Source organism: Aquimarina sp. AWH4_224, from assembly GCF_056160245.1.
The window spans coordinates 115,343-173,013 of the sequence record NZ_JBSWWU010000011.1 but is presented as its reverse complement, the minus strand read 5'-3'; the positions used below and the strand labels follow the sequence as shown (position 1 = coordinate 173,013).

Annotated in this window: 51 protein-coding genes, 2 tRNA genes and 1 pseudogene (2 of these 54 running past the window's edge); 32 read left to right on the top strand and 22 right to left on the bottom strand. The window is 35.4% G+C overall.

Going from position 1 to position 57,671, the window contains the following annotated elements; translation table 11 throughout:
- Positions 1–362, top strand: partial view of a TolB family protein gene (locus ACXAGJ_RS20340; protein WP_474842414.1) — the 3' portion only. The gene continues 316 nt to the left of window position 1, outside the view; the window shows 362 of its 678 coding nt (coding positions 317–678); its start codon lies off the left edge, out of view; its stop codon occupies positions 360–362.
- A gap of 173 nt (positions 363–535) precedes the next feature.
- The gene (locus ACXAGJ_RS20335) at positions 536–1,342 is read left to right on the top strand and encodes a ribosomal protein L7/L12 (protein WP_474842412.1); all 807 of its coding nucleotides are present in this window, start codon (positions 536–538) and stop codon (positions 1,340–1,342) included.
- Between the two features lie 50 nt (positions 1,343–1,392).
- On the opposite strand, the gene ACXAGJ_RS20330 is transcribed toward ACXAGJ_RS20335, so the two are convergent.
- On the bottom strand, positions 1,393–1,665 hold the full coding sequence (locus tag ACXAGJ_RS20330) for a hypothetical protein (protein WP_474842411.1): 273 nt from the start codon (positions 1,663–1,665) through the stop codon (positions 1,393–1,395).
- A 753-nt stretch (positions 1,666–2,418) separates the two neighbouring features.
- Here ACXAGJ_RS20330 and ACXAGJ_RS20325 point away from each other — a divergent pair.
- Positions 2,419–2,616: a hypothetical protein gene (locus ACXAGJ_RS20325; RefSeq protein WP_474842409.1), complete on the top strand. Its 198-nt coding sequence runs from the start codon at positions 2,419–2,421 to the stop codon at positions 2,614–2,616.
- A 7-nt stretch (positions 2,617–2,623) separates the two neighbouring features.
- Positions 2,624–3,454 (top strand): annotated as a pseudogene (locus ACXAGJ_RS20320) (recombinase family protein); the annotation flags it as partial.
- A 736-nt stretch (positions 3,455–4,190) separates the two neighbouring features.
- On the opposite strand, the gene ACXAGJ_RS20315 reads toward ACXAGJ_RS20320, so the two are convergent.
- The 3 genes from ACXAGJ_RS20315 to mutS all read right to left on the bottom strand — a co-directional run bounded on the left by ACXAGJ_RS20315 (position 4,191) and on the right by mutS (position 7,093).
- A tRNA-Leu gene (locus tag ACXAGJ_RS20315) sits at positions 4,191–4,276 on the bottom strand.
- Positions 4,277–4,298: 22 nt separating this feature from the next.
- A tRNA-Gly gene (locus ACXAGJ_RS20310) sits at positions 4,299–4,370 on the bottom strand.
- A 95-nt stretch (positions 4,371–4,465) separates the two neighbouring features.
- Positions 4,466–7,093 (bottom strand): DNA mismatch repair protein MutS, encoded by a 2,628-nt coding sequence (gene mutS, locus ACXAGJ_RS20305; RefSeq protein WP_474842407.1) that lies wholly within the window; start codon positions 7,091–7,093, stop codon positions 4,466–4,468.
- A 150-nt stretch (positions 7,094–7,243) separates the two neighbouring features.
- Between mutS and ACXAGJ_RS20300 the strand changes: the two genes are divergently transcribed.
- Together ACXAGJ_RS20300 and ACXAGJ_RS20295 are read left to right on the top strand one after the other, a co-directional pair.
- Positions 7,244–7,783, top strand: a complete 540-nt coding sequence (locus ACXAGJ_RS20300) for an RNA methyltransferase (protein WP_474842405.1) — start codon at positions 7,244–7,246, stop codon at positions 7,781–7,783.
- A gap of 11 nt (positions 7,784–7,794) precedes the next feature.
- Positions 7,795–9,102, top strand: coding sequence for a dipeptidase (locus ACXAGJ_RS20295; RefSeq protein WP_474842403.1), 1,308 nt, complete (start codon positions 7,795–7,797; stop codon positions 9,100–9,102).
- On the opposite strand, the gene folK is transcribed toward ACXAGJ_RS20295, so the two are convergent.
- A complete protein-coding gene (gene folK, locus ACXAGJ_RS20290; RefSeq protein WP_474842401.1) occupies positions 9,099–10,229 on the bottom strand; it encodes a 2-amino-4-hydroxy-6-hydroxymethyldihydropteridine diphosphokinase in 1,131 nt (376 codons plus the stop codon). The genes ACXAGJ_RS20295 and folK overlap by 4 nt on opposite strands.
- A gap of 108 nt (positions 10,230–10,337) precedes the next feature.
- On the opposite strand from folK, the gene ACXAGJ_RS20285 reads away from it, so the two are divergent.
- From ACXAGJ_RS20285 to ACXAGJ_RS20255, 7 genes are all read left to right on the top strand, one after another.
- Positions 10,338–11,045: a queuosine precursor transporter gene (locus ACXAGJ_RS20285; RefSeq protein ID WP_474842399.1), complete on the top strand. Its 708-nt coding sequence runs from the start codon at positions 10,338–10,340 to the stop codon at positions 11,043–11,045.
- A 90-nt stretch (positions 11,046–11,135) separates the two neighbouring features.
- Positions 11,136–13,769, top strand: a complete 2,634-nt coding sequence (locus tag ACXAGJ_RS20280) for an AsmA family protein (protein ID WP_474842397.1) — start codon at positions 11,136–11,138, stop codon at positions 13,767–13,769.
- Between the two features lie 199 nt (positions 13,770–13,968).
- Positions 13,969–15,237, top strand: a complete 1,269-nt coding sequence (locus ACXAGJ_RS20275) for a hypothetical protein (protein WP_474842395.1) — start codon at positions 13,969–13,971, stop codon at positions 15,235–15,237.
- Positions 15,238–15,274: 37 nt separating this feature from the next.
- On the top strand, positions 15,275–15,712 hold the full coding sequence (locus ACXAGJ_RS20270; RefSeq protein WP_474842394.1) for a hypothetical protein: 438 nt from the start codon (positions 15,275–15,277) through the stop codon (positions 15,710–15,712).
- 460 nt (positions 15,713–16,172) lie between these two features.
- A complete protein-coding gene (locus ACXAGJ_RS20265) occupies positions 16,173–17,450 on the top strand; it encodes a hypothetical protein (RefSeq protein ID WP_474842392.1) in 1,278 nt (425 codons plus the stop codon).
- A gap of 85 nt (positions 17,451–17,535) precedes the next feature.
- The gene (locus ACXAGJ_RS20260; RefSeq protein ID WP_473285426.1) at positions 17,536–17,976 is read left to right on the top strand and encodes a hypothetical protein; all 441 of its coding nucleotides are present in this window, start codon (positions 17,536–17,538) and stop codon (positions 17,974–17,976) included.
- Between the two features lie 127 nt (positions 17,977–18,103).
- Positions 18,104–18,745, top strand: a complete 642-nt coding sequence (locus tag ACXAGJ_RS20255) for a LysE family transporter (RefSeq protein ID WP_474842390.1) — start codon at positions 18,104–18,106, stop codon at positions 18,743–18,745.
- Between the two features lie 17 nt (positions 18,746–18,762).
- Here ACXAGJ_RS20255 and ACXAGJ_RS20250 read toward each other — a convergent pair whose 3' ends face one another.
- Positions 18,763–19,557, bottom strand: coding sequence for a DUF2797 domain-containing protein (locus tag ACXAGJ_RS20250; protein ID WP_474842388.1), 795 nt, complete (start codon positions 19,555–19,557; stop codon positions 18,763–18,765).
- 120 nt (positions 19,558–19,677) lie between these two features.
- Between ACXAGJ_RS20250 and ACXAGJ_RS20245 the strand changes: the two genes are divergently transcribed.
- Both ACXAGJ_RS20245 and ACXAGJ_RS20240 read left to right on the top strand, forming a co-directional pair.
- Positions 19,678–21,204, top strand: coding sequence for a GH3 auxin-responsive promoter family protein (locus tag ACXAGJ_RS20245; protein WP_474842386.1), 1,527 nt, complete (start codon positions 19,678–19,680; stop codon positions 21,202–21,204).
- 249 nt (positions 21,205–21,453) lie between these two features.
- Positions 21,454–21,795 carry a hypothetical protein gene (locus ACXAGJ_RS20240; RefSeq protein ID WP_474842384.1) on the top strand — a complete coding sequence of 114 codons (342 nt, stop codon included), beginning with the start codon at positions 21,454–21,456 and terminating at the stop codon, positions 21,793–21,795.
- Positions 21,796–21,883: 88 nt separating this feature from the next.
- On the opposite strand, the gene clpX is transcribed toward ACXAGJ_RS20240, so the two are convergent.
- The 8 genes from clpX to ACXAGJ_RS20200 all read right to left on the bottom strand — a co-directional run bounded on the left by clpX (position 21,884) and on the right by ACXAGJ_RS20200 (position 30,337).
- Positions 21,884–23,116 (bottom strand): ATP-dependent Clp protease ATP-binding subunit ClpX, encoded by a 1,233-nt coding sequence (clpX, locus tag ACXAGJ_RS20235; RefSeq protein ID WP_474842382.1) that lies wholly within the window; start codon positions 23,114–23,116, stop codon positions 21,884–21,886.
- A gap of 167 nt (positions 23,117–23,283) precedes the next feature.
- The gene (clpP, locus tag ACXAGJ_RS20230) at positions 23,284–23,958 is read right to left on the bottom strand and encodes an ATP-dependent Clp endopeptidase proteolytic subunit ClpP (protein ID WP_073315590.1); all 675 of its coding nucleotides are present in this window, start codon (positions 23,956–23,958) and stop codon (positions 23,284–23,286) included.
- Positions 23,959–24,061: 103 nt separating this feature from the next.
- Positions 24,062–25,384 (bottom strand): trigger factor, encoded by a 1,323-nt coding sequence (gene tig / locus ACXAGJ_RS20225; RefSeq protein ID WP_474842380.1) that lies wholly within the window; start codon positions 25,382–25,384, stop codon positions 24,062–24,064.
- An 85-nt stretch (positions 25,385–25,469) separates the two neighbouring features.
- On the bottom strand, positions 25,470–25,817 hold the full coding sequence (locus ACXAGJ_RS20220) for a phage holin family protein (RefSeq protein WP_473285413.1): 348 nt from the start codon (positions 25,815–25,817) through the stop codon (positions 25,470–25,472).
- A gap of 92 nt (positions 25,818–25,909) precedes the next feature.
- Positions 25,910–27,475, bottom strand: a complete 1,566-nt coding sequence (locus tag ACXAGJ_RS20215; RefSeq protein ID WP_474842422.1) for an SGNH/GDSL hydrolase family protein — start codon at positions 27,473–27,475, stop codon at positions 25,910–25,912.
- A gap of 6 nt (positions 27,476–27,481) precedes the next feature.
- Entirely contained in the window at positions 27,482–28,732 is a 1,251-nt protein-coding gene (locus ACXAGJ_RS20210) for an OmpP1/FadL family transporter (RefSeq protein WP_474842378.1), read from the bottom strand.
- Between the two features lie 116 nt (positions 28,733–28,848).
- Positions 28,849–29,616 (bottom strand): alpha/beta fold hydrolase, encoded by a 768-nt coding sequence (locus ACXAGJ_RS20205; protein ID WP_474842376.1) that lies wholly within the window; start codon positions 29,614–29,616, stop codon positions 28,849–28,851.
- A gap of 7 nt (positions 29,617–29,623) precedes the next feature.
- Positions 29,624–30,337 carry a pyridoxine 5'-phosphate synthase gene (locus ACXAGJ_RS20200; RefSeq protein WP_474842374.1) on the bottom strand — a complete coding sequence of 238 codons (714 nt, stop codon included), beginning with the start codon at positions 30,335–30,337 and terminating at the stop codon, positions 29,624–29,626.
- 104 nt (positions 30,338–30,441) lie between these two features.
- On the opposite strand from ACXAGJ_RS20200, the gene ACXAGJ_RS20195 reads away from it, so the two are divergent.
- The 8 genes from ACXAGJ_RS20195 (at position 30,442) to murI (ending at position 38,500) form a co-directional block, all read left to right on the top strand.
- Positions 30,442–31,098 carry a CBS domain-containing protein gene (locus ACXAGJ_RS20195; protein WP_474842373.1) on the top strand — a complete coding sequence of 219 codons (657 nt, stop codon included), beginning with the start codon at positions 30,442–30,444 and terminating at the stop codon, positions 31,096–31,098.
- A 36-nt stretch (positions 31,099–31,134) separates the two neighbouring features.
- Positions 31,135–32,019, top strand: a complete 885-nt coding sequence (locus ACXAGJ_RS20190) for an NAD kinase (protein ID WP_474842371.1) — start codon at positions 31,135–31,137, stop codon at positions 32,017–32,019.
- A gap of 100 nt (positions 32,020–32,119) precedes the next feature.
- Positions 32,120–32,797, top strand: a complete 678-nt coding sequence (gene porG / locus ACXAGJ_RS20185) for a type IX secretion system protein PorG (protein WP_073315598.1) — start codon at positions 32,120–32,122, stop codon at positions 32,795–32,797.
- Positions 32,798–32,799: 2 nt separating this feature from the next.
- Positions 32,800–33,537, top strand: a complete 738-nt coding sequence (locus ACXAGJ_RS20180; protein WP_073315599.1) for an isoprenyl transferase — start codon at positions 32,800–32,802, stop codon at positions 33,535–33,537.
- A gap of 4 nt (positions 33,538–33,541) precedes the next feature.
- The gene (locus ACXAGJ_RS20175) at positions 33,542–36,178 is read left to right on the top strand and encodes a BamA/OMP85 family outer membrane protein (RefSeq protein ID WP_474842368.1); all 2,637 of its coding nucleotides are present in this window, start codon (positions 33,542–33,544) and stop codon (positions 36,176–36,178) included.
- A gap of 35 nt (positions 36,179–36,213) precedes the next feature.
- Complete coding sequence (locus tag ACXAGJ_RS20170) at positions 36,214–37,068, top strand: OmpH/Skp family outer membrane protein (protein ID WP_474842365.1); 855 nt, start codon at positions 36,214–36,216, stop codon at positions 37,066–37,068.
- A gap of 39 nt (positions 37,069–37,107) precedes the next feature.
- On the top strand, positions 37,108–37,617 hold the full coding sequence (locus ACXAGJ_RS20165; RefSeq protein ID WP_073315602.1) for an OmpH/Skp family outer membrane protein: 510 nt from the start codon (positions 37,108–37,110) through the stop codon (positions 37,615–37,617).
- 91 nt (positions 37,618–37,708) lie between these two features.
- On the top strand, positions 37,709–38,500 hold the full coding sequence (gene murI / locus ACXAGJ_RS20160; protein ID WP_474842363.1) for a glutamate racemase: 792 nt from the start codon (positions 37,709–37,711) through the stop codon (positions 38,498–38,500).
- Here murI and ACXAGJ_RS20155 read toward each other — a convergent pair whose 3' ends face one another.
- Complete coding sequence (locus ACXAGJ_RS20155) at positions 38,501–39,232, bottom strand: LytR/AlgR family response regulator transcription factor (protein ID WP_474842362.1); 732 nt, start codon at positions 39,230–39,232, stop codon at positions 38,501–38,503.
- Positions 39,229–41,454, bottom strand: a complete 2,226-nt coding sequence (locus ACXAGJ_RS20150; RefSeq protein WP_474842360.1) for a tetratricopeptide repeat-containing sensor histidine kinase — start codon at positions 41,452–41,454, stop codon at positions 39,229–39,231. Before ACXAGJ_RS20150 ends, ACXAGJ_RS20155 begins: the two co-directional genes overlap by 4 nt.
- Before the next feature lie 205 nt (positions 41,455–41,659).
- Here ACXAGJ_RS20150 and ACXAGJ_RS20145 point away from each other — a divergent pair, with 205 nt between their 5' ends.
- From ACXAGJ_RS20145 to ACXAGJ_RS20135, 3 genes are all read left to right on the top strand, one after another.
- On the top strand, positions 41,660–42,829 hold the full coding sequence (locus ACXAGJ_RS20145; protein WP_474842358.1) for a vWA domain-containing protein: 1,170 nt from the start codon (positions 41,660–41,662) through the stop codon (positions 42,827–42,829).
- A gap of 11 nt (positions 42,830–42,840) precedes the next feature.
- Positions 42,841–43,350, top strand: coding sequence for a rhodanese-like domain-containing protein (locus ACXAGJ_RS20140; protein ID WP_474842356.1), 510 nt, complete (start codon positions 42,841–42,843; stop codon positions 43,348–43,350).
- Between the two features lie 153 nt (positions 43,351–43,503).
- A complete protein-coding gene (locus ACXAGJ_RS20135) occupies positions 43,504–44,583 on the top strand; it encodes a serine hydrolase domain-containing protein (RefSeq protein WP_474842354.1) in 1,080 nt (359 codons plus the stop codon).
- A gap of 36 nt (positions 44,584–44,619) precedes the next feature.
- On the opposite strand, the gene ACXAGJ_RS20130 is transcribed toward ACXAGJ_RS20135, so the two are convergent.
- On the bottom strand, positions 44,620–45,657 hold the full coding sequence (locus ACXAGJ_RS20130; protein WP_474842352.1) for a PorP/SprF family type IX secretion system membrane protein: 1,038 nt from the start codon (positions 45,655–45,657) through the stop codon (positions 44,620–44,622).
- A gap of 253 nt (positions 45,658–45,910) precedes the next feature.
- Here ACXAGJ_RS20130 and ACXAGJ_RS20125 point away from each other — a divergent pair, with 253 nt between their 5' ends.
- The 6 genes from ACXAGJ_RS20125 (at position 45,911) to ACXAGJ_RS20100 (ending at position 52,311) form a co-directional block, all read left to right on the top strand.
- The gene (locus ACXAGJ_RS20125; protein ID WP_474842350.1) at positions 45,911–46,816 is read left to right on the top strand and encodes a NifU family protein; all 906 of its coding nucleotides are present in this window, start codon (positions 45,911–45,913) and stop codon (positions 46,814–46,816) included.
- Between the two features lie 128 nt (positions 46,817–46,944).
- Positions 46,945–47,145, top strand: coding sequence for a dodecin family protein (locus ACXAGJ_RS20120; RefSeq protein WP_073315610.1), 201 nt, complete (start codon positions 46,945–46,947; stop codon positions 47,143–47,145).
- Positions 47,146–47,228: 83 nt separating this feature from the next.
- The gene (locus tag ACXAGJ_RS20115; RefSeq protein ID WP_474842348.1) at positions 47,229–49,328 is read left to right on the top strand and encodes a thioredoxin domain-containing protein; all 2,100 of its coding nucleotides are present in this window, start codon (positions 47,229–47,231) and stop codon (positions 49,326–49,328) included.
- Positions 49,329–49,640: 312 nt separating this feature from the next.
- Entirely contained in the window at positions 49,641–50,348 is a 708-nt protein-coding gene (locus ACXAGJ_RS20110) for a hypothetical protein (protein ID WP_474842346.1), read from the top strand.
- A gap of 380 nt (positions 50,349–50,728) precedes the next feature.
- Positions 50,729–51,427 carry a hypothetical protein gene (locus tag ACXAGJ_RS20105; protein ID WP_474842345.1) on the top strand — a complete coding sequence of 233 codons (699 nt, stop codon included), beginning with the start codon at positions 50,729–50,731 and terminating at the stop codon, positions 51,425–51,427.
- 179 nt (positions 51,428–51,606) lie between these two features.
- The gene (locus ACXAGJ_RS20100; RefSeq protein ID WP_474842343.1) at positions 51,607–52,311 is read left to right on the top strand and encodes a hypothetical protein; all 705 of its coding nucleotides are present in this window, start codon (positions 51,607–51,609) and stop codon (positions 52,309–52,311) included.
- On the opposite strand, the gene tsaB is transcribed toward ACXAGJ_RS20100, so the two are convergent.
- The 5 genes from tsaB to ACXAGJ_RS20075 all read right to left on the bottom strand — a co-directional run.
- The gene (gene tsaB / locus ACXAGJ_RS20095) at positions 52,265–52,927 is read right to left on the bottom strand and encodes a tRNA (adenosine(37)-N6)-threonylcarbamoyltransferase complex dimerization subunit type 1 TsaB (protein ID WP_474842341.1); all 663 of its coding nucleotides are present in this window, start codon (positions 52,925–52,927) and stop codon (positions 52,265–52,267) included. The two genes, ACXAGJ_RS20100 and tsaB, sit on opposite strands and share 47 nt — an antisense overlap.
- A gap of 66 nt (positions 52,928–52,993) precedes the next feature.
- Positions 52,994–54,280, bottom strand: coding sequence for an efflux RND transporter periplasmic adaptor subunit (locus ACXAGJ_RS20090; protein WP_474842340.1), 1,287 nt, complete (start codon positions 54,278–54,280; stop codon positions 52,994–52,996).
- A 78-nt stretch (positions 54,281–54,358) separates the two neighbouring features.
- The gene (locus ACXAGJ_RS20085) at positions 54,359–55,693 is read right to left on the bottom strand and encodes a TolC family protein (RefSeq protein WP_474842339.1); all 1,335 of its coding nucleotides are present in this window, start codon (positions 55,691–55,693) and stop codon (positions 54,359–54,361) included.
- Positions 55,694–55,749: 56 nt separating this feature from the next.
- Positions 55,750–56,862, bottom strand: a complete 1,113-nt coding sequence (locus ACXAGJ_RS20080) for an efflux RND transporter periplasmic adaptor subunit (protein ID WP_473285359.1) — start codon at positions 56,860–56,862, stop codon at positions 55,750–55,752.
- Positions 56,863–56,930: 68 nt separating this feature from the next.
- On the bottom strand, positions 56,931–57,671 hold the 3' portion of the coding sequence (locus ACXAGJ_RS20075; RefSeq protein WP_073315619.1) for an ABC transporter permease. 525 nt of this gene lie beyond the right edge of the window; 741 of the gene's 1,266 nt are visible here — the last part of the coding sequence; its start codon lies beyond the right edge, outside the window; its stop codon occupies positions 56,931–56,933.

Sequence of the window (57,671 nt, the reverse complement as noted above, 5' to 3'; positions counted from 1 at the left end):
AGGACAAGAAAAGCGAGTTGAGCATAGCCGATATTGATGGTAACAATATAGTACATTTAACAAATAATGAAGCAAATGAATGGCATCCAGATGTTTCGCCTGATGGTAAGCACATCACTTTTATGTCCGATAGAGATGGTAATTATGAAATCTATGTGATGAACATAGATGGTTCTGATCAGAAGAGATTGACCAATAATGACGTTGATGCTTGGTATCCATCTTGGTCCCCAGATGGTTCCAAAATCATATTTTCATTATATAATGATTATGAAGAGGACAGACACATCTACATAATGAACAGAGATGGAACTTCATTAAAAAAGTTAATTCGAAGTGGTTATGCAGTCTTTAGGCGTTAAAAACAACGAAATGGCAACAACGTATATAAAAAATAGCGGCTGATGATTAAGACAATGAAGACTCTTACATTTAAGAACCAAAATCCTAATCGGAATAAAATATAGTAACAAAACCGCTACTTTTCATATATAAGACCGTTAGCACCAATTGTCATTCTCAAAAAATATTTTAGATGAATAAAGAAAAAGTTCCACCTGAAAAAATAACTGATATGCTTAATGCGCTTTGTGAAACGAAAGAGGATGAGCAAAATTCACATTACTTATCACAGTGGGTCCAATCTGTACATGAAGATGAAGGATTTATAATTGTGGTTTTGAATTGTCGCAGAAAACATGTGTTAACTATTTCGTCCGATACACAAGAGTATGTCGAGTTCTTTTTTGATGTCACATTAGAACCCATTGAAAATATACTAGATGAAGAGTATAGCTATTTTGAGCCAGACATTTCTTCAATAGGAGCTTGGGGCGATCCTTATGATTGGTTAAATCAAATCATACTGCAAGATAATGAGCGTTTTCGTGATATCAAATTTATGCTCAGTGTAACAAATGGCTGCTATTTCTCAATAAACAATCAACATGTGTTTTTGGATCGTGATTATCCTGAGATAGGGTTATCAGAACTGAGCAAGGATGAAGTAATTACAAAAGACTATGGACACCCTTTTGCTGATTTTGAGTTCAAACGGAAAAATGCGAATTCCCTGTTTCTCACACTGGTCAGATATTTCATTGAAAAAAAAGACTATCCTGTTGTATACGAGGTATCAATCTTTAGTACAAAACACAGGTTAAACACTATACGTGAACTGGCGAGTATGCTAAAAATTGAAATCAAAGAAGCAAAAAAGATGGTGGAAAGGCTTACTCCTGTTGCTAAAAATCTTGATTTCGAATCGGCCTTAAAACTGAAAAAAAAGTTGGAAAACATCGGTGCAGAAGTATCCATATCTGAAGAAATTGAAGACAGTTAAATATTCTAAATGTTTATCGATAAAATGCTGTTTTGTTGTGATCTTAAGTATTATATTAGTTCTTCATGTTCATAACCAACAGATTGCTTTACATCCCAAATGAAAATGTATTGATAAGAATGATCGTAAGAAATAAAATACTCTACATGGTAAATTGCAGTATTATTACGATCTAGAAATTCATCCTGAATTAATCTACCGTATTTCCGATTACCTTTTACCTTATATGTCTTTTTTGGGTGATCCAACAAATTTCTCTTTTTTAAAACACCTACTTCTGCACGAAACAATAGCTCTTTGTACTTAGAAAATAAATCGTTCATATAACCTCCTCTTTGCTTTTTAAAAGTAATTTCAGAAAGTTATACTTACTGATGTTATGGGAAACCACATTTATGTTAATAAGATATCTTTAATTAGATACTGTTTATTTTGAAACTTCGGTTTCTTATGTAAACTTAGAGCAATAGAAAGGATATGTTAAATTTTGACATACAATAGTTTAATCTTCTATCTCAGAGGCGCAAATTGCCCTTTCCGTGGACCGGATCGATATAATTCTACTAGTTCAGTATGGTGTTTTCCAAAACTCATATGAAAATGTGGTTTATCCCCATTTTCTTCAACTTTCTGATCAGTTCAAAATTTATTTTACAATTCATTCGTGGAGAAAATGCAATAAAAAGCTTTAAAAACATCTAATGTGACTTCTCACCATTGAGTACTTTTAAGGGATTTGGTACTGCGAACAATGATAATAACGTAGAGAAAACTAGTACCATGCTTGAGCAAATTCAAAGTTTATTATGAATTGAATTTGATATTTTAAGAGTTTCTTTGATATTTCTTGGAAATTCCTAAAGAAATTATGTATGTTTGTTTAGTAGAAATTAGTTGTATATAACTACATATCATAATTACAATTTTTACTATTAACCTTTATGGTTAGCTATTCTTAACATGCTTGTTTACTTACCTACGCGACAATTGGAGGTACTCAAGTAATATATTAACTTACATACGTGTTCTTACCGACGATACAATCGGATTTTCACGACCTAAAACCATTAACAATCATGTTAGTGAATAAAGATCGTGTTGATTCGAAAGAACAACAGTTAAAAGAATTCCGAAAAATCAAAAAAATGACCATTGAACGTCTAAGAATGTTCAAAGGTTTTGAAAATGCATCTGATAAGGAAGCGGAAAAAATCATTCTTAATATGGAAGAATTAGGAAAACTAGTGTTTAATCACATAACAAAGGGAAAATAGAAAAAATATGGAGGACTTACGCATATTCAAAAAACTAGGAAAGAAGACTAAATCTCCTAAAATTGAGCAAACTAATAGAACCGTAATTTACACCAGAGTATCTACCAAACAACAAGCAATGAATAATGCCAGTTTGGAAACTCAAAAGTTATATTGTGATGACTATGCCACAAGAAACCAACTTGAGGTAGTTCAATATTTTGGAGGAACCTATGAATCTGCTAAAAGAGATGATCGTAGAGAATTTCAAAAAATGCTACAGTATGTTAAAAACAAGAAAAACAAAATATCTTATATTTTGGTTTACGCTTATGATCGTTTTTCCAGAACGGGTGCAAGTAGTATTGGATTAAGTGAAGAACTCAAACAAAAAGGTGTTTATATAGTCTCTGTAACTCAGCCAGTAGATTTTACCGATACCATTTCTAGTGTGGTTTGTGAAAATGTTTTTCATTTAAATAGCCATATCACTAACATAAACAATAGGAACAAAATCATCACCGGAATGAAATCCAAACTTTCCAAAGGGTATTGGATTAATACGGTTCCTTTTGGCTATACAAATCTTAATCCAGGAAAAGGAAAAACTCCGAACATTGTAATCAATGAACAAGGTAAATTGCTAAAACTTGCTTTTCAATGGAAACTGCACAAAAACATGACCTATCGTGAGATCGCTGAGCGATTGAACAGAAAAGGGTTAACAATTAGAGCCAAGAAATTAAGCGATTATTTTAGAAATCCTTTTTACTGTGGAGTTATTGTTCATAATGTCCTTGATGAACCTATAATAGGGAAGCATGAACCCTTAATTTCAAGAAAAGATTTCGCTAAGATTAATGATCTCCTCTATCAAAACGGAAAAGAATACACAAAAGATGACGAAAACCTTCCTTTAAAGCAATTTATTACAGCAGCTTCTTGCGGAACAAAATATACAGGTTATTTAGTCAAAAGGAAAGGTTTATACTATTATAAGAATAATCGTAGAGGAAGTAAAGAAAATAGAAGCGCCAAAGTAATGCATCAAAAATTCGAAGAATTGCTACAAGAAATACAACTTAAAGACAAAAAGTACATCGCTCCCATGAAAGAAATTATGCAATACATTTTTGTGAAAGAACATGAAGAACAATTAAAAGAGTATGATATTCAACAAAAGAAAGTAGCGGAAATAAAAAACAAGCTTGAAGTACTAGAAGAACGATTTGTATTTCGCGAAATAACTGATGACCAGTTTCACAAATTTGAAACTAAACTAAAACAGGAGTTAAATACCATTCAAGTGTATAACGCCGAAAACACTTTCAATTTATCGAACCTAGAAAAATCCATAGATTTAGCGTTACAACTTTCTTGTAACTTACAGAAATTATGGAGTTTAGGAAATTTAGAAACTAAGAAATCAGTACAAAACCTTGTTTTTCCGGAAGGAATCATCTTTGATTATCAAAACGACTGTTATCGAACCAAGCGAGTAAACTCATTATTCGCTGTAATCCCATCATTATCAAATAACTTTAATCCAAATAAAAACGGGACAACTCCAAAAAACAAAGAGTTATCCCGTCAAGTACTGAAGGCGGGACTTGAACCCGCACGGACATTACTGTCCATTGGATTTTAAGTCCAACGTGTCTACCAATTCCACCACTTCAGCATGGACTTTATGTATATCTCAGAGCGAAAGACGGGATTTGAACCCGCGACCCTCACCTTGGCAAGGTGATGCTCTACCCCTGAGCTACTTTCGCAATCTTTAATGAACGTCGCAATTCGTTATTGCGGATGCAAATTTAATACAATTCTAATAATACCAAAGTCTTTTTAGCAAAAAGAATAAAAAAATTTACACTTGAGAAGCTTTCTTCCTGGTTAACATGCGTTTAATTTCATTAAGCTTCATCAAAGCCTCCACAGGAGTAAGCGTATCAATATCAATATCCAGGATTTCTTCCTTGATTTCTTCCAATAATGGATCATCCATATTAAAGAAACTTAACTGCAATTCATCTTCTTCCTGCATTCCTTTAATTTTGTCGGTAAGCTCCTCGCTACTATGTGACTTTTCGAGCTTTTTAAGCATCTTATTGGCACGATGCAGCACTTGCTGAGGCATTCCTGCCATTTTTGCTACATGAATCCCAAAACTATGCTCACTACCTCCTGGGACTAATTTTCGAAGAAACAGTACCGTGTCTTTTAACTCTTTGACAGCTACATTATAATTCCTTATTCGACCAAAAGTTTCACACATCTCGTTCAACTCGTGATAATGGGTGGCAAACAATGTTTTTGGACGCGCGGGATGTTCATGCAAAAATTCACTAATCGCCCAAGCAATAGAAATCCCATCATAAGTACTGGTTCCTCTACCAATCTCATCGAGCAATACCAAACTTCGATCAGAAATATTATTCAATATACTAGCCGTTTCATTCATCTCTACCATAAAAGTAGATTCTCCCATAGAAATATTATCACTTGCTCCTACTCTGGTAAAGATTTTATCAACCACACCTATTTTTGCTTCTTCGGCAGGAACAAAACATCCCATTTGGGCTAACAAAACGATCAGCGCAGTTTGTCGTAAGATTGCAGATTTACCACTCATATTAGGCCCAGTAATCATTATGATTTGCTGCGTATCTCGATTCAAAGAAACATCGTTGGCGATATAGGATTCTCCCGGAGGCAATTGCTTCTCGATCACTGGGTGGCGTCCATTCTTGATCTCCAAATCAAAATGATCATCAATCAATGGTCGAACGTAACTATTTTGCTGTGCCAATAATGCAAAAGAACACAAACAATCCAATTGACCGATTAATGCTGCATTTAATTGCACAGGTTTAATGTATTCGTTCATCCAAATCACCAGGTCATTAAAAAGCTGTTGTTCTAGCGCTAATATTTTTTCTTCGGCACCAAGAATCTTGGCTTCATATTCTTTTAACTCTTCGGTGATATAGCGTTCTGCACTTACCAGAGTTTGTTTACGTATCCAGGTCTCTGGTACTTTATCTTTGTGCGTATTTCGTACTTCAATATAATATCCAAAAACATTGTTGGATGCAATTTTTAAAGAGGTGATTCCAGTAGCTTCAGACTCACGCTCTAACATCTTATCCAAATAATCCTTCCCAGAAAAAGCAATTGTTCTTAACTCATCCAATTCATCCAGATATCCATCCGCAATGGTATTCCCCTTCAGCACATTTACCGGTGCTTCTTCATTAAGGGTTTCTTTGATTTTGGAACGCAATAACTCGCAATCATTAAGGGTATCTCCTATAATTTTTAGCGCTTCATTATCACTTGCTACCGTTTGTGCTTTAATCGGCACAATAGCTTCCAAAGAGTTCTTGAGTTGAATTACTTCACGTGGATTTACCTTTCCGGTAGCCACCTTAGAAATCAAACGTTCAATATCCCCTATTTGCTTAATCTGATGTTGTATTTTTTGATGCAATGAAGGAGTATCTAAAAAGTATTGTACTACCTCATGTCTTTTTTGTATCGCACTTACATTTTTGAGCGGTAAGGCTAACCACCGTTTTAAGGTACGCCCTCCCATTGGAGAAATCGTTTTATCAATCACATCCAACAAGGTAACTGCATTGGCAGCATTTGCATGGTACAACTCAAGATTTCTAATGGTAAAGCGATCCATCCAGATATATTGATCCTCTGCAATACGTTGGATTGCGGTGATATGCTGTAATTTGTGATGCTGTGTTTCTCCCAAATAATGCAGAATAACTCCTGCAGCGATGATTCCTTCTTGCAAATCCTGCACTCCAAATCCTTTCAAGGACGCGGTACCAAAATGGTCATTTAGAGTATCGGTGGTATAGTCTGTTTTAAACACCCATTCTTCAAGAAAAAAAGAATGATGAGACTCGCCAAAATCATTGTAAAAGTTTTTCTTCTTTTGCTTAGCCACCAACACCTCGCTCGGACCAAAATTTTGGATAAGCTTATCAATATGCGCAACATCTCCCTGTGCGGTCAAAAATTCTCCTGTAGATACATCCAGAAATGCAATCCCAAGCTCCTTTTTTCCATAATGAATGGCGCACAAAAAGTTGTTGGTTTTACTTTGCAACACCTCATCATTGAGAGCCACTCCTGGAGTTACCAACTCGGTAACCCCTCTTTTTACAATTGTTTTGGTTTGTTTAGGATCTTCGAGCTGATCACAGATAGCAACGCGTTCTCCCGCCTTTACCAACTTTGGTAAATAGGTGTTCAACGAATGGTGCGGAAATCCCGCTAATGCAGTTTCTTGCTCGCTTCCGTTTCCTCTTTTGGTTAAAACAATATTGAGAATGGCTGCTGTTTTGATCGCATCTTCTCCAAAAGTCTCATAAAAATCCCCTACTCTAAATAATAATAATGCATCAGGGTATTTTGCCTTGATCGCATTGTATTGCTTCATTAATGGAGTTACTTTCTTTCCGCTCTTTCCTGCCATTCAAAATTGTAATTATGTGAACCATGCTAAAGTAGCTATTCTCCATTTTTTTTTGAAATATCCCTATAACGAGTTATTCAATTTTATTCACAATTCGTTTTCTCTGCTATCCATGATTACATCTAACGAATAAATAATATTTTTGCAGGAATGAAAAACAGAAAACTAAAAAACAGCGAGCTTGACCGCAAAACCATAGAAGAGTTTAAATCTTCGGGTAAAACTCCATTGATCATCATCCTGGATAACATCCGGAGTCTGAATAATATTGGCTCTGTTTTTCGAACAGCAGATGCCTTTCTAATCAAAAAAATATACCTGTGCGGTATTACCGCCACACCCCCGCATAAGGACATTCAAAAAACTGCTTTGGGAGCCACCTATACCGTGAGTTGGGAATATCAAAAAGACACTGTAGAATTGATCACTTCTTTAAAATCACAAGGCATCAAAATACTGTCTATAGAGCAAGCAGAAAATGCAGAAATGTTGGATCAATTTATCCCAGAAACCGATCAATCGTATGCCCTTGTTTTTGGAAATGAGGTAAAGGGCGTCCAGCAAGAAGTAGTTTCATCTAGTGACACTGTACTCGAGATTCCACAATTTGGAACCAAACACTCCTTAAACATTTCGGTAAGTGCAGGGGTGGTAATCTGGGATTTGTTTTGTAAGTTTAGAGTGAACTAGAACACTCACTCATGAAATACAGCACACCATTCATTTATCTCTTCTCTTTACTTCTTTTTTCTTGTAAACAAGAAACCAAACCTCTACAAGAGTCTGAGGATCAACAACTACTCAATAGAGCTAAAGAAATACACGGTAAAGTGATCACTTTGGATACCCACTGTGATATCAATGTAAAAAATTTTACTCGCACAACAAACTACACACAAGATCTAAACACCCAAATCACCTTGCCCAAGATGGACAAAGGAGGATTAGATGTAGCATGGTTAATTGTCTATACCGGGCAAGATTCCCTGACCCCCATCGGCTATGAAAAAGCACACCAAATTGCAATGTCAAAATTTGACGCCATTCATAAACTGGTAGACTCTATAGCTCCAGATCAAATGGAATTAGCACTTACCTCTGGTGATGTTCGTAGCATCCACAAAAAAGGAAAAAAAGTAGCAATGATCGGTATTGAAAATGGCTATCCTATAGGAACCGATATTAACAATGTAAAGAAATTCTATGATCTTGGTGCTCGATACATGTCGCTCTCGCATAACGGGCATAGTCAGCTTTGCGATTCGAATACAGGAGAAGCAGATGATGTATGGCTACATAATGGACTGAGCGAACTAGGCAAAGAAGTGATCGCAGAAATGAATAGGTACGGAATGATGATCGATGTCTCTCATCCTTCAAAAGAATCCATGCGACAAATGATCGAACTCTCTAAAGCTCCTATCATTGCCTCACACTCTTCGGCAAGAGCGCTTTGCGATCATAGCAGGAATCTTGACGATGAGCAACTCGAATGGCTCAAAAACAATGGTGGTGTAGTGCAAACTGTAGCTTTTTCTTCCTATTTGAACACGGAAAAGTTTCAGAAACGAGTGATCAAAGACGTAGAGATAGCAAAACAGATCGCTGATTCTATGGGAGTAACCTGGCTTGAACGCGAGGAAGTAATGAAACTGAGCAGTGAAGAAAAAGAAAAATATTATGACTTTTTAGGAACTATGGCAGCGGTTCGACGAGCAAAAGTAAAAACAATGAAAGATCTTCCTCCTGCTGTAGATGTGGCTGATTTTGTAGATCACATTGATTATTTGGTCGAGAAAATCGGGATAAACCATGTAGGTATTAGCTCTGATTTTGATGGCGGTGGCGGTATCGAAGGATGGAGCGATGCTTCGGAAACTTTTAATGTCACTCTAGAATTGGTAAGACGAGGATATACAGAAGAAGAAATCGAAAAGCTATGGAGCGGCAACTTACTTCGTGTTTTGGACGAAGTGCAAGCAGTGGCTCAGGAACTTCAAAAAAGCTAATCGCAAATCTCTTGTAGTATTTTTACAAAATCCGTTCGATTTTCCACAAAATCCAGTTCGGAAACATCAATGATTTTCACATTAAAATCAGTACGAGATTTAATAAATTGCAAATACCCCTGATTGATTTTATTCAAGTATTCTGGCGGTATCTTTTGCTCATAATCTCTACCTCTATTTTTGATATTTTGTAGTAGTCTTTCGGTATTCTGATAAAGGTAAATATACAATCCCGGTTTTACCAGATTGCGATACATGAGATCAAATACTTTCTTATACAAAGCAAATTCATCATCCTGCAAAGTAACCTTGGCAAAAATTAATGATTTAAACACATCGTAATCACTAACTACAAAATCACTAAAAAGATCAAACTGTGCAATATCGTCCTGAAGCCGTTGATAGCGATCCGCAAGAAAAGACATCTCCAACGGAAAAGCATATCGTTCCATATCTTCATAAAACTTAGGCAGAAATGGATTATCTGCAAATCGCTCCAGAATCAACTTTGCATTAAACTCCTTAGAGATCAACTGTGCCAAACTTGTTTTACCTGCTCCAATGTTACCTTCAATAGTGAGGTATTGAAATTGAGATAACTTATACGCATTCCTTGGAGGAATTATCTTTTCTGAAACTTGTTCGATTTGTGAATCATCGTTTACTTCCTCAAGCAGCTTAGCAATGCTTTTTTTGTAAACAGGATGCACTTCATTGTCCGCAATATCTGCTAGAGGGGCCAAAACAAACTTTCGATCTTGCATTGCCGGATGTGGTACTTGTAGATTTTCAGTTTTTATGATCCCTTCTGAGGATAGCAAAATATCCAAATCAATGGTTCTTGCTTGATACCCTTTTTGATCTGCTGCTCGATTCCTACCCAATTCCGTCTCTATCTTTAATAACAAATCTAGAACCTCTTGGGTGGTGTAAAAAGTTTCCACAGTAATGCAAGCATTATAAAAATCCTCACTATCAAACCCCCAGGAAGGTGTTTGATACACGTTTGAAATAGCGATAACATTGCCGATAGATTCAAAAATAGCATCTACGCCTTTTTGAAGATAATTAATACGATCTCCAATATTACTTCCTAATGATATATGAACAAGATGTGATGTTTTCAACAGCAGAGATTTATTAATCTAAGAAGAACTCCTTATTTTTAAGGCAAATTAAGCAAAACAAAATCACTTCATGCTACTATTGCATGAAGTATTATTAACTATTTTATTTTGAACGAAACTATATTAAATCCTAAAGATAAACGGGATGCTTTTAGGATTTACCTTATTCTCGGTGCATTATTCATCTCCTCTTTGGTAGCGTCTAATTTAATTTTTCAGAAGTTTTTTTATTGGGATTTTTTTGGGATCTATACTTTTGAGGTTTCTGTGGGTATCTTACCATATCCCATCACCTTTTTGATTACGGATATCATAAGCGAAATTTTCGGAAAAAGAAAAGCCAATCAAATCGTTACTGCAGGAATATTTGCTTCTTTCTTTTCCTTACTCATTGTTTCGGTATCGGGAGCTGTTCCAGCAACTTCCTGGTCTCCTATCGATGATCAAACCTTCAAAACTGTTTTTGGTGCTACTGCAATAGCCGTTTTTGCTTCGATGATGGCTTATCTCTTTGCTCAATATGTAGATATCCAGATTTATCATTTTTGGAAAAGATTTACCAAAGGGAAACATTTATGGCTGCGTAACAACTTCTCTACCTTTTCTTCTCAACTGATCGATACTGCAACGGTATTACTTTTATTGTGCTCTACAGGAATCATAGGCTGGGACCGTTTTGGACTACTATTGCTCAATGGTTTCCTTTTCAAAATTTTGGTGGCTGCTTTGGATACACCCCTCCTATATGCCGCAGTTTACTTTTTACGTAAGCGATTTAAGCTAGGTGTTGGTGGTGAAGTAGAGTTAGAAGTGTAAAATCTAACAAATAGTTAACTTAAAAAAAGCAACATAGTATCTTTGTAAACCGTTATTTTATACGGCTCAATTATCTAATTACATGAACGCATGAAAAAAGCCCTAAAAATATTCGGTATCGTCATTCTTCTCGGCATTATTGGAATTATTGCCATACCCTTTTTATTTAAGGGAACGATACAGGACAAAGTACGCTATCTTATCAATCAGCACGTAAATGCAAAGGTGGATTTTGCTAATATCGATATTAGTTTGCTCCGTAGTTTTCCACAGGCCTCCGTAGTCATAGATGATCTATCAGTGATTAATTACGCACCTTTTGAAGGAGATACCTTGGCCTATTCAAAACGAATAGCACTGGATATGGCCGTTAATGAATTGTTCAAAGATGCTACAGAACCTATTAGTGTTCAAAAGATAATCATAGACGAAGCCAATATTGCCATCAAAACAGATTCTTTAAGTCGTTCTAATTTTGATATTGCAAAGACCGAAGGCTCTCAAACCGAAGAAATCCCAACAGAAGATGGGGGCTCTTTTACTTTTGCGCTAGAACACTATGAGATTAACGATGGTAAGATTTTATACCAGGATGATGTAAGTAAAACACATCTCCTAATGACGCATTTAAATCATAGCGGCGATGGGTCTGTTTCTGGAGAGAAAGTAATTTTGGATACAAAAACCAATTCTGAAGTCTCTTTCGGGCTTGATGACACACAATATTTAAACAAAAACAAGGTACAACTCGATGCACAACTGGAACTCGATTTAAAAGACCAAAAATATTCCTTCAAAGAAAACAAAGCATTGATCAATAGATTACCTTTAGAGTTTGCAGGGTATGTGCAAACTGCGGAAAAACATACTGATGTGGATCTAAGTTTTAAAACACCAACTTCGGATTTCAAAAACTTCTTGGCGGTGATCCCAGAAACCTATGCCAAAAACCTGGATGGGGTAACTACCAGTGGTGATTTTTCTATTGATGGTATGATAAAAGGAAAAGCAGATGACACCTATATCCCAAAAATGGATATTAAAATCGTATCGCACAACGCTTCTTTTAAGTATCCGGACTTACCAAAAGGTGTAAGCAACATTAACATTGACACGCAAATAAAGAATGAGACAGGACTGGTCGATGACACCTATATCCAAATCGGAAATCTAACTTTTAAAATTGATCAGGACACTTTTGCTGCCAAAGGGAGTTTAAGAAACCTTACTCAAAATATGATTGTAGACATGGCAATGCAAGGAACTTTAAATCTTGCTCATCTGGATCAAGCATATCCTTTGGAATTGGAAGAAAAAATCAATGGTATTGTTAATGCCAATATTCAAACCCGTTTTGATATGGAATCCTTGGAAAAAGAGCAGTATCAAAATGTCAAAAGCTCAGGAACGGCAAGTTTATCTGGTTTTTCTTATGCTTCTGAAGAGCTTCCTAATACCATCAATATTCAAAATGCGGATGTGAGCTTCAACCCTCAAACCATTTCTTTAGAAAAAATGGAGGTCACTACTGGCAAATCTGACCTTTCTGCCAAAGGAACCATTGATAATCTGATGGGATTCTTATTTGCCAAACAAGATCTGAAAGGAAATTTTGATGTTTCTTCAAACACTTTTGCGGTTAACGATTTTATGATGCCGGAGACCAGTACTTCAGAAACTGAAAAAACCAACGAAACGGCTTCCGAGGATGAAACCATGAAAATCCCTTCCTTTTTGGATGCCACACTTAATTTTGATACTCAAAAAGTGATTTATGATAATTTGACACTATCCAACGCAAAAGGAACTGTAAAAATTAAAGACGAAACCGCATATTTACAGAATGTAACTTCGAATATTTTTGATGGCGGTTTAGCCTTCAATGGTAATGTGTCTACGAAATCTGAAGTTCCTGTTTTTGATATGGCTTTGGATTTAAGTAAAATAGATATTGTACAATCTTTCAATAATCTTGAGTTGATTAAAGGGTTAGCTCCAATTGCACGTGCCCTTACCGGAGATCTTACCACTCAAATTAATTTAAACGGAAAATTAAATAGCGATCTTACTCCTGTGCTCACTTCTTTAAAAGGGAAGGCATTGGCAGAAATCCTAAATGCAAAAGTATCCACTACCAAAACACCTCTGTTATCAGAGTTGGACAGTAAAATGAACTTTGTAAAATTAGATAAACTGAATCTAAAAGATATCAAAACCAACCTTAGTTTTGAAGATGGAAATATAAAAGTAAAACCTTTTGATTTTGAAGTTGAAGACATAAAAATCACAGCTGGCGGAGACCATAGCTTTGATCAAAGCATGAACTACAACCTAACCCTTGATGTTCCTGCAAAATACTTTGGAAATGAGGTTAGCGGTTTATTATCACAACTTAGCGCAAAAGAGGCAAATTCTGCAACTGTACAACTCCCTGTTGGCATATCAGGAAATTTCACAAATCCAAAAGTAAACTTAGACGCCCAACAAGGCATAAAACAACTTACACAAAGCCTGATTAGCAAACAAAAAGACAAAGCAAAAGAACAACTGGTAGGACAAGGGAAAAAAGTAATTTCGGATCTCTTGGGAGGTTCAAAAAAACAAACCGACTCTACACAAACAAAAACCAATACAGAAGACGCCCTTAAAAACACAGCAAAAAATATTCTTGGCGGCTTTTTGGGGAAGAAAAAGAAAAAAGACAGTACAAAGACTGATAATTGATTTCGTTATAATACGGATATAACAATACCTCTTTTAGATTGAAAACATTCTCCCAATAATCTGATTATTGTGGATAACTCTTGTATGCTGCAAACAATAAATTTCATAAAACCGGGTTAACGATTTAGTAAAGTTATAGTTGTCTATGAAGTAATGGTATAATTTTAATTTTAATACCCCAACCAAAATACCCCCGTTTATGAAATTGAATGCATTACTCCTCGTTTTGTGCTGCAATGTATCTATTGTAGCATGGTCTCAAGCGGACGTAAAAAATAATCACATGGATTGGACCAAAGGATGGACCAATTTTGACCCAAATCTTCAAGATTATCCTGAAGCCGAAGAAATACTTCCCAGTACTATTGAAACCAATGCTTACCTCAAAAATGATGTGGTCTACCTAATGTCAGGAAATGTATATGTTACCAACAATGCTACCCTTACCATACAAGAAGGTACGATCATCCGTTGCGACACAAAGAATCCTGCAAGTTTAATCATTGCCAAAGGATCAAAACTGGTGGCTAAAGGCTCCAAAATGTTCCCTATTGTTTTTACTTCTAATGAAGCTCCCAAATCCAGAAAACCTGGAGATTGGGGCGGAATCATAATTGCAGGGAGCGGAAAAATCAACTCTCCCGCGGTTACCAAAGTGATAGAAGGAAATTTTTTACCACAATATTCGATGTACGGAGGCACTGAAGAAGATAAAATGACTGCAGACTTAGATTATGTCCGTATCGAATTTGCCGGCAAAAAGATCAACAAATCCAAAGAGCTTAATGGATTATCCTTATATGCACTTGGCAAAAGATCCAGTATAAGCAATATCATGATTAGCTATTCTGCCGACGATTCGTTCGAATGTTTTGGTGGCAGTGTCCCTATGAGTAATCTTATTTCTTACAAAGCCAAAGACGATGATTTTGATTTTACCCTTGGGTACTCTGGAGAATTATCTAATATCCTAGCGATAAGACATCCATATATTAGTGACATCAGCGGATCATTTGCTATAGAAATTGACGGATATGATAAAAAAGATGGTTTTATGAATGCCTCTTCTTTGTCTTATATCAAAATAAAAAATGCCACACTGATCAATCTATCAGACAAGAGTAATTATCAGCATACCACTGCTGCAATTTCCTCCAAAAACCTAGCACGTATTGAGCTTACCGAATCCAAAATATCTGGATTTGCCAATGTGGTGAAGTTTGATAAAACATACCAGTCTTATACTGATATTGAAAAATGCTTTTTGCTGGAGAACAGTATTTTCAACGTGCATGATATTGCCATAACCACTGGATTTACATCAAATAAGGATCTTGGTCAACTTTTAAAATACAATATGTACACCAATAATTTTAAAAGCGCAGAGGATCTGTTTACCGATCCTACAGACACCAAAAATCCAAAATTCACTATAAAAGAATCAAGTAATTACACCTTTATGCAATAGCATAAATTAACACATCGTCTTTAAAAATTCCCCTACAATGAAAACAATCACTTTTAGCATTCTATTCTTTTTGATTTTTAATTATAATTATTCGCAAACCAAAAAGAATGTATTCTTTGATCAACAAGCTTTGATTTCAAAATTCCATACCATTGATGAACTGGAAGACATGAAAAAAGGGGAATTGATAAAGCTATACACCGAGCGAGTAAAAGAAGTCACTACAGTATTACCCTATCTTGCATTGACTAATGAAGCAGGCGTGAAACTATCAGATATTGGGATCAAAGAGAGTTCTGATCATCTAAAATCATTAGACAAACATCATGAGGCCATATTAGATTCTTTTGAGAGTACGAATAATATGATTTCCGAATTTATCCCTTATGCAGATACCGAGAAAATTGTTTGGGCCATTTTATATTTTGAAGAAGTCATCAAAAAAATACGTATAGGAGCCAATGGAAATTTCTAGTTTCCTATTTTCCTTTAAACTCACAAAAACCAGTTGTAACTAACTGGTTTTTTTATTCATTATTAGTAAGGTTTTTAACATTTAAGTACAGCTACTGACACAAAACACTTAAATTTTTGATTCAACTAACTCTTTTAATTGTTTATATATCAGCAAAAAAAGGACAAAATCTTCCAAAAAACACCCTTTTTGATGGGGGGATTTCCCCCTTACATATTTTTGTTTAATTTTCAGCCAATTGAAATAAACATTTATTAATTTTTTGATTTTCAGTGGTATAAGAAAAATAAAGTAAGAATTATACTCATAATATTTTATTAATTTTTCTTAAAAAGACGACGAACGTACAAAGTTTACGGTAAACACGTAACCGACTTTAACAAAACTCTAGTAACTTAGTAATCCCAAAAGTTGGAAGAAAGAAATTTCCTCCAAGAAGTTAACCCCAAAATAATCTACTATGAAAAAAAGAGCTACCCTGATTACCCTATTTATTTTGTTTTTATATACACCAACACTTACAGCACAAGACTTTGGAGAAAACGAAGAAAAATGGGCAAAAGGCTGGACAAATTTCTCCCCCAACAAAACAAATTATCCCGAAGCAGAAGAGAAACTCCCTAACATTATCGCCAACGACACTTACCTAACTAATGATGTGGTCTATTTAATGTCTGGTGATGTTTATGTTACACAAGGTGCTTCATTAACTATTGAAGAAGGTACAGTTATACGTTGTGACCACAAAGATCCTGCTAATCTTATAGTAACAAAAGGTGCTAGACTAATAGCCGTAGGTTCTAAAGCATATCCAATTGTTTTCACATCCAACAAAGCTCCAAAATCAAGAAATAGCGGTGATTGGGGTGGTATTTCAATTGCTGGATCAGGAAAAACGAATACCGTTTCCGGAAATGGACTTATAGAAGGAAATTACAATCCTCAATTTTCAGTTTATGGAGGAGACAGACATGAGGAGCAAACTACTGTTCTTAGATATGTAAGAATCGAATACCCTGGAAACACTACCAAAAGACAACAAGGATCCAACGGTCTTTCTCTTTATGGAATTGGATCGGGATCGATAATAGATAATATAATGGTTAGTTATTCTGGTCAAGATTCTTTTAACTTTCATGGAGGAATAAATGATGCTCAAAATCTCATTTCCCTAAAAGCAAATGACGATGACTACCAGATGGCAGAAGGTTTCAAAGGAAATCTTAATAATGTTATGGCGGTACGTCACCCATATATTACCAGTCCTGCAGGATCTTATGCTATAGAAGTAGATGGATATGATGAAAACATGGGCTATGTTGATCCAAATTCGGTAACAGATGTTACTATTAGTAATGCTACTTTAGTAAACCTATCAAATAAGACAAACTACCAACATACTGGTGCTGCCGTATATTCTTCTAATTCTGCACTAACCTACATCCACAAATCTAAAATCTCAGGTTTCTCTGATGTCGTGCAGTTTGACAAGTCCTACACATCTGTAGCGTTGATTCAAAAGAGATTTATGATGGATAATAGTTTTTTCAATATCCATGGAGAAGGAGTACGTGTAGCGCACCAATTAATCGAAAAAGGAGCATTAAATATTTTAAAATACAATAGATTCACTAAAGATTTTGTTGACACCAAAGATCTTTTTGATGATCCAGAAAATAACTTAATGCCAAAATTTCAACTGAAACAATCTATGAATAACTACATGGTAATGCAGTAATCGAATTTTAAAAAACAGCCCCAAAAAATTTAAATTGATCCCCTGTTCAACAAAAGCGATTTTTGTCTAATCAGAGTTATATATTATGTTTAAATTATTAGTTAGTTTTGTTTTCCTTCTAACATTACAAAGTACAATTGCACAAAAAACAAACGACGCCGTATTTTTTTCGCAAACCAAGCAAATAAATCGTTTTTATACGATTAGCGAACTGGAAGCCTTAAAAAAAGGAGAACTCATACACCTTTATAAACAACGTGTTGAGGAAATTATGATTATACTTCCGTTTCTCTCACTCACCAACGAAGCGGGGGTAAGGCTCAGTGACATTGGGATAAAAGAAGATTCCAGAAATGTAAAAGTACTAAAGAACAACACTGAAGCCGTAGCCAAAAGCCTGGAAAGCACAAAAGTGGCTATCGAAGAATTAGTTCCATATGCGGATACCGAAAAGATCATTTGGACCATACTCTACCTTGAAGAAATCATTAAAAAAATGAGAATTGGAGTTAACGGTAACTTCTAAAAGATAATTGTAATGTGTTTAAATTATCATTAATTACTTAGGGTGCAAAAGCGACTGTTTAAGGTCGCTTTTGTGTTTAAAAGGATTTTAGCTGTAAGATTATTATATTTACTACTACTAAGATACTATGACCATACTTTATCTTTTTTTAGGAATCATCATTGCCATAATTGGTGCAGTACCTCTAGGAGCTGTTAATATCGCAGTGATCAATACTTCGATCAAAGAAAACATAAAAAAAGCTTTTTATATCGCTTTGGCTGCAGGTGTTGGAGAAGTTCTTCTGGCCCTTTTTGCTTTGCATTGTAGTATGGAGCTCTCTGCATTCTTCGAAAACAACCCTTGGATACAAGGTTCCTTTATCGCACTCTTTTTTGCCATTGGCATCTATTTCTTAATATTTGCCAATAAGAAGAAAAATCCTGCTAGTGGTAAATCCAGAAAAAAGATCAAAGCGCCTAAGTCAAAATTTCTAACTGGCTTCTCTCTTGCGATTTTAAATCCGCCAGTAATCATCTATTGGCTGATTGCCATCTCTTTAACTAATAAATACGTATTTGCGCTTACTATCCAAAATCCGATATCCTCTCTTGCCTTATTCTTTTTAGGAATATACCTAGGCAAAATAGGCACTCTTTATTTTTACGGAAAATGGGGAAACAAGATGTCTCAAAAACAAGGAGATTCAAAAACTAAAATTCACCGAATTATAGGAGTAGCCTTAATTGCTATATCTATCGCGCAGAGTATAAAATTTGTTATCGAGTAATTGACACCAAACAGTGATTAATTAACCGTTAGCTCTACAACGTATCCTTCATGATTTCTAACATTAAATACTGTATTATCTTCAAAAATGAGATACTGACCTTTGATTCCTTTTAAAACTCCCGAATATTCTGGTGTCTTTTCCAGATTCAAACTTTTTACCTTTTCAGGGTATTGTAGTACGGGGAAATGTAATTCGGTTTCTTTCCCATTATCGATAAAATATTCTTTTACCTCATCGGGTATAAAATCTTTTAATTGTTCTCTATGAAAGACCAAATTTTCATCTTTAATATCGTTCTTAAGCATTGATCGCCAATTGGTCTTATCCGCCACATGTTCTTTTAAGGCAACTTCTGTGATCCCTGCCAAATATCTATTAGGCACCTCAACAATTTCAATAGCTTCATGTGCTCCTTGATCGATCCATCTCGTAGGTACTTGAGTTTTCCTAGTCACCCCAACCTTAACATTACTAGAATTTGCCAAATACACTATATGAGGCTGTAACTGCACCTTTTTTTCGTATTCTAAATCTCTATCTTCAATACCTAAGTGCGCTTTGCTGAGCTCTGGGCGCATTACCCAATCACCCGTAGCAGGTTGTTTATAAAACTCTTCATAGCAATACCCTTGTCTATATATCTTTTTGTTCTCACCAGAACCCAGGCATTGATACCTCACAAAAGAGATCTTAATCTTTTTATCCAGTAATTGATTGACATTGATAAAATCTGACTCAAAAACCAGGTAATATTGAATAGGTACTCCTATTTCAGTTTGCATCTTAGTAAGGACCCCTTGATATTGCATAAAACTATGTTATAAATTAAGGTTAGAAGAAGAATGTAATTATTTTTATTATTTTAGTTTTCTGATGGCGGCCATCTAAAACAAATAAACCACAATTTTCGCATAAATATACATCAAAAAATGCCAATCCCATTAGTTAATTCTATAGCCAGTTGGTTCTTGAAAAAAAGATTTCATCAAATGGAACTTTTTTTGAAGTACCCTAATGAAGTACAGCTAGAATTATTACACGTACTATTGGAGACTGCGAAAAATACAGAGCTTGGAAAGCAATATGATTTTTCTTCCATAAATAATTATGAAACCTTTAAAGAACGGGTTCCTATCAGATCATACGAAGATTATGAATCTATGATCGAAAGAAGTCGATTAGGAGAAAGTAATATCTTTTGGCCCACACCCATACGGTGGTTCGCAAAATCAAGTGGCACTACAAGCGCCAAGAGTAAATTCATTCCAGTAAGTGAGGAATCTCTAGAAGATTGTCACTTTGCTGCCGGAAAGGATTTACTATGCATGTATCTTAACAACAATGAGAACTCAAAACTCTTTACCGGAAAAAGCTTACGTCTTGGTGGCAGTAAGGAACTATATAAAGAAAATGGCACTTCCTTTGGTGATTTGTCTGCTATCATTATAGACAATATGCCTTTTTGGGCAGATTTCAGTTCAACACCCAGCAGTGAGATATCTCTGATGAGTGATTGGGAATATAAGATGAAAGCCATCGTTAATGAAACCATTCAAGAGAATGTAACCAGCTTGGCAGGTGTACCTTCTTGGATGTTGGTTCTTCTTAATCAGGTTCTGGAAACAACAGGTAATGAAAACTTGTTTGAAATCTGGAACAATCTCGAAGTATATTTTCATGGAGGAGTAAGTTTTGAGCCGTATCGCGATCAATATCAAAAGATACTTCCTAATAACGCTTTCAAATATTATGAAATCTATAATGCCTCTGAAGGATTCTTCGCAATTCAAGATCGAAACGATTCTTCAGAGTTACTTTTGATGTTGGATTATGGAATCTTCTACGAGTTTATACCCATGGACACTTTTGGGACTCCGAAACAAAAGGTAATTCCATTAAGCGAAGTGGAAGTAGATAAGAACTATGCAATAGTAATCACTACTAATGCCGGATTATGGAGATACATGATCGGGGACACTGTTCGTTTTACTTCTGTTAACCCCTATAGAATTAAGGTATCAGGCAGAACAAAACATCACATTAATGTCTTTGGGGAAGAATTAATTATCGAGAACGCTGAAGAAGCTCTTAGAAAAACCACTCAAATCACGAATAGTGAAATCGTAGACTATACCGTAGCTCCTATTTTTATGGAAGGAAGAGAAAAAGGAGCTCACGAATGGGTTATAGAATTTAAAAAATATCCTAATAACCTTACCGAGTTTGCTTTTGTACTGGATCAGCAGTTGCAGGAAGTAAATAGCGATTACGAAGCAAAAAGATACAATAACACTACTTTAAATATTCTTCAAATCCGGGAAGCCAGGAAAGGACTATTCTATGACTGGTTAAAAAACAAGGATAAACTTGGTGGACAACATAAAATACCAAGGCTGTCGAACACAAGGACCTATATTGAAGAATTATTATCCCTAAATCAGGTAAGTTCTTACTAATGAGCTGGTAGCATTTCTGCATTTTGGAAAATCTGACGTTTTTCGGGTAAAATCAGGTAAGAAACCTATAAAAAAATACGGTTTTACCGTAAAATTTTTATGTAAGAATACTTGTTTTTAACAAAAAAAGTAGTATTTCATCGACCAAAAAATGCGTTTAATCTAAAAATTCCCAAATCACTTTTCAACAACTCTTTTTCATATTAAATTTGTTACCAGATAGTTACAAACTTACTAAAGCCCCGAAATATGAAAACTACATTATCTTTATTATTATTTTTATTTGTTGTTACAGGAATGAATGCTCAAGAGAATGCGAGTACTACACCTGCAAAAGAAACAACCAATGAAATTATTAAGGATATAGCAAAGAACGAAGATGCGGTAAACGCTAGAGTTTCGGCTAAACAAAATGCTTCTGATGATATGGCCTGCTACGGAGAAATATCTAAAGTTACCTTTTATGAAGCATTAATCATCCAAAACAACTTTGATATTCAACTTAAGGATAGCAATAACCACAAGTTAGTACTAAGAAATACCGAAGATATAATCACAAACTCAAAAGAGAGAATATCATATACGGACTAAAAAGTATATTCCAACTATTCAACCAACAAAAAAGCCGTTATAGTTATATAACGGCTTTTTTGTATTTATAAAGTAAACAACCTTAAGCTTAAGACACTGCCTTAAGCTTTTTAATGGTAGATTTATTCAGTTTCTTTTCTGCATAGTCTTTGGTCACTCTCAATGCACTTTCGTCGCTCTCAGGCAACTCAAACATAGCATCTGTCAAAATCGCTTCACAAAGTGAACGTAGTCCACGAGCTCCTAGCTTATACTCCATTGCTTTGTCAACGATATAATCCAAAGCGCCATCTGTAATAGAAAATGTGATATTATCCATCTCAAACAACTTCTTATACTGCTTGATGATTGCGTTCTTCGGCGCTGTTAGGATAGAGCGAAGTGTTTCTCCATCTAATGGATTCATATAAGACAGCACTGGTAGTCTTCCTATGATTTCTGGAATAAGACCAAAATCCTTTAAATCCTTTGGAATGATATACTGTAACAAGTTGTCTTTTTCAATAGCATCTTCACTTTTTGAAGCGCTATATCCGACAGCTTGCATATTCAAGCGCTTTTGGATGATTTTTTCAATTCCGTCAAAAGCTCCTCCTGCAATAAACAATATATTTTCAGTATTTACCTCAATAAACTTCTGATCCGGATGCTTTCTTCCTCCTTTTGGTGGCACATTAACGATTGTCCCTTCTAGTAATTTAAGAAGTGCTTGTTGCACACCCTCTCCAGAAACATCTCGTGTAATACTAGGGTTATCGCTTTTTCTTGCGATTTTATCGATCTCATCAATAAAAACAATACCACGCTGCGCTTTTTCTAGATTATAATCCGCTGCCTGTAAAAGTCTGGTTAAAATACTTTCTACATCTTCTCCCACATAACCAGCTTCGGTAAGCACTGTAGCATCTACTATTGCTAAAGGTACATTAAGCATTTTTGCAATAGTTTTTGCCATCAGGGTTTTTCCTGTTCCGGTTTGCCCAACCATAATGATATTACTTTTCTGTATTTCAATATCATCTTCGGTTTGAGGCTGCAACAAACGTTTATAATGATTGTACACCGCTACAGACATGATCTTTTTTGTAAACTCCTGTCCGATTACATATTCATCCAAAAACTTCTTGATCGCCATTGGCTTGCGTAACATTAGCTCATTACTCAATTCGCCGGTTTCTTCATCTTTGGCTTCTTCAACAACAATTCCATGTGCCTGAACAATACATCGATCACATATATGGGCATCTAACCCCGCAATAAGCAAGTTTGTTTCAGGCTTCTTTCTCCCACAAAAAGAGCATTCTAAATCTTCTTTCGCCATCGTTATTTAGTTTCTATTAATCTTTCTCTTTGTATTACAAAAAATATATCCCAATTACGTTTACTATAATAATCGTGTGAAACGAAACATTTTAGAACGCTTTTTTCAGCAATACTATGTTATTTTCATTAAGTCGAAACACAAGCCTCGAACTCAATAAAAGAATGTTATTCTCTTGTTAAGATTTCATCAATCATTCCGTACTCTAAAGCTTTATCAGCTTTCATCCAATAATCTCTATCACTATCCTCATAAATCTTTTCATACGTCTGTCCAGAATGCTTCGCTATGATCTTATATAATTCTTCTTTCAGAATCAATATCTCTCGAGCTGTGATTTCTATATCACTTGCTTGTCCTTGCGCTCCACCTAGAGGCTGGTGAATCATCACACGGCTATGCGGCAAACCAGAACGTTTCCCTTTTTGACCAGCACAAAGCAACACAGCACCCATAGAAGCCGCCATACCTGTACAAATCGTAGCTACATCTGGTTTGATAAACTGCATCGTATCATAAATCCCTAAACCAGCATATACGCTTCCTCCTGGAGAATTGATATAGATCTGAATATCTTTTGAAGCATCTACACTCTCCAAAAACAAAAGTTGTGCTTGCACAATATTAGCAACCTGATCATTGATACCAGTTCCTAAAAATATAATACGATCCATCATTAATCTTGAAAAAACATCAAAAATTGCAATATTCATTTGACGTTCCTCAATAATATTTGGAGTCATATTGGTTGGATACATACTACTAATCATCTGGTTATAATACGTACTGCTTATCCCATGATGTTTTGTAGCATATTTTTCGAATTCTTTTCCGTAATCCATATGTTCTTTCTCTGAAATTTTATTTATAAAAAAAGGCGTTTACCACTAAGTGGTTTAACGCCCTAAATATAAGTATAAATTCCTTAGTAAATTACAACATTAATTATTTGTAAACTTCTTTTATGAATTCATCAAAGCTTACTTCTTTGGTTTTAAGCTTTGCATTCTCTTTGTAAAAATTCAATAGCTTTTTGCTCATCAATTGCTCAGAAATTCTTTTCACCTCATCTTGATTTGATAAGATACGTGCAGCAATATCCTCTAACTCTTTGTCTTGAGGAGACATCTGTCCAAACTGAGCCATTTGCCCTTTGATCAAGTCTTTTGCAAAGTCCTTCAATTCTTCAAAAGTTACTTGCAAATTGTTATCGCTAATGATTTTACCTTCTATTAATTGGTAACGCAATCCTTTTTCACTTTTCTCAAACTCATCTTTAGCTTGATCTTCAGTTAATGGTTGCTCCCCTGTAGTGCGAATCCATTTTTGTAAAAATTCTACTGGTAAATCAAACTTCGTATTTTCAAGAAGTGACTCTGTTATAGCGTTTAGCAATTGCTGATCAGACTGCTGCTCAAACTGCAACTCAGAATCCGTTTTGATTCTTTCCTTTAATTCGGTAACACTTGAAATAACACCTGGACCATACAACTTATCAAATAACTCCTGATCCAAATCAGCTAACTCTTGTTTGTTAATTTCATTAACTGTAAAAGTAACTTCAATATCTAGATCCTGAGCATCATCATGAGTTATTTTCAGAGCACTGATCAAGTCATGATCATCATTAAATAACCCTTTTGTTTTTAGTGTAAGTGTATCTCCTATCTTTGCTTTTAAAAATTTATCTAGGTTTCTTTTTCCTTTGATTTTTTCTAAAGCAACAGTAGTAGGATTATTGATTTCTTTTTCTTCATTTACGAAAACACCGGCAACCAAATCTTCCTTTTCTGCAACATCTTTAGCAACTAATTTACCGTACTGTTTTTGGATGGTATTTACCTGGTTATCGATCATCTCATCGCTAGCAACAATTTTGTAATGAGTAATCGCTTTTTTGCTGTTAAGTTTAACATCAAACTTTGGTGCTAGCCCTAATTCAAATTCGAAAGAATAATCGTCAGCATCCCAATCAAAATTTTCTTGTTCTTTTGGTAAAGGGTTACCTAAAACATCTAATTTTTCTTCAGTTAAATATTTGTGTAAAGCATCTTGCAATAATTTATTCACCTCATCTACCAATACTGCCTTTCCATACTGTTTCTTAACAAGTCCCATAGGAACATGACCTTTTCTAAACCCGGGGATATTCGCGTTTTTGCGGTAATCCTTTAGGATTTTATCTACCTTACCAGTATAATCTTCTTTGGAAATATCAACAGTTACTACTGCATTTAAATCGTCTAATTGCTCTTTTGAAATATTCATTATCTCTACGTTTACTACTAAAAATTGGGTTGCAAAAGTAATACTTTTTTACGTCACAACAAATTTTTAACTCCTTGAAAAACAGCTAGCTTTTATCTTTTATCAAAATTGAATGCAGGATCGATTGAAATACCGATAACAAAACACTAAATATCAACGCCCAAAGCCATCCATTGACCGAGAATCCATCGATAAAATAATCGGCCAACAAAATAATTGCAGCATTAATTACTAATAAAAATAACCCCAAAGTAACAATGGTAGCCGGTAACGTCAAAAACACTAGAATTGGCTTTACGATAGTGTTTAAGACTGCCAAAACTACCGCTACAATAAGTGCACTTACATAATTATCAACCTGAGCGCCCGGTAGAATTTTGGCCAATAATAAAACAGCCAACGCGCTTAAGACTAATTTTAAAAGAAACTTCATAATATATTGGTTATGGTTTGTATGCTATGAATATAAAAAAACCTGCTTAAAAAATAAGCAGGTTTATTCTATTTTGAGTATGTATTGTGATCTTAGTTCACTTCGTTACTTAAGGTAACTGTACCAAAATCTCCTGGATCTACTCTAGGAAGCTGTGCTCCATAAGTTTCTTGAATAGCATCTAGAATTCCGTTGGTCACCAAAGCATGAGCTCTAGGAGTAGGATGTACTCCATCTAAAGAGAATCCTCCACCGGTAACAAAATCCGAAGTGATGATACCTCCATTAAAAGGTATACCTCCATTTGCGGCTTGCGATAAATCACTTGCCACATCATAGAAAGCAATACCATTGGCCGCAGCTAATCCAGCAATAGTAGCATTAAAAGAAGTTCTAGCTGTTTCTATAGCAGTAAGCTCATCACTATCTAATGCATCTTGATCATCGATAGCACTGATCGCAGCTATCACTAGTGCTCCTTGCTCCGCAGTAGGCATTCCACCCGCTTGTAGGATTCCTAATACCTGAAGCACTTCTGGAGTTAACACTACAGATCCATAACCTTGCGCCAGGGCAGCCTGATCAATAGTAAGTACCAACAGTTCTTCTTCTGTCATTTGACGGAAACCAAGTGGGTTTGTAGGTGTTACTTCGGTTTTGATTAAAAATCTGTTTGGCCCAGCATTAAATGTAATCGCATATTGCGATGCTACTGCCTGTGCTTGAGCTAAAGGAGCTCCGGTTCCTGCAATTTGAGCTGTTACAATACCAACTACCGCCTGGAAGAAACCAGTAAGACTTGCCGCCTGAGTAGCATCTAATACCAATGCATTATTAGGAACAGTTGTAAAAAATGGTAAAGACGTTACGTCTGGCAAGTTCAATACAACTCCCCCTGCACCATTAGATGTAAGCGCAGCTAAAAGATCGTTATATACCGAAGCAAATACATTATTATTAGTAATATCGTTAGACCCGTATGTTGAAGGATCTAAATTTCCTGTTACATTATGATCTTCTCCAACACCACCAGAAGTAGCATATGAAAGAATATCATTATTACCTATCCATAAACTAAAGAAAGTTGGGCTTTGCGCCACTGCATCACCGATTACCGTAGAAGTTGCAGATGATGCAAATCTTGCATAATAAGGATTAGCTAATCCCGCAGCAACACCTGCAGCATTTCCATAACCCGGAGCAGCTAAATGATAACTCTTAGCTCCTGGAACCCCCATATTATTAAAAGAACTCCCTAAGTTATTTGTAAAATCTGTAGTTGGCGCAGCACCAGTAAATCTGGCAGGACCAGGGTTTCCTTGAGCATCAAAAGCCAATACAAATCTGGTAGGGAATGTTACTGGATCATTACTAAATCCTCCAGCATTATCCGCCATCAAAGGCTGTGTAAATTCTCCCCCACCCGCTAATGCAAATTGTTGAGATAGAATATTTGGAAAAGAATTCTCTTGCCCTGTGATATATAAGGCTCCATCAGCAAATCCAGCAGTTAATGAATTTCCTAACGCTACGAAGTTACTAAAGTTAGCTTCTCCACTGGTAAATACTCCTGATTCATCGATTGGATTATCAAATTCTGGCTCACAAGCCACCAATCCAACAGCTAGAATCGCTAAATATTTTATATTTTTTATCATCATGAATTACATTTTATAAGTTAAACCAAGACCCGGAACGAAAGCACTTGATTTATAAGTGCCCCCAAAAGAAGATGTGGTTCCTGAAACAGGATCTGTACCAAAGTCATACGACTCATCAATTTCATCAAATCTCAAATACAAGAACGAAGCATCGACAGAAAACTTAGAATTAATTGCGAAACTAAGACCACCCGAGAATCCATCCGCATCATTTCTTGGAGTTTCAGGAGCAAAGAAACCTGATTGCACAGGAGTTTCATCCCTATAATACCCTGCTCTTAGAGAAATTTCACCTGTAACATCATACTGAACACCAAAACGATACACTGAAGAGTTCTTATAGTTACGTGGGTTCAAAGAGGTCGCCCCATTTCCGAAGGTAAGATCCAAAGATTCATATACCCCCCAGTATTGTCTATTGAAATCAAAAGCAAACAACCATTTCTTATACTCATAAGACAATCCAACAGTTAACTCAGCAGGTAGTGGTAATTCTGCGCTAAATGTTGTATTTCCATTTGCTGGGAATGCAGGAGAATTTGGGAAATTAGCAAAAGTTGCTTCTCCATCTTCTGCTTCAAGGATGATTTCACTTCTATAGCTAAATCCTATACGAAGGTTTTCGGTTGGATTAAACATCGCACCTACACTCCATCCCCAATTACTTACACCAGAATCGTCTACAGTAATATTAGAACGGGTTCCTTCGATATCTGTCAAACTTCTATTAAAGTTACGATTAAAGTTTACTGAACCTGTAACATATATAGGTCCTCCACCAATACTGAAATAGTCTGAAAGCTTGAAAGATACAACAGGTTGCACATAAATCGCTTTGAAATCAATATTGTTTACCAAGTGAGATCCTGCCCAATCTGTTGACCAAGTAACCTCGCTCCCGTAAGGGGTATATACACCAAGACCTACAGACATCCAGTCATTCACTTTATAAGAACCATATAAATTAAGTGGCGTCCCTAAAGGATTATCCGTTTCTGCCTTTATCCCCAAATCTTCATTCTGAAAAATTACATTTGAAAAAATCCCACTCACCCCTGCACTTACATTCAGGCTGTTTTCCAGATACACAAGACCCGCAGGGTTAAAAAATACAAGTTCAGCACTATTCACAACAGCTACTCCAGTGTGCCCCATTGCAATCGCTCTCTGACCTTGAGCACTAACTCGATACCCTCCAGCATAAGTCATTATAGTCATCAACAAGAACAGGACTAATAATAAAAGTTTTTTCATAATAATTTAAAATTGTTTTTGTTTTAGGGTTTGTAAAAAGATTCCCCAAAAATAGTAGAAAATACCAATTAGACAACGAAATCCTAAAAATATTATGCATACATAGCATTTTTTACTTAATTTTTAACAAATTCCAATACTTCGGCCAAAAATTGAGATGGGTTTTCGGCGTGTAACCAATGACCAGCAGCGGGTATTTCGCGTATATAAGCATTGGGAAATTGCTGAGTAATTCCAGGCTGATCTTCCTCTAAAATGTAATTGGATTTTTCTCCTTTTAAGAACAAAGCAGCACCATCATAATGATATTCATCCCCTAATGCCACTCCAATTTCTGAAGCATTTTTGATGAGTGCACTCAGGTTCATTCTCAATCCAAGCACTCCCTTTTCTTTCCAGTATAAGTTCTTCATCAAAAACATTCGCACTCCCATATCTGGCACATACAAACTCAATTCCTTATCCACTTCTCCCCTAGACTTCAATACTTCAAAATCAAGTGCATTCAATCCATCCAAAATATCTTGATGATGTAAAGGATAATACTTAGGCCCAATATCCGCTACAATTAGTTTTGAGATCAACTCTGGATGTTTTACCGCAGCCAACATCGCTACTTTACCTCCCATAGAATGCCCCAGCAAATGGATAGCATCCAAATTGTTCGTAGTACAGTACTCCAAAAGATCCTCTACCATATAATCATAACTAAATTCATCACTATGTGGGCTTCTTCCGTGATTGCGCTGATCAATTAGATGAACTTCAAAACCCTGTTCAGAAATTTTTTTCCCTAAGGTTTTCCAGTTGTCTCCCATCCCCAAAAAACCGTGAAGAATTAGCAAGGGTTGCCCTGCTCCAAAAACATTAGCGTGTAATTTCATAACTATATTATTTAAGACGGTGTAAGTACATCTGAATCACATTTTCTAAGCCAAGATAAATGGACTCACTAATTAATGCATGGCCTATTGACACTTCTAAAAGACCAGGAATATTTTCTTTAAAAAACTGAATATTATCTAATGACAAATCATGTCCAGCATTGACTCCAAGACCTAAATCTATTGCCAATTGTGCACATTGGGCATATGGTGTAATAGCCTCTTTATTTCCTTTACCATATTCTAAAGCAAATTCTTCGGTATAAAGCTCTATACGATCTGCTCCTGTTTTGACTGCTCCTTCTATCATATCAATCACCGGATCCACAAAAATTGAGGTTCTGATATCATTTCGTTTGAATTCTGAAATCACTTCATTCAAAAAACTTTCGTTCTTTTTGGTATCCCATCCGGCGTTACTGGTAATCGCATCAATAGCATCGGGCACCAGAGTGACCTGGGTAGGTTTTACTGCCAAAACCAAATCCACAAACTTTGGAATCGGGTTTCCTTCTATATTATATTCGGTATGAACAATGGGTTTTAAATCATAGGCATCTTGATATCGAATGTGTCTCTCATCTGGCCTTGGATGAATAGTAATCCCCTGCCCTCCAAAATCCTGAATATCACTTGCTACTTTCAACAAATTCGGTACATTACCCCCTCTTGAATTACGAAGCGTTGCAATTTTATTGACATTAACACTTAACTTTGTCATAGTTTTTGATGTATTTATCTAAAAAAGCAAAAATACAAAGTTGAGAACGCCTTGATTGCATATTTTTTGATTATTTTGCATCATATAGGGGTCCAAAAAAACATATGAAGACGAACTTATACATAGTAAACGAAATTGAACCTTTAGACATCTCGGTTAAGGTAACTGAAGCCCAATTATTATTCAATGAGCTAACGTATACCCATTTCCCGGTAATAAAGGACAAAACCTACTTAGGTTGTATTTCTGAGACAGATATACGATGTTTTGAAACCGACAAGACTCTGGAAGCCTACCAGTATGCGTTAGAAGGTTTTTTTGTTAGAAAAGATCAAAATTGGTTGGATATTTTGGAAGCTTTTGCACAAAACCAATCGAACATCATACCGGTACTGGACGATAACAATAGCTATCTGGGACTTTTCGAATTGGGAGATATCATGAACCTTTTTAATGAAACTCCTTTCCTGAGTGAACCTGGTAATATTCTGATTGTAGAAAAAGGAATCTTGGATTATTCATTCAGTGAAATTTCTCAAATCATCGAATCGAATAACGCCAAGGTATTAGGATTATTTATTTCTAATATGGAAAATGATGTAGCACAAATCACTATCAAAATTGGAGATAGTGATATCAATAATATTGTTCAAACCTTTAGAAGATATAGCTACAATATTGTTTCGAAACACCAAGAAGACACCTTTTTAACCAATTTAAAGGAACGATCAAAATATTTGGAAAAGTATTTAAATATTTGATTGTTTATATAACCAACTCATACAAACCATATCGTGATGAAGATCGGTATTTACGGGCAGTTCTATCATAAAAATTCAGGGATTTATATCCAGCAATTACTAGACATTCTTGATAACAATGATGTCGAAGTAGTCATTGAAAAGAATTTTTTAGAACTCATTCATCTTCATGACGAAATCGACAAGAGTTATTCTCATTTCAGCACTTTTGAGGAATTAGACACATCTTACGATCTCTTTTTCAGTATCGGCGGTGATGGAACCATATTAAGAACCATTACTTATGTTAGAGATTTGGGAATTCCTATTGCTGGGATTAACACCGGAAGATTGGGATTTCTAGCCACCATCCAAAAAGAAGAAATACAAGACAGTATTGATCTTATACTTGAGAAAAAGTATGTCATATCCCCAAGAAGTTTAGTTACTGTAGAAACGGTGACTCCAACAGACGAGTTTGGAGTTTTGAATTTTGCGATGAATGAAATTGCTGTTAGTAGAAGAAACACCACCTCGATGGTTACCGTGCATACCAGTTTGAATGATGAGTTTTTAACTTCGTATTGGGCAGACGGACTTATTGTTGCTACACCTACTGGATCTACGGGATATTCTTTGAGTTGTGGCGGACCTGTTGTGATGCCTGATGCAGAAAGCATGTTACTTACCCCTATAGCCCCCCACAATCTAAACGCAAGACCTCTGGTTATTCCCGACGACACAGAAATTAAACTTCAGGTTACCGGAAGAGAGGATTCTTATTTAGTCTCCCTGGATTCAAGAATCCACACATTACCTAATGATGCTACTGTGATCATAAAAAAAGCCCCTTTTAAAATAAATATGGTTGTTTTGCAAGGCAATAGCTTTCTGAAAACACTGCGCAAAAAAATGTTGTGGGGAGAAGATAAACGTAATTAAACAATAAAATCTGCTAAAAAGTGTTTTTTAAGTCATACTATTTTACTCAAATTCTTGTGTACTAAAGTTAATTGTTATATTTGCAAACTTTTGAAAATCTATGAGATACTTAGCATCACTATTATTTATTGTATTTTTCGTACAATCTGCTACATCCCAAACTTACGAAGTAGGTTTGATGGCCGGAGGCGCCAATTATATAGGTGATGTAGGATCGACGTACTACATTGCTCCCAACGACGTAGCTTTTGGGGTAATTGCAAAGTGGAACAGAAGTAAAAGACATGCATTTAGAGCTTCGTTTCTATATGCGGGACTTGATGGAGACGATTCTAAAGGTGATGATCGTAGAAAAGAAAGAGGACTAAGTTTTGATAATTCTGTAAAAGAACTATCAGTAGGTATGGAGTTTAATTTCTGGGATTGGTTTTTATATGATGGAAAACCCCAGTTTACTCCTTATCTTTATAGTGGATTGACAGCTTTTAACTATGGTGCGCAGGCAATAGATGCCAGTAACCAAATAGAAGCCTATAGCGATAAATGGAGTTTTGCTATTCCTATGGTTGTAGGAATCAAAAAAACATTAGGTAGGGATTTTGTTATCGGGGCAGAGATAGGTGCCCGATATACGTTTACAGATAATCTGGACGGAAGTGATCCCGATGATAGATTTGGTACAGGATTTGGTAATTTAAACAACAATGACTGGTATGTATTTACAGGTATTACAATATCGTATACTTGGGGTAGGATACCGTGTTATTGTGCTTTTTAAAAATGGTTGACAAAAAACAGTTAAATGATAATATCCCTCAGCACGTTGCAATAATAATGGACGGCAATGGCCGGTGGGCCAAAAAGCAAGGCTTATTCAGAAGTGTTGGTCACGAAAAAGGAACAAAAGCTGTTCGTGAAGCCGTTGAAAGTTGCGCTGAGATCGGAGTAAAATATCTTACATTATACGCATTCTCTACAGAGAATTGGAACAGACCAAAGTTAGAGGTTGACACTTTAATGAAACTTCTAGTCACCTCTTTAAAAAAAGAAATCAAGACACTTCAAGAAAACAACATTAAGCTCAACGCTATTGGTAATCTTCAATCTTTACCAGGAAAAGCAAGGAAAGAGCTAATGGAAGTTATAGAAAAAACCAAATCTAATGACCACATGACATTGACGCTCGCGTTGAGTTATGGAAGTCGTGAAGAACTTATAAAAACAATAGAAGAAATCAGTATTAAAGTTAAAAATGGTGTAATTTCGCCACATCTTATAAATGAATCAGTCATTAATGAGCATTTGTATACTAAAAATTTGCCAGATGTGGATCTTCTAATACGTACCAGTGGAGAAAAACGTATTAGTAATTTCCTATTATGGCAAATTGCGTATGCAGAATTATATTTTACAGAGATTTTATGGCCAGATTTTAGAAAAGAACATTTATTTGAGGCCATATACAACTATCAAAAAAGAGAAAGAAGATTTGGAAAAACTAGTGAGCAGCTCAGTTAAAAAAATGACAAAAAGATTACCAATTGCGTATTTTACGTTACTTGCTTTATTCATAAACACATTATCAGTTTCTGCACAAACTATCCCTGGATCCGGAGGGAAAGAATATGTTTTGGGTGAGATCAAAGTGACTGGAACTACTAGTTATAATGAAAATACCGTTATCACTTTTACAGGATTACGAAAAGGAGAACGCATCTTCTTACCAGGAGATCGTATTAGCAAAGTAATCAAAAAACTATGGGATTTAGAATTGTTTAGCGATATCAATTTCTACATTACCAATGTGGAAGGAGAAGTTGCAGATATCGAACTTAATATACAAGAGGTTCCAGAATTGAATGAAGTTCGTATCGAAGGTGTAAAAAAACGTAAAGGAGAAGATCTCATAAAAGATAATAGCCTTACCAAAGGAACCAAAGTAACAGAAAACCTTATTACCACTACTCGAAATTTTATCGGTAATAAATATAAAAAAGAAGGTTTCTTAAATACCAAAGTAGCAATAAACACTACTCCAGTAACAGATACTGTAGCTACCAACAAAGTAAACATGTTGGTAAGAATCGACAAAGGCGATCGTGTAAAAGTAGCCAAAATCAATATTGATGGTAATGAACAACTTTCTGACGCTAAGGTAAGAGGTGCCATGTCTAACACCAAACAGAAGAAAGCCTATAGGTTCTGGAAACGCTCAAAGTATATCAAAGCTGATTATCAGGATGACAAGGATAATATCATCAAAAAGTACAAGGAAAAGGGATATAGAGATGCTCGTATTGTTGGAGATTCTTTGATTGTAAACGATGATAGCACAGTTTCTTTAAATCTGAATATCGAAGAAGGAAACAAATATTACTTTGGAAATATAAATTTCTTAGGAAACAGCGTATATACCGACAGACAACTAGCTAGACAGCTTGTAATCAAAAAAGGAGATGTATACAATGGTGTTTTATTAGAAAAACAAATTGCTGACAATACCAAACCAGATGCAGATGATCTGACAAACCTGTATCAGAATAATGGATATTTATTCTCTAGTATAGACGCAGTAGAAACCAATGTTTACAATGATACTATTGATTTTGAGATTCGTATTCGTGAAGGAAAATTGACTTATTTTGATCATATTACAGTTACTGGGAACGACAAAACCAATGACCACGTAATTTACCGGATTTTAAGAACTAAACCAGGACAGCGTTATAGTAAAGATCTGGTAGTACGTACCGTACGAGAAATTGGACAATTAGGATTCTTCGATCCTGAACAGCTGGAGCCTCAATTCCAAAATGCAAATCCACAGGCAGGTACAATTGATATCAACTACCCTGTCGTAGAAAAAGGTTCCAGTCAGATTGAACTCCAAGGTGGTTTTGGAGGTGGAGGCTTTGTGGGTACACTAGGTTTGGCATTCAACAACTTCTCGATCCGAAATATCTTTAATGGTGAAGCATATAGCCCACTACCTATGGGAGATGGCCAAACTTTGCGTCTTAGAGCCCAAGCCAGTAGATTTTTTCAGACCTACAGCTTGTCATTTATTGAACCTTGGTTAGGTGGTAAACGCCCATATCAGTTATCCACATCATTCTCTCATACCATTCAGTTCCTATTTAACAATATTAATCGCGATGTAGATCGAGATAGCAAGTTCCTTATTACTGGTGGATCTATAGGTATCGCAAAAAGATTAAATTGGCCGGATAACTACTTTACCTTATCCCAAGCTGTTAGCATCAGACACTACAACCTCAAAAACTACAACACCAGATTGTTTACATTTGGTAATGGATCGTCAAATGATTTATCCTATACCATAGGTTTAAGCAGAAATAACACTACAGTAAACCCGATCTTCCCAATTGGAGGATCAGAATTTAATATTGTTGCCAAATTATCGTTACCTTACTCCTTGTTTGACGGAAATGATTATAACGCACTTGCAACACAAAGAGATGCACTAGAAGAAGAGCAAAGTAACCTTGATCTTACAGACACTCAACAACAGGTAAGAAGTCAGGAAATAAATGAAGAGATCGGAGAAATCGATCAAGAGCGTTTCAAATGGTTAGAATACTATAAGATTAAGTTTGACGGTACATGGTATACCAGCTTAATTAATTTAGGCAAAAAACCTCTTGTTTTAAGAACAAGAGCTGAATACGGATTCTTAGGATCTTATAATAGTAATAGAGGAAACATTCCTTTTGAGCGCTTTTTCCTTGGAGGAGATGGTTTGGGAGCTACAGCCCTTGATGGTCGTGAAGTTGTAGCATTAAGAGGATATCCAAATCAGTCCTTAATTCCTTTGAGCAGACCTACGAATCAAGATTTTGATGGAGACGGTGCAACAATTTATAATAAATATTCGTTAGAACTTCGTTATCCAATAACGTTAAAACCAGCGGCATCAATCTATATGTTGACATTTTTGGAAGGTGGTGCTACCTATGACAGTTTTAAAGGATTCAATCCTTTTCAATTAAATCGTTCTGCTGGTGCAGGTTTACGTATCTTTATGCCAGCTTTTGGTTTATTAGGGATCGATTTTGGATATGGGTTTGACCCAATCCCAGGGACTAATACTGGGCCTAATGGATGGGAAACTCATTTTATTATTGGACAACAGTTTTAGTTTTGGCACGATTATTTCAATAAATAAACAAAATTATGAAAACAAAGATTCTTTTAATGCTCGCCGCGATGGCCTGGTTGTCGTTCACATCATCCGCAAGCGCACAAAAAGGCATCAGAATTGGTTACATTGATATGGAATATATTCTAGAAAATGTTCCTGAATATAATCAAGCCTCTGCTGAACTTGAATCCAAAGTACAAAAATGGAAGGTGGAGATCGAAGCTGAATTGAAAGAAGTAGATGAAATGCGAAAGGATCTGAATAATGAAAGAGTTTTATTAACCAAAGAATTGATTGAAGAAAGAGAAGAAGACATTCTTTATAAGGAAAAAGAAATATTAGAATATCAGCAAAAAAGATTTGGCCCTAATGGGGATTTGTTTTTACAGAAAAAAAGACTCGTACAGCCGGTACAAGATCAAGTTTTTGTAGCGGTACAAGAAATCGCAAAAAACAAACGATACGATTTCATTTTTGATAAGACTGCCGATTTGGTCATGTTGTACTCTGCAGATCGATATGATATCAGTGATCAGGTTTTATTAAGAATCAATAGAGCCTCAAAAAGAAAGCAGCTGAATAACAAGAGAGAGAAAAAAGCTTTAGAAAGGTCTGAAAAAAGAAGTGCTGCTCAAGAAAAAGAAGTGACGGACAGGGAAAGAGCTACCTTGCAAAAACAATCTGAAAGAGAACAACTTCTTGCACAGCGTAAAGCCGAAAGAGATTCTATACGTGCCGCAAAAAGAAAAGAGTTTGAAGAAAGAAGAGCAAAATTATTAGAATTACAAAAAAAGAAAAAAGACTCAATAGAGGCTTTGAAAGCTGCCAAGCAGAAACTGAAAGAGGACGACGATTCACAATCTGATGGCGGAGATAGTAACGAATAAATAACTTTAAATTTTATAACACCCTTTAATATTACTACAATGAAACAATTTAGAACATTACTAGTAGCTATTGCAATTACTATGGGAACCACTGGTTTTGTAAATGCACAATCAAAAGTAGCACATATTGCATCGCAAGAATTAGTTGAGGCAATGCCTGCTTTCAAAGCTGCTAAAAGTGAGATCGAAAAGCTTAACAAGACTTATGATGCAGAGATTAGAAATATGGTTCTAGAATTGCAAAGCACTATTAAAAAGTATTCTCAAGAGGCTGAAACAAAAACTGATGAGGAAAACTTAAAAAGACAGCAAGAAATTCAAGCTACAGAAAAAAGTATCAACGATTATAGAACCAATGCGCTTCAAGATCTTCAGAAAAAAGAGATAGAATTAATGAAGCCTATCTATGAAAAAGCACGTGCATCAATCCAAAAAGTAGCAAGAGCTCAAGGATTTAACTACGTACTTGATTCTACAACAGGAACTGGTGTAATCATGGCCGATGGTAAAGACCTAATGGCTGATGTAAAAAAGGACTTAGGTATCTAATTGAAACCAAATTCTTTTTAAAGATAAAATTAAGGACAGTGAAGACTATTTCTCACTGTCTTTTTTATTTTTGAAACAAATTGCACGGTAGATGACACAAAATCAACCCATCGGAATATTTGACTCTGGAGTTGGCGGCACCTCGATATGGAAAGAAATTGCTGCACTTTTACCCAGTGAGGACTGTATTTTTTTGGCAGACAGTAAATACGCCCCTTATGGCAAAAGAAGTAAGGGTGAAATTTTGCAGTTAAGCATCAAAAACACCGAAAAACTACTAGAATTAAATAGCAAAATTATCGTAGTAGCCTGCAATACTGCTACTACTAATGCAATCAAAACGTTACGCGACACTTATGATGTCCCATTTATAGGGATTGAACCGGCTATAAAACCTGCGGCTATTCACACCAAAACCAAAAAAGTAGGTGTACTAGCCACCAAAGGAACTTTATCCAGCGAGCTATTTGCACAGACCTCTGATCTCTATGCTCAAAATATTGAAGTGATAGAAGTTATTGGAACCGGATTGGTAGAACTCATCGAGGAAGGTGAAATCCACTCCAAAAAAATGCTCGATCTGTTACAATCGTATATGGATCCTATGCTGGAGAAGGATATAGACCACCTTGTTTTGGGTTGTACGCATTATCCCTATCTAATTCCGGTCTTAAAAAAGATACTCCCGAGCAAAGTAACGATTATTGATTCTGGAGAAGCTGTTGCACGACAAACCAAAGCGGTGTTAGCTACCAACGGGATTTTGAATTCAAAATCAGATATGGGAAGGCATCAATTATACACTAATGCTAATCCCGAGATCCTTGCAGACATCGTCGCTTCAACAACGGCATCTCCTACGGTAAGCTTTTTGGATTTTTAGTTATTTAAAGCAATCTAGCAAAGCTCCTTTTTTTGAAGAAGAAACAGCTAATTCTTTCCCTGAGGTAAGCATAACACTCCCTCCTTTTCCTTTTCGATATCTGGTAATTCTTCCAATATTCACCAAATAACTTTTATGTATTCTTAAGAAACCATGCACCTTGAGTAAATCTTCAAAATATTTCAAGGTTTTACTGACCAGCTTCTGCCCTTTTTCCAGATAAATTTTGGTATAATTATCATCAGCTTCACAATATAAGATATCTGCTACTTCCAGGATTTCGAAACCATCCTGCTGCGGAATGGTAATTTTGCTTTCCACTGCAGCCATTTTTGGCACCAATACAGCATCTTGCAGTGCCATTTCTTTCTGTTTGATATGAGTAACATGATCTACCGCTTTAATCAAATTATCAATAGCAATAGGCTTTAACAGATAATAGGTAGCCTGCGCATTTAACGCCTCAACAGCATAATGATCATAGGCTGTCACAAATACAATTTCAAAAGTACGATCTGGAACTTGCTCCAGTAGGTCAAACGCATTTCCGTAGGGCATTTCTACATCTAGAAATAACATATCTGGTGTCATTTTTTCTAAAAGTTGTAGTGTTTCTTGTACACTTGCAGCTTCACCTAATATGGTCACAGAAGTACAATATTTCTCTAAATAGTTACGCAGGATTAACCTACTATTTGCTTCATCGTCTACAATAATTGCGGTTAAATTCATTTATCTTTTTTAAGTATTAATTGCACTCGAGTTCCTTCTTCATTTTCGTTTAGGTCCGTAACGAAAACATCAACTTTATCTTTGTACATTTCGTTAAGAATTTCTATTCTTTTTTTGATATTGCTCATCCCTCGGGACTTTTGCAACTTCTGATTATTAGTTTTTAATGCATTAGACTGCTTTCTCCCAATACCATCATCTTCTATAACAATCTTGATACTACCTTCATCTACCTTATCAAATCGAATAGATAACGTTCCTTTTTCTGATTTATATCGTAGCCCATGCCAAACGGCATTCTCTACATAAGGTTGTAAAAGCATTGGTGGGATTACATATTCGGCTACATCTATAGCCGGATCCACCTCCACCTTATACTCAAATTTATCCTGAAATCTAAAGTGCTCCAACTGTACATACAAGCGTAACAGTTCTATTTCTTTTTCTAATGGAATAAAATCCTCTTCACTGTTTTCCAAAACAGCTCTCATCAACAATGAAAAGTCGGTAAGATATCGATTTGCTGTTCTCTCATCACTAGTAGCAATAAAGGTATTCACCGAATTTAAAGCATTGAAAATAAAATGAGGATTCATCTGGGATCGCAGTGATTTTAATGCCAAAAGATTATTCGCATACCGTTGTTGTTTGATGTTTCTAAACATCAGATATGCCATTAACAATAATAACACTGAAAGGCCAACCAAGAAATAAATCATCACCTGTTGGCGTAAACTTTTTTGATCCGATATTTCCTGAGAGGCGAACGCAAGTTGATAACGCGCCTCATTAAGTTCTCGGTCTTTCTCCAAACTCTCAATCCTATTGGCACTCAAAGCCAATTCCCGACCAAAACGTGCTGCCTGAGATATTTCCTGCTCCTTTTGAATGTATAACTTATCTACGATCACTTCATACTCCTCAAACTCTTCTGAAGCTTTATCTAGCTCTCCCTTTTCTCGATATACCTCTCCCAATTTCCGGGTGGCATCTTTTTGTACGATAAGGTCATTTTTTGATGCAGCTTCCTTTTTACTCTCTTCAAAATAACTGATGGCTTCATCATATTTTTCTTGTGCCACAAAAGCATTAGCAATCTTATAATTTTGTACTTGCGGTGTAATTGCTCTGTCCTCTTCCAACAGCTCACCTTCGGCATTTTCTTCTATTTCTTCAATATCTGCTAGTGCTTCTTTACGTAATTGTATTTCTTTATCGTAGCTATTACTCTTGTTATAAAAATCGGCCGCTACACTACGCTGTCTTGCAGCCGTTTTTCTATCTTGTTGCTGAGCTAACTGTACAGAATTATCTAAATACCCCGCAGCATCAGAGGTATTACCTTGTTCTTGAAGTACATCAGCCAATTTGGTGTTTAAAGAAATTTCTTGATCATCAAGATTTTTCCTTTTACTTAAAGACAGTGCACTATTATAATTTTGAATAGCTCCCGAAGAATTTTCTAATCCCTTATTACTATCTCCCAAGCCTTCTAAAACCAAAATTTTTTGTTCTGCATTTAATCGAGAACGTTGCAATTCATCAAACGTTTTAAAAGCACCCTGATAGTTTTTATCCTCTAGTTGCGCTTTTCCTAATTTAATTTTTACATTGGTATTATAAGCATAGGACAAACTAATTCTGTAATTGCTTTCTGCCAAATCAGGCTGTTTCGAAAAACTATAGATATCTGCAAGGGTTTCATACAGTTCTGCCCTTTTCATATCCCCTTTCGGATCATCTTCCTGAATACTTTCTAGCGATTTTGTGATATATCCAATACTCGCAGATACATCCTTTCTTATTGTACTTCGAGCTAGTCGGAGGTTTTCCTGATATTCTGACTCCCTCTTTTTCTTGGATAACTGTTTTGATCTTACCGTTACCGGGTTTTCCTTTACTTCAACATCAACTCGCTGTCCGTCTTTCACAACATATCGCACCGTCTCGAAACTATCATGACTAATAACAATCTCATCTCCTACCCGTGCCTGTATTCTAAAGTCCCCAAAAACATCGGTCAATACTGTACCCTTACCCATTATGGTAACCTCTACATCTTTGATTGCTTTTTTGGTCTTTTTTTCTTTTACAGAACCCTTAATCACCATTGGCTTAGTTACAACGGGGGCTTCACTTTCTTCTTGAGAAAAGCCTTGAAAAGGAACCATCAAAAATAACAGCAGCATTACGCTAGACCACTTTATCATCTTCTGTTTCATAAGGATAAACTTAATCCATTTCATTGGGAAAATAAAATTCTCATTCTGCAAAAACTGCAACAATACGGCGTTTTTGGTTTAAAAAAAGTGCTTTCCCTAATTCTGTATATCCGTTTACTAAATAGAAATACTATTTCCCTCATTCCAGATTTTTCTCCAAAAAAGTTCAGGGTACTTTTAACCACGAATTTAAAAAAACAACATCATGAGAATTTTTTATATATGGAGTATGTTTATGTTGCTTATTCATATTTCTTGTAATGCAAACACCAAACAGAATAATGAGGTAGCAATAACCAAAGAACCTCACAAAATCTTAACGACCAAAACCGATCCAAATACGAGTAATATTCAAGTAGCTCTATTACTCGATACTAGCAATAGTATGGACGGACTTATAGAACAAGCCAAAGCGCAACTATGGGAAATCGTTAACGAATTGTCGTACGCAAAATGCGGACATAATAAAATCAGATTACAGATTTCTTTATATGAATATGGCAATGATGGGTTACCATCAAAAGAAGGTTACATCCGGCAAGTACTGCCGTTCTCTGATGATTTAGATGAAATTTCCAAAGAACTATTCGGGTTGACTACCAATGGTGGTAACGAGTACTGCGGAAAGGTAATTGCCACATCCATCAATCAATTAGACTGGAAAAAAAGTAATGACGATCTTAAACTGATATTTATTGCCGGAAATGAACCATTTACTCAAGGACCTACCAATTACAAAGATGCAGCTACTGATGCTTTGGAAAAAGGGATCACGATCAACACTATATTTTGTGGGAACTTCAGACAAGGGATCGACACGATGTGGAAACATGGTGCTGACCTAACTTATGGAGAATACAGTGCTATCGATCATAACCATCAAACAGTTCATATAGCAACCCCATATGATGATATTATTCTTCAGCTTAACAACCAATTAAACGATACTTACATCTATTACGGTAGTCGTGGAGCTCAAAAAAGAAGCATGCAAATGGAACAAGATCGTAATGCAAAGTCGTATAGCCCAGCAAATGCAGTAAGTAGAACTATCAGTAAAAGCTCTGGTTTTTATAAAAACAAAAGTTGGGATCTTATCGATGCTGCCGAAGATGAAGAGTTTGAAATTGATGAAATAGCTGAAGAGCAACTTCCTATAGAATTACAGGATAAATCTACAGCCGAATTAAAAAAACACATTGCCGAAAAAAGTGCTAAGCGTAAAGAAATACAGCAAAAGATCCAGGAGCTGAACAAAAAGCGTGTGGAATATATTAAAACTAATAGTAAGAAGAATGACACCAGCCTAGAAACTGCTTTATTGAACGCTATCAAAAGTCAAGGTAAAAAGAAATCCTTCAGCTGGGAAGATTAAAACAAAACACTATGAGAACTGTACTATTTATTATCATAACAAGTATATCATTTACAATGACATCACAACCCAAAGCAAAACTTCAAAAATCTATGGTAGATTATGACTCTTTTTTAGAAGTTTCTGAAGAAGTAATGAGTTATCGAGAAAAGAGGTTAATCCCCTTGGATGTTTTTCTAGAATATATGAAGGATGAAAATACCATTTTGTTGGATACACGTTCTAAAACCATGTATAACCAAAAACACCTTAAAGGAGCGATTCATATTAATTTTTCAGATTTCACCAAAGAGGAATTGGCAAAACATATCCCTTCAAAGGATACAAGAATTTTGATTTATTGCAACAATAACCTAATAGGAGATACGCAGTTTTTTGCTAGTAAAAGAGCTCCATTGGCTTTAAACATACCTACTTTTATTAATCTCTATGGGTATGGATACAAGAACATATACGAACTGGCTTCGTTGGTTTCAATAAATGATCAACGACTGCAGTTTGAGGGAAAAGCAGTACGCTAAATTTTATAAATTGGAATACAAAAAGCTCGCATCTGCGAGCTTTTTGTATTTTCAACCTACCATTATAATATCCATTTGGAAACGGTATAAAAATTGTGGCTTTGTTGCGTGGATCTGGATAAATGAAATCCCTCGAAATTAAATCTTTTTCTAATGAAATACTTAAGAACCCTATTAGCGTATTTGATCATACTTCCTTTGCTTTCTTATGGGCAGCAGACATTTGAGTATAAACAACCAAAAATGATTTCGGATGGATGGGAAACTGAAAATTTTCAAAAACTATATAGTAATACTTCTTACCTTTTTGAAGTATTACGTCAATTAGAACATAATGATCATAAAATTAATAGCTTTCTTTTGATAAAAGACGGTAAGCTACTTTTGGAAGAATATTATAATGAACGTACCATTGAGACTCCACAAGATTTACGATCGGTTACCAAAAGTATCTTTTCAATTTTGATGGGAATTGCTATCGATAAAGGATTCGTAACCTCTATAGACGATCCCGTACAGCAATACTTGCCCAACATTCAACCTACTAAAAACCTAAATGCTTTAAAAGAACAAATTACCATTCGCCATCTTCTTACCATGTCATCAGGCTTGGATTGTAACGACTGGGATAAAAAATCAAAAGGCCAGGAAGACAAAGTTTATAAAAAGAAGGATTGGATTCAATACACACTGGATTTACCCATGATTGAAAAACCTGGAGTAACATCGACATATTGCACAATGGGAGTCGTTATTGCTGCCCAAATTATTAGTAATGCTTCCAATATGCCTTTGGATCAATTTGCAAAACAGTTTTTGTTTACACCTCTAGGAATAGATAATGTCTCTTGGAAACATACCTCCAAAAAAGAGGTTATCGATGTAGCAAAGAGAATACAAATGACACCTCGTGACATGGCTAAAATTGGGCTCTTATTATTAAACAACGGCAAATGGAATAACATTCAAATTGTCTCTAAAGATTGGATTGAAAAGTCTTTAAATACGCATACCAAAATCAGCAATATAGACTATGGTTTTTTGTGGTGGACCATCCCATTTGGTTCTAAAACAGGTAAGGTTGCTACAGGAAACGGAGGACAATATATTATGATTTTCAAAGATCTAAATCTAATAACTGTATTTACCGGGAGTGCATATAATTCTCAGGAAGATAAATTACCTTTTACGATAATGAACAAGGCAGTAATCCATACGCTTTTAGAAAAATGATAGTAAAAAAACTACTAGAAAATATAAATCAAAAGATTAATGAGAATTTACCGCCGGACATTTACAGTTCCAACGTTCTTTCTGTTTTGCGAAGTCATATCCTATGGTCAGCTGATGAAATCCTCCATTACTTAGAACCACAGAATTAGATTGATAACTGTAGGTATATCCAACCAGCCATTTTTTATAGTTTACACCCAAGAACGGAGTTATATATTGTAATTGTTGGTTTTCTACTGCTAATCCATCTTGTGAAAATTCTGCGCCATCCAAACTTCTTCTGTATGAGATCCCCCCCCAAAGTGTGGTTACCTCACCCAAATCTTTATATACTTTCATATTAGCATCAATCGTGCTTTCTTGGGTTTGGTCTGTTGCCTGATATAATAATGACGGTTCTAAACTAAACCCGTCTTCGCCACCTAAATCAAATAAGTATCCTAAAGAAAAGATATACCGGCGCTGATTGTTGGACTCGCGAATTGGTGCACGAGCAGGGTCTGTTTGGTTAAAAATATCTCTTGCTACCGGCAGCAAGTTTTTTACTGTAAAATGTGCATACCACTCTAAATAATGATAGGACATCCCTACATCCACATTATAATAAAAGTCTTTTTGCACCCGATCAAGAATTACAGGATCTGGATCAAAAGGATCATCAAGTCCTCTCAAATCCACATTAGACTGGATAAAACCAGTACTTGCACCAAAAGAAAGCATACTGAGATCGGTTCTATCTCTCGAAAATAATAGATGATATGCAAAAGTTAAATACGCTCCAGACTGATTAAATCTTCCGTTTTCATCTTTATAAACGATCGCTCCTAAACCGGTCTTATCGCCTACTCTAAAATTTATGTTTGCGGTTTGTAAATTAGGTGCATTATCAACATCAAACCATTGTGCTCTTCCGGTTAACCTAATTTTGTTGGCATTTGCTGCTCCTGCCATGGATGGATGTACCAAATATAGATTATCTGAAAGATAATCTGCAAATACAGGTATTCCTTCTTGCGAAAAGGCAAATTGGGAAAGCCACATCAGGGCTACTACATAGATCGCTTTTAAGTTCATTTAGACACTGTCATTTTATGGGGACAAACAGGTTTTGTGAATTAAATGTAAACTGTCAAAAACAGTTTATATTGTGGGGCTTCACAATTATTTTTAAAATACATATTCCAAATTCGTACGTTTCCAAAGATATAAATTTTTACCAGAACGCCTATTTTAAAGTTGACTACCTTAATTCGTTAAAAAATGTTAGGGATATAAATACTATGCGCATATCGTATTGCTTTTTAGTAAATTTGCCAAAAATTAGAGCATGGAAAAGAATTTTGAAATAAAGATAGAAAACACTTCGAACCCAAGTATCATTAAGTTTGAAGCCAATTATTTCCTCACACAACATACGAGCTACGAATTTGAAAATATAGATCAGGCCAAAAATTCTCCCTTGGCGCAACAATTATTTCATTTACCATTTGTAAAAAGAGTATTTATCGCTCAAAACTTTGTGGCTATCGATAAATATGAGATTGTAGCTTGGGAAGATGTACAGGAAGAGGTTGCTGAACAAATTAAAAATTACCTAAATAGTGGCCAATCTGTGGTTACAGAATCCGAAAGCAACAAAAAAGTACCTATTACCATTTATGCAGAAAGTACTCCTAATCCTTCTGTATTGAAATTTGTAGCCAACAAAAAATTGGTTACTGCTGGTCACGAGTTTAAGAGTATAGATGACACCAAAGAGGCTCCTCTAGCACAAGAATTATTTCATTTCCCTTTTGTAAAAGAAGTATATGTTGATGAAAATTATATTTCCATTCAGAAATATGATATGGCTGATTGGAATGATGTTACACAAGAAATTCGAGAGTTTCTAAAGGCATACTTAGAACAGGGTAAAGAAATTTTAACGGCCAATGCTACGGTATCCCAGAACGAAGTTCAAAAACAAGCTGATCAAAATTTTGACCAATTAGATGATGTTTCCAAAGACATTGTAAATATTATCGAAGAATACATCAAACCTGCCGTTGCAAGTGATGGAGGGAACATTTTATTCGATTCTTACGATCCAGAAAGCAAAATTGTAAAGGTAATCTTGCAAGGAGCTTGTAGTGGTTGTCCATCTTCTACCTTTACATTGAAAAATGGAATCGAGAACATGCTAAAAGAGATGTTGAAAGACAAGATTGCTCATGTTGAAGCACTCAATGGGTAGTTCAACGATAAAGCTGTAATTATATCGAGAAAAGCCTGTAAATATTCATTGCTTTTACTTCAATAAAACTCAAGGATCTCGTATCTTAGAAGGACCATTCGTAAAATATTAACTAAAAAACTATTGAAATGGCAATTGTTAAAACTATTGAGGTTATAGCTAGCTCTGAAAAAGGCTGGGACGATGCAGCAAAAAACGCAATCAAACAAGCTGGAAAATCAGTAAAAAACATTCGGTCTGCTTGGGTAAGTGATCAAAAAGTTATCGTAAAAGATAATGAGATCGCTGAATATCGAGTAAACTTGAAAATTTCTTTCGAGATCGACTAAAAAAACGACTCAGAATAAAAAAGCATCTCAATTCTCAAATTGAGATGCTTTTTTATATTTTAGACACTGGTAAACGCGTTATTATGAAATATTGGCTCATTGTCATCCTCACGATCACCTATTCTTGCACAAGTCAAAACAAATCTGCAATGGAATACGCATACACAAATGATCTTATCAACGAAACCAGTCCTTACTTATTACAACATGCACATAACCCTGTAAACTGGAAACCATGGAGTGAAGAAGCATTGGATATTGCAAAAAAAGAAAACAAGTTGATCATCATCAGCATTGGATATGCTGCTTGCCACTGGTGTCACGTAATGGAACATGAAAGTTTTGAGGATCCAGAAGTAGCCAAAATAATGAATAACAGTTTTGTGAGTATTAAAGTAGACAGAGAAGAACGACCCGATGTGGACCAGGTGTATATGAGTGCTGTACAGTTGATGACTGGCAGTGGTGGTTGGCCTCTTAATGTAATTACCCTACCCGATGGCAGACCCGTATGGGGAGGCACCTATTTTCCTAAAGGGAACTGGATGGATGCTTTGAAGCAGATTACTGATTTGTACCAAAAACAACCAGAAAAACTGGCTGAGTATGCCGACAAGCTAGAGCAAGGTATCAAGGAAGTGGATATTATTGAAGTAAACACCGATGAGATAAAGTTTGATAAAGAGTTTATTGGTACCGCAGTAAAAGAATGGAGCAAACAGTTTGACCATCAAAAAGGAGGCACTAAACGTGTACCTAAGTTTATGATGCCAAATAATTATCATTTTTTGTTGCGTTATGCTCACCAAACTCAAGAACAAGAATTACTGGATTTTGTAAAAAGCACACTCACAAAAATATCGTTTGGTGGCGTTTATGATCATGTAGGAGGCGGATTTTCAAGATACTCAACGGATGGAAAATGGCATGTGCCACACTTCGAAAAAATGCTATACGACAACGGGCAATTGGTAAGCTTATATGCAGATGCTTACCTTGCCACCAAAGATCCCTGGTATAAGACAGTGGTGTACGAAACACTGGATTTTGTAAAACGGGAACTCACTAATGAAGAAGGGGCTTTCTACTCGTCATTAGATGCGGATAGCAAAACCACTACTGGCGAATTAGAAGAAGGAACTTTTTATGTATGGAATAAAGAAGAACTTCAGACACTCTTAGGAGATGATTACAAGCTTTTTTCCGACTACTACAATGTAAATGCTTATGGTCTTTGGGAGAAAGGAAATTTTGTGTTGATTAGAAAAGATACCGATTCGGATTTTTGTAAAAACAACGATATTGATATTGAAACCCTGAATAGTAAAATTTCTTCATGGAAAAGCACATTGCTTAAATATAGAGAAAAAAGATCTAGACCACGATTAGATGACAAAACACTTACTTCCTGGAACGCTATTATGTTAAAAGGGTATTTGGATGCATACCGCGTATTTGGAGAACAGGAATTTTTGGATATCGCATTAAAAAATGCAAACTTTATTAAGAAGCAGCAACTCAAAAAAGATAATTCCTTATTTCATAGTTATAAAAATGGTAAAAGCACAATCAATGCCTATCTAGAGGATTATGCACTAGTTGTTGACGCCTTCATACAACTTTATCAAAACACATTAGACCATCAATGGCTTGATATCTCAAAAGAGCTTACAGATTATGCCATTACTCATTTTTTGGATAAGGAGAAAAACATGTTTTACTTTACTTCTGATGAAGATCCTGAACTGATATCACGCTCTATCGAGTATAATGACAATGTAATCCCTTCTTCAAATTCGGTGATGGCTAAAAACCTAAATGTCTTAGCTCATTATTATGATCAAAACGAATATGCGGATTTGAGCAAACAAATGCTACATAATATAAAACCACAAATGGAAAAATTTGCTTCTGGTTTTTCTAATTGGCTAGACTTAATGCTTAATTTTTCTTATAATTTTTATGAAATCGTAGTTGTAGGTGATAATGCCAACGAATTACTAAATGATTTTCAGGATACTTATGTTCCTAATAAATTAATTGCTGGTAGTGTTGTAGACTCTGAACGCTCCCTACTAAAAAACAGATTTGTGGAAGATGAAACTTACTTTTATGTATGTGTCAATAACGCTTGTAAATTTCCTGTAGATACTGCACAAAAAGCATTACAACTTTTGGAGTAATACCAGAAGCTAAACGTTTGCTTTTCAACATTCTAATTCGATGAAAAACTATTAAACTTTAAGATACCCATTACTTAAAATTGACATAAATCGAGTCTATTATAACGTTTTCGTAGTCAAAATCTTACAAAAATTACGGTTAAACCTTAGTTTTTTTATGTAGAATTTATTGAAAAAAGCCGTTTTCATTCATAATAATGTAGTAGAACCTCAAAATACATTAACATATTCTCAAAAATTTAGCGGTTATTTAATATAAATTGCATTTAAAAAGGTATTTGGTTACATTTAATTCACCTAAATCAGTGAATCATGAGAATACTACTACTTTTACTTTTCGTACTAATTTCGCCTGCCCTTTTTGCACAATTGCCTAGAAGTTTGATGACATCTTCTGAGAAGATCACACTCTTTGATGAATATGATGGTACTATGTATATGAAATCCAGATATAAGGAATCTAGTGTCATCGATGAAAAGTCTGGCACTTATGATACCAAGTTGAAATATAATATATATACGGATGCCCTTGAATTAGTTCAGGGATCAAAATATTATGAGGTGGTTAAAAGTAAAACTATTCATGCGAGGATAGATGGGGATTATTTTTACTATTGTGAATTTAAAAATCAAAGAGGTCTAATTAGAGATGGGTATTACATCTTGGTAGAAATGAATGATAAATATAGAATTTACAAGAAACTGAATTTGGACATCAAAGACCCTGAAAAACGAGAACGAGTAAATAGTGGAATAGCTGAACCAGGTGAATTAAGAACGAGAGTGACTTACTTTATAGAAGAAGAAGGAACAATTGTTGAACTACCTACCAACAAAAAAGATATGCTGGCTACCTTCAACGATAAAGAACAAGAACTTGGACAATACTTAAAAAAGGAAAAAATTCGATTAAAAAAAGAAGAAGATCTCATCCGGTTTGTTGCCAGATACAATGCTCTCAAGAGTTCTGATGCCAATCCGTCTCAACGATTGCTAAGTAATATTACCAGAGGTAATTAGTAATTATAACATTCTCAAAATTGAATAAAAAACACCAGCTAGAAATCTAGCTGGTGTTTTTTATGTTCCTATAAAATAATAAATTAATTCCGAAATTTCGTCATCTCATTATTACGATTGAATTAACTATGTATTAACTCAAAAACAATAGTTTTTTCTGGCAATTCCGTAGTCATTTTACTTCTGCACAACACTAATTTCTTATAACTCTTTCACCCGCAGTATTTTGCCTATTTGTTTTCTTTCAAGAACGAAAAAACCTCAATTTTAAAAAAACATTAATTAACGAAAACAGGAAATTCTCGCCCTCTCTTTTTACTCCGTTTTTAAATATTTTTGTTACAAACTTTTAGCCCTCAAAATAAATACCCCGAAAAGATATGAGAAAAGTATTACTTTTTTTTACTGTATTAATTGTCAACATAGCCCCCGCTCAAGTACCATCATCCATCCTACAATACACTCAGGAATTTCCAATGTATGAGGAATACGATGGATCTATATACTTACAAAACAAATTTGTAGAGTCTAGTATTATCGACGAAACCTCTTCTGGGACTCATGATTCTGAATTACGATATAATATCTATACCGATGCCGTAGAGTATAAAGAAAATTCAGAATTGTTTGAATTGAGTAAGAACCCAAAGATCCAGGCAAGGATTGGTGAAGATTACTTTTATTATTGTCAATTTAAAACGCAACGTGGAGTTGATAGAGAAGGTTATTACATCTTGGTAGAGCTTCATGATCAATACAGAATTTACAAGCGTTATGAAGTAAAAATAAAAGACCCTATCAAGATGGATGTGTACAATGGAACTCCTGAACCTGGAAGTATTAGAAAAAAGGTGAGTTATTTTCTCGAAGAAAATGATATCATTATAGAATTACCTATGGATAAAAAAGAAATTTTAATCACTGCTTTCAGTGACAAATCAGATGAATTAAAACAATATATCAAGAAAGAAAAGATAAAACTTAAAAAAGAAGAGGATCTGATACGGTTAGTCGCAAAATACAATGCACTTAAAAATCTTAGTTCTTCTCCGTCAAACAGCCTCTTAAGCAAATATTAGTTCGATACGAGCTAATAATTGCTTCACCATAATTTACAAAAGGAACAGAAATCTGTTCCTTTTTGCTTTTAATACGGCTAAACTCTTCAGATTCAGTCTCATTTATTAAGAAAAAGTTAATATTAATTTGTTTTTTATCGATATTTTTAATACTTTCAACCTAGATAAATGCAGTCATTATGAGAAAAATACTACAAACATTGCTTTTTCTGATTACCCCAGTATTTGCTTTTGCACAATTTTCGCAAGCAATAAATACAAATGAAAAAGTACAAGAATTAGAAAAGTATGCGGGAAGCGTATATGTAAGTAAAGATTACCAACAAGCTACAGTAATAGATCAAAATTCAAAAACTTACGATGCTAGATTAAAGTACAATATATATACTGATGCACTAGAGCATCAAAAGGTGGGAAAGCTACACGAGGTTATCAAATCTCCAACAACCTACGCTAGAATCAATGATGAATACTACTACTTCTGTGAATTTAGAAATGAACGTGGCCATAAAAGGTTCGGATACTATATTCTAATCGAGATGAATGACACCTATAGAGTATATAAAAAGTATGCTCTTAAAATAACTGAGCCTAAAGAATTGGATCCAATGACAGGGAATTCTGTAACTGGAAAAATTAAAAAAATAACTACCTATTATCTTGAAGAAGGTAATGAAATCAAAGAATTACCATTAAATAAGAAAGACATTTTGACCGCATTCTCTGATAAAGAAGAAGAGCTAAAGAATTATATTAAAAAAGAAAAGATTCGTCTGAAAAAAGAGGAAGATCTAATACGATTAGTTGCCAAATACAATGCACTTAAAAACATTGATTCTAACCAGCAACGAAGTCTTTTAAGTAGTAGGGTTCAAAATAACTAACATCCTCAAAACTTCTGGACGAAAATTTGGAATACGCCACAGTTGCCATCTCATTTGCAGATGGCAATTTTTTTGAAATAAAAATTGCATTAGGGTGTTCACAAATTTTCGAAAATTTCTCTACCCCATTACCAATAAAATAAACTTTTCCTCGCTCTAAATATTCTGAAAATGACGATGAATCCAGGATCTCTGCTTTTGTTTCGCGAATTACTTCATAATCCGAAGAAAATACAGATGCGTATACTTCCATTCTACGGGCATCGAGCATAGGAATGATAAACTCTCCTTTTTGGGCTTCTACCTGTTTAGATAGGGATAGCAGGGTGGGAACAGAGATTAAAGGCACATCTAGGGCATAACAAAGACCTTTGGCCGTAGAAACACCAATTCTAAGCCCTGTATAAGAACCAGGACCTTTGCTGACAGCTACTGCAGCAACATCTCTCATTGTTATTCCAGCACTAGCCATTACTTCTTGAATAAAAACATGTAAACGTTCTGCATGCGAATAACTATCGTTATAATCTTCTGATAACGCAATAATCCTTTCATGATTTGTTATCGCAACAGAACAGTTAGTTGTAGAAGTCTCAATACAGAGAAGATATGACATGACCCAAATTTTGGCAAAGATAATCTAATTGAATCAACTAAGAAATATGTTGCACTAAATCAAATATTACTTTGCTTTTTCCTCTGCATTTTTTTGTTCTTCAGAAATCACTTTATCTCCAGTCTTAAGCGTTTTTGTTACCAAATTATACGGCCCTGTAATCACTTCATCACCTTCTGATAAACCTTCAGTGATTTCGATATTGGTATCGTCTTGGATTCCTGTTTTAATTACTTTTAACTTGGCAGTTTCTCCATTCTTTACAAAGACGCATTCAAACTTTTCTTCAGTAGCAGTAGCTATCTTATCCTTTTTTGCTCCTTTACGAACACTAGAAGTATCATTTTTAATTACTATCGAACTTATAGGTACACCAACAACATTTTCTCTTTTGTTGGTGATTACATCCACGGTTGCCGTCATCCCAGGTCTAAAGGGAGAGAAACTCTCTGGTTTTCCCTCTAATAGATCTTTATACGATTCTTCCAAAATACGTACCTTAACTTTGAAATTGGTCACCTGATCTGCACTTACTGAGTTTTCAGCAGAATTAGCTATTTCCGTAACTAAACCTTTAAACTCTTTTTTAAGGTAAGCATCTACTTCAACGATAGTAGAATCACCAATTGATACTTTTACAATATCATTTTCATTTACATCTACTTCAACCTCCATATTACTCAAGTTGGCAACACGAACAATTTCTGTTCCTGCCATTTGCTGTGTTCCTACAACGCGTTCTCCTAGTTCGACAGACAGTTTAGAGATGGTTCCACTCATAGGCGCATAAATGGTAGTCCTGCTTAAATTATCTTTGGCTTCATTCACAGTCGCCTGAGCACTTCTTACATTGTAAAATGCAGACTGCTTAGAGGCTTCTGCCACTTCATAAGCCGATACCGCTCTATCCCACTCTGCTTTAGAGATTACCCCTTTCTCAAACAATTCCTTATTACGATCATAACTAAGCTTTGCTTCTTTAAGACTAGCCTCAGCCTGTTGCAACCCAGCCCTTACATTCTGCAAAGCTGCTTGAGATCGATTTAATCCTGCCTGAATAATATCCGGATTAATACGAACCAGCAAATCTCCTTTTTGAACCTGCTGTCCTTCTTTGATCGGTAAATCAATAATCTCTCCGGAGACCTCTGAAGATAATTTTACCTCTACCTCTGGCTGTATTTTACCAGTTGCGGCTACGGTTTCTACAATATCAATTCTTTCTATTTTAGCGATAGAAACTTCTTTAAAGTTACCATCCTTACCAAACCATCCTGCTTTTTTGCCAACAACAAGCATAATGATTAAAAATAAAACTCCTCCTAAAATAAAAAGTAATGTTTTTCTACTCATGACTTACTTCACTATTAATTCTATATATTGAAATTACAATTTCTTTTTAAACAGTAGCCAAAAATAGAAAACTACTGTTTATAGTTTAATGTCTGCAATCTTTATCCCGAAATAAAGCTCGAGAACTTTAAGTTTAAAAATATAATCAAATTTGTTTTGCACCTCTTGGCTTTGCGCATTCTCTAATCTAAACTTAGATTGACTAAAATCGAAAGCATTAGAGAGTCCTACATCATAACGATCTTTTGCAAACTGGTAGGCTCTTTCTTGAGCTTTTACAGCCACTTGAGCAGCTTCATATGCTTCTGCAGAACCTTTGGCATCCAAATAAGCCTGATACACATTACTGTCCAAATCCAATTCGGCTTGCTCCAACTGAAATTCTGTACGTTTTACGTTTACCAAACTTCTTTTCATGTTAGCTCTTGTATTGAATCCATTAAGAATAGGCACATTCACTTGCAATCCATAAGAAAATCCATCATTTTCATACAACTGCGTAGTAAAGTCTCTTTCCAAAAAGTCATTATCCGCCCATCGAGTGTTGTATCCGAAGAAAGCATTTAATGTAGGATAGTAGCTCCCTCTTGCAAGCTGAACATCCTTTTCGGCCAATAACTTATTTTGTTCTGCAATTTGCACTTCATATCGAGCTTCTCGAGCTCTACCAATAATTTGATCTATTGGTTTATTCACTATATCTGAACCAGGAACAATATAATCTTGTTCCACCGTATCAAAGGTTTCGTAATCTTTTATTAGTAAAGTTTGTGCTAAACTGATCAAAGAAATCTGAACTGAATTTTCTGCTTGTACAATTCGTGTCAATTCATCTGCAGATGTAGCTTCTATTTCTAGCAAATCCCCTTCTGGAAGTACTCCTGCTTCAACAAGATCTTTGGTTCTTTGCAATTGTTCTAATGTTATTTCATGTTGCTTTTGAATTACTTTCAGCGATTCTTTATTTAATAGAACCTGTAGATAACCATTAGCCACAAACAAAGCAATATCATCTTTGGATTTCCCAAGGTTGTATTGACTTAACAACCTGTTCATTTTTGCTCTTTGTAATTGACGAAGATTACGCAATCCATCAAATAACGTTAACCCTACATTCACCCCGGTAGTAAACGATGTAAAGGTAGTAGTTTCAAAAGCATTAGTAACCGGGTTAATATTTGCTCCAGTATTTGAAGACAGTGTTCCAGATCCATTAACAGAAGGAACGAAATTACCCAATGCAGTTAACTTGTCTATGGCAGCAGATTCTACATCTAGTTCTGACTGCTTTATGGTTATATTATTTTCAAGAGCGTATTCTACGCATTCTCTTAAGCTCCATTGCTTTTTCTGCGCTTGAGTCCCCAATACACTAAAAAGTGTAAGTAATAAAATTGAAATTTTAATTCGCATAATGCCTATATGTATCTAATTGAATGATGTTGTTACAGTTATTTCCTAAAAAAATTTTAATTCTCAAATTCTGACTTCTTAATTTGATTCCAAACTTTTATTTTGTCGTCTTTGGTAATACCACTTTTAATTTCAACATTAATTCCATCACTTACCCCTAACACTACATCTCTATTTTCAAATTGTTGTTCTCCTGTCTCTATCTCTACATAAGGTTTTTGTGTTTCAGAATCATATTGAATTAACGCTTCTTTTACCGCCATAACACTGTCTGCTTTGGCCAAAATAATAGAGGCATTTGCACTAAGTCCAGCTCTAATAAATGTAGAATCATTCTTATCCAATGATCCCTTAATTTCAAACTGAATTGCTCCATTTTCTTCTTTTCCTTTGGGTGCAATATAATCTAATACAGCATCAAACTTTTTATTTTCGATGGCTCCTACGGTAATTTCCAAAGGTAAGTTTTCTTTAATTTTCCCTACTTCACTCTCATCTACCTTTCCTTCAAATATCATTTTCCCTACATCAGCAATGGCTGCTATTGTTGTTCCATCATTAAAGTTATTTGCCTCGATCACCTGATTTCCTTCTTTTACAGGCACTTCTAATACCATCCCCGTCACAGTAGACCGGATCAATGTATTTGCTACACTTCCCAACCCTCTTGCAGTACCTGTTTTTACAATTTGATAGTTTTGCTGAGCAGCCTCATAAGATTGCTTGGCCTGCTTGTAGGCAACATCTACCCCATCAAATTCGTTGGCCGAAATTACTCCTTTATCAAACAATTCCTTTTGTCTATCGTACACTTTTTGCTGATTCTCTAGATCAATTCTAGCACTTTGCACGGAGTTTTTGGCACTTTGTAAAGAAGAGATATTAGGGACCACCCTAATTTTTGCAATCAAATCACCTGATTTGATCTGCTCTCCGGCTTCAATATAAATTTCTTCGATAATTCCTGAAATATTGGGTTTGATCAATACTTCTTCTTTAGGAACAATGCTTCCTGTGGCTACTGCTTTTTTGATAATGGTTTCAACCGATGCTTGCTCTGTTTCATAAGTAACAGGATCTTCCTGGTTTTTTTGATATAAGTAATACAAGGATCCCCCGAAAACTAAAGCTATAATGATTAAAATAATAATGGTTACTGTTCTTTTCATAATAAGTACACTTCTATTGGATTTCTTAACATCCTACAAAGTAGGATCGTTTTTGATTGATGATTAATTTATTCTGTTCTTAATGCGTCTATTGGTTTGGTTTTGATTGCTACCTGCGCAGGTATTAAACCAGCCAACAAACCACTTGTTATTAATATAAATAGTGCAACAAACACTACTGTTAAATCTACACTTGGATTAGCAAACATACTATCATTATCTGCAGGAGCTCCCTCCAACATTTTATTGATTGCAAAAATAATTCCTGTTGAAACAGCAATACCTGCCATTCCTGAAATGATCGTCAAGAAAATAGATTCTAACAAAATTTGCCCTCTTATTGCCCAAGGAGATGCCCCCAAGGCTCTACGAATACCAATTTCCTTGGTACGCTCCTTTACCACAATCAGCATAATGTTACTGATCCCGATAATTCCAGAAAGTAATATAAGGGTTCCTACAAAATATGCCACCCCCTGTAGAGCGATAAATAAGCCATTTATTTTCTTGAATTCTTCGTACAAATCAAAATTACCAACCGCTCTGTTATCTTCGGGATGAATAGAGTGATTAGTCTTCACTACATCCATTACATCTCCCTTTAAATTGGTAATTGATTGATCATCGTTTGCTGTGATGGCCATCCATCCCACTACCTCGCCGTAATTAAATGCTTGAGAAAATGCGGTAAATGGTACATAAATTTCTTTTTGGGATTCCTCACCATCTCCATTATTTGATTTTTTGGAGTAGGTGCCGATTACCATGAAATTTACACCCTGAATTTTAATATATTCTCCAATTGGATC

Bases quoted from the DNA above. Each gene is read 5' to 3' on its own strand.
- ACXAGJ_RS20335 (WP_474842412.1), top strand. From the start codon at position 536: ATGAATAAAGAAAAAGTTCCACCTGAAAAAATAACTGATATGCTTAAT.
- ACXAGJ_RS20330 (WP_474842411.1), bottom strand. From the start codon at position 1,665: ATGAACGATTTATTTTCTAAGTACAAAGAGCTATTGTTTCGTGCAGAA.
- ACXAGJ_RS20325 (WP_474842409.1), top strand. From the start codon at position 2,419: ATGTTAGTGAATAAAGATCGTGTTGATTCGAAAGAACAACAGTTAAAA.
- mutS (WP_474842407.1), bottom strand. From the start codon at position 7,093: ATGGCAGGAAAGAGCGGAAAGAAAGTAACTCCATTAATGAAGCAATAC.
- ACXAGJ_RS20300 (WP_474842405.1), top strand. From the start codon at position 7,244: ATGAAAAACAGAAAACTAAAAAACAGCGAGCTTGACCGCAAAACCATA.
- ACXAGJ_RS20295 (WP_474842403.1), top strand. From the start codon at position 7,795: ATGAAATACAGCACACCATTCATTTATCTCTTCTCTTTACTTCTTTTT.
- ACXAGJ_RS20280 (WP_474842397.1), top strand. From the start codon at position 11,136: ATGAAAAAAGCCCTAAAAATATTCGGTATCGTCATTCTTCTCGGCATT.
- ACXAGJ_RS20275 (WP_474842395.1), top strand. From the start codon at position 13,969: ATGAAATTGAATGCATTACTCCTCGTTTTGTGCTGCAATGTATCTATT.
- ACXAGJ_RS20270 (WP_474842394.1), top strand. From the start codon at position 15,275: ATGAAAACAATCACTTTTAGCATTCTATTCTTTTTGATTTTTAATTAT.
- ACXAGJ_RS20265 (WP_474842392.1), top strand. From the start codon at position 16,173: ATGAAAAAAAGAGCTACCCTGATTACCCTATTTATTTTGTTTTTATAT.
- ACXAGJ_RS20260 (WP_473285426.1), top strand. From the start codon at position 17,536: ATGTTTAAATTATTAGTTAGTTTTGTTTTCCTTCTAACATTACAAAGT.
- ACXAGJ_RS20255 (WP_474842390.1), top strand. From the start codon at position 18,104: ATGACCATACTTTATCTTTTTTTAGGAATCATCATTGCCATAATTGGT.
- ACXAGJ_RS20250 (WP_474842388.1), bottom strand. From the start codon at position 19,557: ATGCAATATCAAGGGGTCCTTACTAAGATGCAAACTGAAATAGGAGTA.
- ACXAGJ_RS20245 (WP_474842386.1), top strand. From the start codon at position 19,678: ATGCCAATCCCATTAGTTAATTCTATAGCCAGTTGGTTCTTGAAAAAA.
- ACXAGJ_RS20240 (WP_474842384.1), top strand. From the start codon at position 21,454: ATGAAAACTACATTATCTTTATTATTATTTTTATTTGTTGTTACAGGA.
- clpX (WP_474842382.1), bottom strand. From the start codon at position 23,116: ATGGCGAAAGAAGATTTAGAATGCTCTTTTTGTGGGAGAAAGAAGCCT.
- clpP (WP_073315590.1), bottom strand. From the start codon at position 23,958: ATGGATTACGGAAAAGAATTCGAAAAATATGCTACAAAACATCATGGG.
- tig (WP_474842380.1), bottom strand. From the start codon at position 25,384: ATGAATATTTCAAAAGAGCAATTAGACGATTTAAATGCAGTAGTAACT.
- ACXAGJ_RS20220 (WP_473285413.1), bottom strand. From the start codon at position 25,817: ATGAAGTTTCTTTTAAAATTAGTCTTAAGCGCGTTGGCTGTTTTATTA.
- ACXAGJ_RS20215 (WP_474842422.1), bottom strand. From the start codon at position 27,475: ATGATAAAAAATATAAAATATTTAGCGATTCTAGCTGTTGGATTGGTG.
- ACXAGJ_RS20210 (WP_474842378.1), bottom strand. From the start codon at position 28,732: ATGAAAAAACTTTTATTATTAGTCCTGTTCTTGTTGATGACTATAATG.
- ACXAGJ_RS20205 (WP_474842376.1), bottom strand. From the start codon at position 29,616: ATGAAATTACACGCTAATGTTTTTGGAGCAGGGCAACCCTTGCTAATT.
- ACXAGJ_RS20200 (WP_474842374.1), bottom strand. From the start codon at position 30,337: ATGACAAAGTTAAGTGTTAATGTCAATAAAATTGCAACGCTTCGTAAT.
- ACXAGJ_RS20195 (WP_474842373.1), top strand. From the start codon at position 30,442: ATGAAGACGAACTTATACATAGTAAACGAAATTGAACCTTTAGACATC.
- ACXAGJ_RS20190 (WP_474842371.1), top strand. From the start codon at position 31,135: ATGAAGATCGGTATTTACGGGCAGTTCTATCATAAAAATTCAGGGATT.
- porG (WP_073315598.1), top strand. From the start codon at position 32,120: ATGAGATACTTAGCATCACTATTATTTATTGTATTTTTCGTACAATCT.
- ACXAGJ_RS20180 (WP_073315599.1), top strand. From the start codon at position 32,800: ATGGTTGACAAAAAACAGTTAAATGATAATATCCCTCAGCACGTTGCA.
- ACXAGJ_RS20175 (WP_474842368.1), top strand. From the start codon at position 33,542: ATGACAAAAAGATTACCAATTGCGTATTTTACGTTACTTGCTTTATTC.
- ACXAGJ_RS20170 (WP_474842365.1), top strand. From the start codon at position 36,214: ATGAAAACAAAGATTCTTTTAATGCTCGCCGCGATGGCCTGGTTGTCG.
- ACXAGJ_RS20165 (WP_073315602.1), top strand. From the start codon at position 37,108: ATGAAACAATTTAGAACATTACTAGTAGCTATTGCAATTACTATGGGA.
- murI (WP_474842363.1), top strand. From the start codon at position 37,709: ATGACACAAAATCAACCCATCGGAATATTTGACTCTGGAGTTGGCGGC.
- ACXAGJ_RS20155 (WP_474842362.1), bottom strand. From the start codon at position 39,232: ATGAATTTAACCGCAATTATTGTAGACGATGAAGCAAATAGTAGGTTA.
- ACXAGJ_RS20150 (WP_474842360.1), bottom strand. From the start codon at position 41,454: ATGAAACAGAAGATGATAAAGTGGTCTAGCGTAATGCTGCTGTTATTT.
- ACXAGJ_RS20145 (WP_474842358.1), top strand. From the start codon at position 41,660: ATGAGAATTTTTTATATATGGAGTATGTTTATGTTGCTTATTCATATT.
- ACXAGJ_RS20140 (WP_474842356.1), top strand. From the start codon at position 42,841: ATGAGAACTGTACTATTTATTATCATAACAAGTATATCATTTACAATG.
- ACXAGJ_RS20135 (WP_474842354.1), top strand. From the start codon at position 43,504: ATGAAATACTTAAGAACCCTATTAGCGTATTTGATCATACTTCCTTTG.
- ACXAGJ_RS20130 (WP_474842352.1), bottom strand. From the start codon at position 45,657: ATGAACTTAAAAGCGATCTATGTAGTAGCCCTGATGTGGCTTTCCCAA.
- ACXAGJ_RS20125 (WP_474842350.1), top strand. From the start codon at position 45,911: ATGGAAAAGAATTTTGAAATAAAGATAGAAAACACTTCGAACCCAAGT.
- ACXAGJ_RS20120 (WP_073315610.1), top strand. From the start codon at position 46,945: ATGGCAATTGTTAAAACTATTGAGGTTATAGCTAGCTCTGAAAAAGGC.
- ACXAGJ_RS20115 (WP_474842348.1), top strand. From the start codon at position 47,229: ATGAAATATTGGCTCATTGTCATCCTCACGATCACCTATTCTTGCACA.
- ACXAGJ_RS20110 (WP_474842346.1), top strand. From the start codon at position 49,641: ATGAGAATACTACTACTTTTACTTTTCGTACTAATTTCGCCTGCCCTT.
- ACXAGJ_RS20105 (WP_474842345.1), top strand. From the start codon at position 50,729: ATGAGAAAAGTATTACTTTTTTTTACTGTATTAATTGTCAACATAGCC.
- ACXAGJ_RS20100 (WP_474842343.1), top strand. From the start codon at position 51,607: ATGAGAAAAATACTACAAACATTGCTTTTTCTGATTACCCCAGTATTT.
- tsaB (WP_474842341.1), bottom strand. From the start codon at position 52,927: ATGTCATATCTTCTCTGTATTGAGACTTCTACAACTAACTGTTCTGTT.
- ACXAGJ_RS20090 (WP_474842340.1), bottom strand. From the start codon at position 54,280: ATGAGTAGAAAAACATTACTTTTTATTTTAGGAGGAGTTTTATTTTTA.
- ACXAGJ_RS20085 (WP_474842339.1), bottom strand. From the start codon at position 55,693: ATGCGAATTAAAATTTCAATTTTATTACTTACACTTTTTAGTGTATTG.
- ACXAGJ_RS20080 (WP_473285359.1), bottom strand. From the start codon at position 56,862: ATGAAAAGAACAGTAACCATTATTATTTTAATCATTATAGCTTTAGTT.